Source organism: Croceicoccus naphthovorans (assembly GCF_001028705.1).
Classification (GTDB): Bacteria; Pseudomonadota; Alphaproteobacteria; order Sphingomonadales; family Sphingomonadaceae; genus Croceicoccus; species Croceicoccus naphthovorans.
In genome coordinates this window covers 466720-524390 of the sequence record NZ_CP011770.1, presented here as the reverse complement: position 1 = coordinate 524390, position 57671 = coordinate 466720, and the positions used below count along the sequence as shown (strand labels likewise).

General features: G+C 58.3%; 52 protein-coding genes, 1 tRNA gene and 1 riboswitch (2 of these 54 only partly in view). Of the genes, 34 read left to right on the top strand and 19 right to left on the bottom strand.

Translation table 11 applies throughout. From position 1 onward, the window contains the following. The 3 genes from AB433_RS02610 to AB433_RS02600 form a co-directional block, all read left to right on the top strand. A protein-coding gene (locus AB433_RS02610; protein WP_047819801.1) for a hypothetical protein crosses the window boundary here: on the top strand, positions 1–4095 show its 3' portion. 819 nt of this gene lie to the left of the window's left edge; only the last 4095 of its 4914 coding nucleotides appear in the window; its start codon lies off the left edge, out of view; it ends in the stop codon at positions 4093–4095. Between the two features lie 168 nt (positions 4096–4263). Then, entirely contained in the window at positions 4264–6414 is a 2151-nt protein-coding gene (locus AB433_RS02605; protein ID WP_047819800.1) for a sensor histidine kinase, read from the top strand. Next, positions 6411–7043 (top strand): LuxR C-terminal-related transcriptional regulator, encoded by a 633-nt coding sequence (locus tag AB433_RS02600; RefSeq protein WP_047819799.1) that lies wholly within the window; start codon positions 6411–6413, stop codon positions 7041–7043. Before AB433_RS02605 ends, AB433_RS02600 begins: the two co-directional genes overlap by 4 nt. 94 nt (positions 7044–7137) lie before the next feature. Here the strand turns inward: AB433_RS02600 and AB433_RS02595 are convergent, their stop codons facing one another. Then, positions 7138–7785 (bottom strand): outer membrane protein, encoded by a 648-nt coding sequence (locus tag AB433_RS02595; protein WP_047819798.1) that lies wholly within the window; start codon positions 7783–7785, stop codon positions 7138–7140. 221 nt (positions 7786–8006) lie between these two features. Beyond that, the gene (locus tag AB433_RS02590; protein ID WP_082134765.1) at positions 8007–10091 is read right to left on the bottom strand and encodes a TonB-dependent receptor domain-containing protein; all 2085 of its coding nucleotides are present in this window, start codon (positions 10089–10091) and stop codon (positions 8007–8009) included. A 135-nt stretch (positions 10092–10226) separates the two neighbouring features. Between AB433_RS02590 and AB433_RS19305 the strand changes: the two genes are divergently transcribed. Together AB433_RS19305 and AB433_RS02580 are read left to right on the top strand one after the other, a co-directional pair. Beyond that, positions 10227–10604 carry a hypothetical protein gene (locus AB433_RS19305; RefSeq protein ID WP_053058947.1) on the top strand — a complete coding sequence of 126 codons (378 nt, stop codon included), beginning with the start codon at positions 10227–10229 and terminating at the stop codon, positions 10602–10604. A gap of 180 nt (positions 10605–10784) precedes the next feature. Beyond that, complete coding sequence (locus tag AB433_RS02580) at positions 10785–11027, top strand: hypothetical protein (RefSeq protein ID WP_047819796.1); 243 nt, start codon at positions 10785–10787, stop codon at positions 11025–11027. On the opposite strand, the gene dmeF is transcribed toward AB433_RS02580, so the two are convergent. Genes dmeF through AB433_RS02565 form a run of 3 tightly spaced genes read right to left on the bottom strand, consistent with a single transcriptional unit; the run spans position 11024 to position 12838 of the window. Beyond that, entirely contained in the window at positions 11024–11950 is a 927-nt protein-coding gene (gene dmeF / locus AB433_RS02575) for a CDF family Co(II)/Ni(II) efflux transporter DmeF (protein ID WP_047819795.1), read from the bottom strand. The two genes, AB433_RS02580 and dmeF, sit on opposite strands and share 4 nt — an antisense overlap. A 10-nt stretch (positions 11951–11960) precedes the next feature. Beyond that, entirely contained in the window at positions 11961–12236 is a 276-nt protein-coding gene (locus tag AB433_RS02570) for a metal/formaldehyde-sensitive transcriptional repressor (protein WP_047819794.1), read from the bottom strand. Between the two features lie 35 nt (positions 12237–12271). Next, on the bottom strand, positions 12272–12838 hold the full coding sequence (locus AB433_RS02565; protein WP_047819793.1) for a TMEM165/GDT1 family protein: 567 nt from the start codon (positions 12836–12838) through the stop codon (positions 12272–12274). A 17-nt stretch (positions 12839–12855) separates the two neighbouring features. After that, positions 12856–13028: riboswitch (yybP-ykoY riboswitch) on the bottom strand. A gap of 134 nt (positions 13029–13162) precedes the next feature. Here AB433_RS02565 and AB433_RS02560 point away from each other — a divergent pair. After that, the gene (locus AB433_RS02560; RefSeq protein ID WP_047819792.1) at positions 13163–14971 is read left to right on the top strand and encodes an SLC13 family permease; all 1809 of its coding nucleotides are present in this window, start codon (positions 13163–13165) and stop codon (positions 14969–14971) included. Positions 14972–15102: 131 nt separating this feature from the next. Then, the gene (locus AB433_RS20320; protein ID WP_156170652.1) at positions 15103–16047 is read left to right on the top strand and encodes a hypothetical protein; all 945 of its coding nucleotides are present in this window, start codon (positions 15103–15105) and stop codon (positions 16045–16047) included. A gap of 97 nt (positions 16048–16144) precedes the next feature. Here AB433_RS20320 and AB433_RS19815 read toward each other — a convergent pair whose 3' ends face one another. Both AB433_RS19815 and AB433_RS02550 read right to left on the bottom strand, forming a co-directional pair. Continuing rightward, the gene (locus tag AB433_RS19815) at positions 16145–16423 is read right to left on the bottom strand and encodes a sigma factor-like helix-turn-helix DNA-binding protein (RefSeq protein WP_082134764.1); all 279 of its coding nucleotides are present in this window, start codon (positions 16421–16423) and stop codon (positions 16145–16147) included. Between the two features lie 299 nt (positions 16424–16722). Beyond that, a complete protein-coding gene (locus AB433_RS02550) occupies positions 16723–17142 on the bottom strand; it encodes a MerC domain-containing protein (RefSeq protein WP_047819790.1) in 420 nt (139 codons plus the stop codon). Positions 17143–17192: 50 nt separating this feature from the next. Here AB433_RS02550 and AB433_RS02545 point away from each other — a divergent pair, with 50 nt between their 5' ends. The 9 genes from AB433_RS02545 to AB433_RS02505 all read left to right on the top strand — a co-directional run bounded on the left by AB433_RS02545 (position 17193) and on the right by AB433_RS02505 (position 25642). Next, on the top strand, positions 17193–18437 hold the full coding sequence (locus AB433_RS02545) for a GTP-binding protein (protein ID WP_047819789.1): 1245 nt from the start codon (positions 17193–17195) through the stop codon (positions 18435–18437). Then, the gene (locus AB433_RS02540) at positions 18434–19066 is read left to right on the top strand and encodes a DUF1826 domain-containing protein (protein WP_053058946.1); all 633 of its coding nucleotides are present in this window, start codon (positions 18434–18436) and stop codon (positions 19064–19066) included. The genes AB433_RS02545 and AB433_RS02540 overlap by 4 nt, the downstream gene beginning before the upstream one ends. Continuing rightward, positions 19063–20229, top strand: coding sequence for a CobW family GTP-binding protein (locus AB433_RS02535; protein ID WP_047819788.1), 1167 nt, complete (start codon positions 19063–19065; stop codon positions 20227–20229). The genes AB433_RS02540 and AB433_RS02535 overlap by 4 nt, the downstream gene beginning before the upstream one ends. Beyond that, positions 20226–20699 carry a phosphoribosyl-AMP cyclohydrolase gene (gene hisI, locus AB433_RS02530; RefSeq protein WP_053058945.1) on the top strand — a complete coding sequence of 158 codons (474 nt, stop codon included), beginning with the start codon at positions 20226–20228 and terminating at the stop codon, positions 20697–20699. Before AB433_RS02535 ends, hisI begins: the two co-directional genes overlap by 4 nt. Before the next feature lie 162 nt (positions 20700–20861). Continuing rightward, on the top strand, positions 20862–21104 hold the full coding sequence (locus AB433_RS02525) for an EexN family lipoprotein (RefSeq protein WP_245626565.1): 243 nt from the start codon (positions 20862–20864) through the stop codon (positions 21102–21104). A 406-nt stretch (positions 21105–21510) separates the two neighbouring features. Continuing rightward, positions 21511–23055, top strand: coding sequence for a phospholipase D family protein (locus AB433_RS02520; RefSeq protein WP_047819786.1), 1545 nt, complete (start codon positions 21511–21513; stop codon positions 23053–23055). Positions 23056–23109: 54 nt separating this feature from the next. Beyond that, entirely contained in the window at positions 23110–23829 is a 720-nt protein-coding gene (locus tag AB433_RS02515; RefSeq protein ID WP_047819785.1) for a GNAT family N-acetyltransferase, read from the top strand. A gap of 153 nt (positions 23830–23982) precedes the next feature. Further along, positions 23983–24945: a magnesium/cobalt transporter CorA gene (gene corA, locus AB433_RS02510; RefSeq protein ID WP_047819784.1), complete on the top strand. Its 963-nt coding sequence runs from the start codon at positions 23983–23985 to the stop codon at positions 24943–24945. A 394-nt stretch (positions 24946–25339) separates the two neighbouring features. Continuing rightward, on the top strand, positions 25340–25642 hold the full coding sequence (locus AB433_RS02505) for a hypothetical protein (protein ID WP_047819783.1): 303 nt from the start codon (positions 25340–25342) through the stop codon (positions 25640–25642). Positions 25643–26097: 455 nt separating this feature from the next. Here the strand turns inward: AB433_RS02505 and AB433_RS20975 are convergent, their stop codons facing one another. After that, complete coding sequence (locus AB433_RS20975) at positions 26098–26394, bottom strand: hypothetical protein (RefSeq protein ID WP_047819782.1); 297 nt, start codon at positions 26392–26394, stop codon at positions 26098–26100. A gap of 411 nt (positions 26395–26805) precedes the next feature. Between AB433_RS20975 and AB433_RS20970 the strand changes: the two genes are divergently transcribed. Together AB433_RS20970 and AB433_RS02490 are read left to right on the top strand one after the other, a co-directional pair. Further along, on the top strand, positions 26806–27024 hold the full coding sequence (locus AB433_RS20970; RefSeq protein WP_047819781.1) for a hypothetical protein: 219 nt from the start codon (positions 26806–26808) through the stop codon (positions 27022–27024). 313 nt (positions 27025–27337) lie between these two features. Then, complete coding sequence (locus AB433_RS02490) at positions 27338–28435, top strand: mechanosensitive ion channel family protein (protein WP_047819780.1); 1098 nt, start codon at positions 27338–27340, stop codon at positions 28433–28435. Between the two features lie 55 nt (positions 28436–28490). On the opposite strand, the gene AB433_RS02485 is transcribed toward AB433_RS02490, so the two are convergent. Beyond that, positions 28491–29168, bottom strand: coding sequence for a potassium channel family protein (locus AB433_RS02485; RefSeq protein ID WP_047819779.1), 678 nt, complete (start codon positions 29166–29168; stop codon positions 28491–28493). Continuing rightward, the gene (locus AB433_RS02480; RefSeq protein WP_245626564.1) at positions 29161–30513 is read right to left on the bottom strand and encodes a TrkH family potassium uptake protein; all 1353 of its coding nucleotides are present in this window, start codon (positions 30511–30513) and stop codon (positions 29161–29163) included. Before AB433_RS02480 ends, AB433_RS02485 begins: the two co-directional genes overlap by 8 nt. A 406-nt stretch (positions 30514–30919) precedes the next feature. On the opposite strand from AB433_RS02480, the gene AB433_RS02475 reads away from it, so the two are divergent. After that, positions 30920–31726 (top strand): class II glutamine amidotransferase, encoded by an 807-nt coding sequence (locus AB433_RS02475; protein ID WP_047819778.1) that lies wholly within the window; start codon positions 30920–30922, stop codon positions 31724–31726. A 26-nt stretch (positions 31727–31752) separates the two neighbouring features. Here the strand turns inward: AB433_RS02475 and AB433_RS02470 are convergent, their stop codons facing one another. Further along, entirely contained in the window at positions 31753–33255 is a 1503-nt protein-coding gene (locus AB433_RS02470) for an FMN-binding glutamate synthase family protein (RefSeq protein WP_082134760.1), read from the bottom strand. 91 nt (positions 33256–33346) lie between these two features. On the opposite strand from AB433_RS02470, the gene tnpA reads away from it, so the two are divergent. The 4 genes from tnpA to AB433_RS02450 all read left to right on the top strand — a co-directional run bounded on the left by tnpA (position 33347) and on the right by AB433_RS02450 (position 36408). Next, complete coding sequence (gene tnpA / locus AB433_RS02465) at positions 33347–33712, top strand: IS66-like element accessory protein TnpA (protein WP_047819777.1); 366 nt, start codon at positions 33347–33349, stop codon at positions 33710–33712. Beyond that, on the top strand, positions 33709–34050 hold the full coding sequence (gene tnpB / locus AB433_RS02460) for an IS66 family insertion sequence element accessory protein TnpB (RefSeq protein WP_047819776.1): 342 nt from the start codon (positions 33709–33711) through the stop codon (positions 34048–34050). The genes tnpA and tnpB overlap by 4 nt, the downstream gene beginning before the upstream one ends. Before the next feature lie 73 nt (positions 34051–34123). Further along, positions 34124–35773 (top strand): IS66 family transposase, encoded by a 1650-nt coding sequence (gene tnpC, locus AB433_RS02455; protein WP_047823140.1) that lies wholly within the window; start codon positions 34124–34126, stop codon positions 35771–35773. Beyond that, complete coding sequence (locus AB433_RS02450; RefSeq protein WP_245626563.1) at positions 35770–36408, top strand: plasmid pRiA4b ORF-3 family protein; 639 nt, start codon at positions 35770–35772, stop codon at positions 36406–36408. The genes tnpC and AB433_RS02450 overlap by 4 nt, the downstream gene beginning before the upstream one ends. A gap of 249 nt (positions 36409–36657) precedes the next feature. Here the strand turns inward: AB433_RS02450 and AB433_RS02445 are convergent, their stop codons facing one another. After that, positions 36658–37185, bottom strand: coding sequence for a TetR/AcrR family transcriptional regulator (locus tag AB433_RS02445; RefSeq protein WP_245626562.1), 528 nt, complete (start codon positions 37183–37185; stop codon positions 36658–36660). Positions 37186–37364: 179 nt separating this feature from the next. Here AB433_RS02445 and AB433_RS02440 point away from each other — a divergent pair, with 179 nt between their 5' ends. The 3 genes from AB433_RS02440 to AB433_RS02430 are packed head-to-tail and all read left to right on the top strand — an operon-like array spanning position 37365 to position 43132. Further along, positions 37365–38513, top strand: coding sequence for an efflux RND transporter periplasmic adaptor subunit (locus AB433_RS02440; RefSeq protein ID WP_047819774.1), 1149 nt, complete (start codon positions 37365–37367; stop codon positions 38511–38513). 3 nt (positions 38514–38516) lie between these two features. Then, positions 38517–41705 (top strand): efflux RND transporter permease subunit, encoded by a 3189-nt coding sequence (locus AB433_RS02435; protein WP_047819773.1) that lies wholly within the window; start codon positions 38517–38519, stop codon positions 41703–41705. 2 nt (positions 41706–41707) lie between these two features. Beyond that, a complete protein-coding gene (locus AB433_RS02430; RefSeq protein WP_047819772.1) occupies positions 41708–43132 on the top strand; it encodes an efflux transporter outer membrane subunit in 1425 nt (474 codons plus the stop codon). Between the two features lie 53 nt (positions 43133–43185). Here AB433_RS02430 and AB433_RS02425 read toward each other — a convergent pair whose 3' ends face one another. Next, complete coding sequence (locus AB433_RS02425; RefSeq protein ID WP_047819771.1) at positions 43186–44028, bottom strand: LysR family transcriptional regulator; 843 nt, start codon at positions 44026–44028, stop codon at positions 43186–43188. Between the two features lie 256 nt (positions 44029–44284). Here AB433_RS02425 and AB433_RS02420 point away from each other — a divergent pair, with 256 nt between their 5' ends. The 4 genes from AB433_RS02420 to AB433_RS02405 all read left to right on the top strand — a co-directional run bounded on the left by AB433_RS02420 (position 44285) and on the right by AB433_RS02405 (position 49644). After that, positions 44285–45151 (top strand): mechanosensitive ion channel family protein, encoded by an 867-nt coding sequence (locus tag AB433_RS02420; RefSeq protein WP_218916912.1) that lies wholly within the window; start codon positions 44285–44287, stop codon positions 45149–45151. After that, positions 45148–48414 (top strand): ATP-binding protein, encoded by a 3267-nt coding sequence (locus tag AB433_RS02415; RefSeq protein ID WP_053058944.1) that lies wholly within the window; start codon positions 45148–45150, stop codon positions 48412–48414. Before AB433_RS02420 ends, AB433_RS02415 begins: the two co-directional genes overlap by 4 nt. Before the next feature lie 2 nt (positions 48415–48416). Beyond that, positions 48417–49337 carry a mechanosensitive ion channel family protein gene (locus AB433_RS02410; RefSeq protein WP_047819769.1) on the top strand — a complete coding sequence of 307 codons (921 nt, stop codon included), beginning with the start codon at positions 48417–48419 and terminating at the stop codon, positions 49335–49337. Positions 49338–49488: 151 nt separating this feature from the next. Next, a complete protein-coding gene (locus AB433_RS02405) occupies positions 49489–49644 on the top strand; it encodes a hypothetical protein (RefSeq protein ID WP_047823134.1) in 156 nt (51 codons plus the stop codon). A 121-nt stretch (positions 49645–49765) separates the two neighbouring features. Here AB433_RS02405 and AB433_RS02400 read toward each other — a convergent pair whose 3' ends face one another. Then, positions 49766–51016 (bottom strand): site-specific integrase, encoded by a 1251-nt coding sequence (locus AB433_RS02400; protein ID WP_245626561.1) that lies wholly within the window; start codon positions 51014–51016, stop codon positions 49766–49768. A gap of 367 nt (positions 51017–51383) precedes the next feature. Here AB433_RS02400 and yghU point away from each other — a divergent pair, with 367 nt between their 5' ends. Continuing rightward, positions 51384–52226 (top strand): glutathione-dependent disulfide-bond oxidoreductase, encoded by an 843-nt coding sequence (yghU, locus tag AB433_RS02395; RefSeq protein ID WP_047819767.1) that lies wholly within the window; start codon positions 51384–51386, stop codon positions 52224–52226. A gap of 22 nt (positions 52227–52248) precedes the next feature. On the opposite strand, the gene dcd is transcribed toward yghU, so the two are convergent. The 4 genes from dcd to mobA form a co-directional block, all read right to left on the bottom strand. Then, on the bottom strand, positions 52249–52803 hold the full coding sequence (gene dcd / locus AB433_RS02390) for a dCTP deaminase (protein WP_047823132.1): 555 nt from the start codon (positions 52801–52803) through the stop codon (positions 52249–52251). Positions 52804–52915: 112 nt separating this feature from the next. Beyond that, a complete protein-coding gene (locus AB433_RS02385) occupies positions 52916–53605 on the bottom strand; it encodes a glycoside hydrolase family 25 protein (protein ID WP_047819766.1) in 690 nt (229 codons plus the stop codon). A 25-nt stretch (positions 53606–53630) separates the two neighbouring features. Further along, complete coding sequence (locus AB433_RS02380) at positions 53631–54113, bottom strand: UPF0262 family protein (RefSeq protein ID WP_047819765.1); 483 nt, start codon at positions 54111–54113, stop codon at positions 53631–53633. A gap of 49 nt (positions 54114–54162) precedes the next feature. Beyond that, positions 54163–54708, bottom strand: a complete 546-nt coding sequence (gene mobA / locus AB433_RS02375; protein WP_047819764.1) for a molybdenum cofactor guanylyltransferase — start codon at positions 54706–54708, stop codon at positions 54163–54165. A gap of 165 nt (positions 54709–54873) precedes the next feature. Between mobA and AB433_RS02370 the strand changes: the two genes are divergently transcribed. Then, positions 54874–55545 carry a glutathione S-transferase family protein gene (locus AB433_RS02370; RefSeq protein WP_047819763.1) on the top strand — a complete coding sequence of 224 codons (672 nt, stop codon included), beginning with the start codon at positions 54874–54876 and terminating at the stop codon, positions 55543–55545. A gap of 2 nt (positions 55546–55547) precedes the next feature. Here AB433_RS02370 and AB433_RS02365 read toward each other — a convergent pair whose 3' ends face one another. Beyond that, positions 55548–56495, bottom strand: a complete 948-nt coding sequence (locus AB433_RS02365; RefSeq protein WP_047819762.1) for a complex I NDUFA9 subunit family protein — start codon at positions 56493–56495, stop codon at positions 55548–55550. A gap of 211 nt (positions 56496–56706) precedes the next feature. Here AB433_RS02365 and AB433_RS02360 point away from each other — a divergent pair. Next, a tRNA-Leu gene (locus AB433_RS02360) sits at positions 56707–56793 on the top strand. A gap of 177 nt (positions 56794–56970) precedes the next feature. Then, positions 56971–57671: the 5' portion of a tyrosine-type recombinase/integrase gene (locus AB433_RS02355; RefSeq protein ID WP_047819761.1), read on the top strand. 517 nt of this gene lie beyond the right edge of the window; 701 of the gene's 1218 nt are visible here — the first part of the coding sequence; the start codon lies at positions 56971–56973; its stop codon lies beyond the right edge, outside the window.

The window sequence follows — 57671 nt, the reverse complement described above, 5'->3', positions numbered from 1 at the left end:
TATAATGCTATTCTCGCCCAGTATCTGACCCTGCTTCAACAGGGTGGATCGGCCGCTGATTTCGAAGGTGCCGACCTGGACAGCGTCAATGCCTACCTCGCCTATCTGCAGGCCAACGGTCAGCTCGAGCAGCTGTTCGCCTCGCAGCAGGACTTGATCGCGGCGTATCTGGCATTTCTCGCGGAAGGGGGCGATCCAGCAAGCTTCGTCTATGGCGATGGGACGATCGACCCGGAACTGCTGACCGCCTATGGCAATGCGCTCGCTGCCTATCTAGCCTATCTGGCTGATGGCGGCGCGGCAGGCAGCTATGATGTCTTGTCCGCCGCTCAGATTCAGGCCTATCTCGCCGCGCTCGAAAACGCAGGCCTGCTGGACAGCCTGTTCGCAGTGCAGGCCGATGCCTTGCGTGCCTATCTCGCCTATCTGGAAAATGGCGGTCTTCCCGGTGACTACGACGGCATCGACGCGCTCATCCCCGGTCTGAGCGATGCGCTTGCCCAACAATATGCTGCGGCGCTGGCGGTTTATTATGCATATCTGGCAGATGGCGGCGTGCCGTCCGAATATGACTCGCTGACGCAGCAGGCGTTGCTCGCCTATCTTCAGGCCTTGAACGACGCGGGTTTGCTGGCCGGTTTGCCTGACGGACAGGGGGAATTCCTGACGGCCTATCTCGCCTGGCTCAACGATGGAGGCTCGGCAGACCAGTTCCCCGGCTTGCCCACCACGGGTCTCAGCGATGCGCAGAAGCTGGCGATCGTCGATGGGTTTCTCGCCCATATCAAGGCCAATGGCCTTCCCAGCACCTTTACCGATGCCGATTTCGATACCGTGCTCGCGTACTTTCAGGATTACGTTAGCCTGAAACTGCAACAGGACGGACGGGCGGAAGACAATGCGCTGCTCAACACCTATTTCAACTATGTGCGGTTTGGCGGCAATCCAAATGCGGATGAGTTTCCCGGCCTGCCCGCGCTGGGCGGATCGACGGCAACCTATGCCGTTGCCCATGCGCTGAACCGGCCCAATGCCGCCGTTCAGGCCGCGACCAGCACCGGTGGCTACACGATGCCGTTGACGCTGGATGCCGATGGCGCTCCGGTCTACATCCTGAGCGATATTCTGGTTCAGGGGCCAACGGTAGCAGAACGCGATATTGGCTCTGTAACCACGTCCACGCGCGTCTACGGTGATCGCTATACCTATGGTGGCCAGTACTGGGCGCTGGGCGTCGATCAGGGGCTGCATTTCGCCACCGCCGCACCGTTGGTAAACGCGCCTGCCAATGCGACGATCAACTATGTTCTGGATAGCGCGACCAGCCCCACGTTCAACGACGGTTCTTCGGCTCCCGGCACGTTCGATGCAGCCATCGCTGTGAATTATAATGGTCTTCAGCTGCGTATGGCGGCGGAAGGCAGCGTGATTATGCCCGGTGATACGACCTACACCTTCACCACGCCTGGCGGTGTGGCGGGCGTGCTCGATCTGCCGGTGACGACCTTTGCTACTTCAGCGGACCGGATGGCAATCCAGCAAAGCGCGCCACTAGTCGGAACAGGCAAGGCCTGCGTAGCTGGCGCTACGAACTGCAACATCTACCTCGGCGCCACGCCGGGCGGTGATGAAGCAGAGGCGCTGGTCCTCTCCTACGCTTCACGCGAAGGCGGGGACGGCAGCATCGGCTTTGCCGGATCGGCCGGCTTCGTGGCGGATACCGGCAGTGGCGGGGGTGGTGGAACCGGCGAATATGTCGCGCCGGATTTCGATGCATCGAATATCGTATTCTACAGCGCCACCTACGCGCAGCAGGGAACCGGAAGTCCCACCTTAAACAACCCTGCAGTTTCAGGCTCAGCCACACGGGACGACGACGGCGCCATAAATGATGTGGAATATCTGGGTGCGGTTCGCTTCCGGCGGGGCGACATGCCTGTGCTGGAACAGAGCGGTACCGATTACGTCTTGCTGACCCGCTTTGGCGAAGGGTCATTTGATTATTATGATACGCCCTATCAAGTGTCGGAAGGCCGCACATTTGACATGGTGGCCATTTCCAATCCCAACACCATTCTACCGACAGGCGGAACGGTAACCTACGCCCTGACCGGCGGCTATGCCCCGCAAACCACCAATGGCCTAACAAATGCCAGTTTCGACATGACCATGGCCGTGGCGTTTGGCTATACGCCCCGGGTTGCGGTGGAGGGGACGCTGAGCCTGGACACCACCTATGAATTTTCGACCCCCGGCGGCCTTGCGGCTGTGGTCACGCAAGGCGCAACCATGGGGAGCTACGCCTTTGCTCCGTTTGCCAGCGTTACATCGGGCACGGGCGATTTCTGCACCGCTGGTAACAGCTGTCTGGTCCGCGTAGTCGGCCAGTTTACCGATGATTTTGCGCAGGCTGGCGGTTATTTCACCACCACAGGCGGTGCCGAACGAGCAAGCGGTGTCTTTTCGCTTGCGGCAAGCGAACTCAATAATCTGTCATTCACCGCCGGTGCCGGCGCCGCATCAGGCAGCCTGACGAACCCCTATTCCGGCACTGGTCTGTTGCCAGTTATCGTCCATGGCGGCGGCAACAATATCCGCGGCAACTATGTCTCGACCAATGCCCTGTTCATACCGGTGTTCGACGATCGCGGGCTGGTGTCGCTTACCTATGATGCGACCAATCCGACGCGCGAAGGCGACATCATGCTGGACCGGAACACGATGCAGGTCGCCGACCTGGCCGGGGACAGTGAATGGCAGATTGGCCGTTTCCATGGCGGAATGCTGGAAGGTACGGGGACCAATACACTCTATTCGACCATCTTCGGCGCCGACAATGGGGTGCATTATGCGCTGATTCCCGCACTCGCCAATCTGCCCGCGACCGGAACGATCAACTACGCGTTGAAGGCGGCAACCCGACCCACCTATTCGAACGAAGCCACTGCTCCGGGCACCTTTACCGGTGATATGGCGGTCAAGTTCGGGACCAGCAATCTGGTCGGCGTGGCTGGAACGGTGGCTATGCCGGATGCAACCTACAGCTTTGAAACGGCTGGCGGCATCGCGAATCCTTCAGTTTCGACGTTTCTCTCGCCAGATGGCAATGCAATGCTGACTTTCAACAGCACAGTGTCCAATACCGCTGTCAGCACCGCAGGCGCAGCTTGTGATGGGACCACGCTGTGCAACACCCGCTTGCAAGGACAGATTGGCGGCGAAGGGGCCGGCTGGGCCACATTGGGTTATATCATCTACAACGAGCAAGCGAGCGAATGGGCAACTATCGCCGGTGCGTCGGTGTTCGAAGGCGGCACGCTGATTCCCGATGCGCCGCCGCTGGACGGCACCGAGCGAGCCGACCAGATCACCACCTATTCTTCCAGCGTAATCGGGATCGATCAGCGGCAACCCACCACCGTCACTTACGACAACACCACCGGCGCGCCGATCGCCTACAGCTTCGCGCCGCCCAATGAAGAACCCACCATCGGCTCTGCTTCGCTGCACGAGGCGGGCAGCGTGACCGATGTGATCGGATGGGCGCGATGGGCCGGCGGGACGACCGGGGGCAAATATTACAACCTGCCAACGGCAGATCTACCCACCAATGGCGGTTGGCACATCGTGTCCGGCACGCCGGCCACCAATCTGCCTGCCAGCGGCACGGCCACCTATTCCATGGTCGGCTCCACCGCGCCTACCATGCGCGATGGCAGTATTGCGCCAGGCAGCGTCACCGGATCGGCGGCGGTTGCCTTTGGCTCCATCCCTCATGTCGGCGTGGATCTGAACGTAACGATTGGCGGATCCACCTATGGCATTGCCACCAATGGCGGCGCGGCCAATCCGGCCAGCGGCATGGCCGTGGGTGTCGCCGGCGATCAGAACCACATGGTGTTCCGTGATTATAATCTGGTGGCAACCGTGGAATCGGGCAGCGGTTCGGTTTGCGGCGGTCAGGGCGATTGCGGGGCCGATATCACCGGGTTCCTTGCCGGAGATGGCGCTAGCCATATCGGCCTGAACTATACGTTCGGTAACATGGGTTTCGACAAGCAGGTCGATGGCGGGATCGTATTTGGCAAGAACTGATCCGCAGCTTCACCTCAGAAGCCGCGCAGGCGCCACCATAACGGTGTGCGCCTGCGTTCCTCGTATTAGGACACGGAGTATCCTGGACGCGAGCAGGAGATTGCATTTCCTGCTGTTCGGCTTGACCGCAACGATTTGTATCTCCACCCAATTCGTCTGGGGGGACTAATGGACAGCAGGCGCTTCAACCAATTCCTGACGCCCGGCACCTTGTTGATCGTGTCGGTTCTGATCGGGATTCTCGCAAGCACAGCCATCCTGCTACTGGCAAGTACGCAACCGCGCTTTACTGAAAGCCTCCGCGTAACCGACAATGGTGTGGTGCTGCGGGACAGCAACGGCCAGACTCTCGGGGTTAACCCCCAATTGCCCAATGGGGTCACAATCCTGTCCCAGGATCTGATCCCCGAACCCGATGTGCTCCGGTCCTATGCCGAGCAGGATCGTTTCTTTGCGCGGCAGGACGAACTCGCACAAGTCATCGGCGATACCGACACACCTCTAACGATTTCATTCAGGGGCAGTCGTCCGGGCGCACAAGGGACCGAGGTCCACCAGCTTACCCCGGGTGGGAACCTGCCTTTCGAATTCTGGCTGCAGATGCTGGTCGGGTTTGCCGGCTTTCTGGTCTCCGCGTGGATATGGAGCCTGCACCCTCGTAGCCTCCCCAATCAGATGTTCGGACTGACCGGCGTATTCCTCTGGCTCGCCGCCAGTACGGCAGCAATCTATAGTACGCGCTGGCTCGCTCTGCCGGCTTATATTTTCGAAACGGCCAGTGCCTTGAACGGCCTCGGAGCGGTCGGCTTCGGATGGGCGATGATCTGCCTGTTCCTGGTTTATCCGGTGCGCATCGCCGGAAACGCTACCTTGATGATCGTCACAGCCATTCTCGGTGGTTGGCTTTTGCTGTCGCTCAATAATCTGATGCTGTCGCCCACCAACGAGGCTCCCTTGCAGTCCTCGCTGGAAATGGCAGCAATACTTGTTCTCGTCATTGTCCAGTTTGTGATTTCCCGCCGCAAACCTCTGGAGCATGCGGCCATTCGGTGGGTTGGCGTTTCGACCGTGATCGGCTCCGGCTTGTTCATATGTACTGTGATCGTCCCTTCCCTGCTTGGTGCCGCTCCCCTGATCGATCAGAGCTTTGCCTTCGCCTTCTTTCTGATCGTCCATCTTGGCACGGCTCTGGGCCTGAGGCGCCAACTCCTCTTTGCCAGCGAAGTCTGGGCAATTTCCATGTTCAAGGCGACATTGATCGGTCTTCTTCTGATCACCGTCGACGTTGTCCTGATTGCCATGCTGGGGTCGCTTAGCGGCGCAACGGTTCTGACGATGCTTCTGATTCTGCCTTTCTTTTATCTCCCGTGGCGCCGCCTGATGCAGAGCTGGCTGTTTGGTTCAACACAGGATTCGAACGCGCTCGAACAAGTGGCGCACGGTTCCCTCTTGCCTTCCCCCACCGACCGGCGCTCAGCATGGAAATCCGCTATGGAGCAGGCGTTCTCTCCGCTGGAGGTTGTTGAACTTGAGCCAGATCATGGGCGCAACCATACCGTCGCGATCGTCGACCATGGAACCGCACTGCGCGTTCCTGAGGTGATGGACAGTCCGCCCCTGCTGTTGCAGTTCAAACAGAAGGGTTTGCGTCTGTTCCAGGAACGGGACCGAAAAAGCGCATCGCGCATGTTTGAACTGGCGGTGAGCCTGAAACGGAAACGTGATGCCTTTGAAGAAGGTGTGGCGAGCGAACGCAGCCGGATCTCACGGGATTTGCATGATGACCTGTCCGCACGCCTTGTGTCGGGGCTCGCGCTGGACGATCCAGCTGGTTTGAAGGATGTCTTGCGCTCCTCCTTGGCCGAAGTGCGTACGATCGTGAACGCTGAAGTAGCGTCCTCGCGTGAGTTGGCGGATGTGATCGCAGATTGCCGTGCCGAGGCAGCCGACAGGCTGGAGGCCGCCGGAATTGGCCTTGAATGGCCGTTGATTGAGACCTCCGCATTGCTGGATCCTGCCGGACTGAAGGAAGTATCGTCCATCATTCGAGAGATCGTGACCAACGCGATCAAACATTCCTCGGCGAAACACATGACAGTACAGTTCTATTGCAGGGAGAACCGGGCATTCTGCCGGATGAGCGATGATGGGATTGGCGACAGGAGCAGTAAAGCGAACACAAAACGTGGTCGTGGACTGGAAAACATCACAACACGCATGAGATCATTGGGCGGGCACGTCGAGATCGATGGGTCAGGGAGCGGCTTTACCGTGAGCTTTTCGCTGCCGGTGAGGCATGATACGCCAACTTCGCAATGAAGGTTCTGGTTGTTGATGATCTCGAAGCCCCGCTGCGGCACCTGGTCGATGCCATCAATGGTGCTGCGACGGAAAAGGGGCATGCGCCGCCGACAATATGCGAGGCGCGATCTTATACCGAAGCCATGAGCTTCATGTCCCGGCAATTCGATTTTGCGTTTGTCGACCTTCATCTGCCGGATGGACGCGGATGGGATATTATCCGCGAACTCAAGCAGAACCCGGCTATTCTTGTGGCTGCGGTAACCGTAATGGATGATCGGGAAAGCGTCGAGGCAACGCTCGCCGCTGGCGCAGACGGCTATCTGATCAAAGATGTTGAGCCGGAGTTGTTACAATACCGGATCTCGCGGTTGATGGATGGTGAACCCGCATTGTCTCCGGCAATCGCTCGCATGATGCTGGCGCGCTTTCGTACTCATGACCCTGGCGAAGACGATCCCCTGAGCGAAAGAGAGCGGGAGGTTCTCGCTTTGGTCGGACGCGGCCTGAGAGCACGTGAAGTCGGTGACCATCTTGATATCAGCTACCACACGGTGCGGGATCACTTGAAATCTATTTACCGCAAACTGGATGTTTCATCCCGCGCTGAGGTCGCACTGGAGGCGCAAAGACGACAACTCACCTGAAGTTGCTGGATGGCTGTTCTGCGTAACCACGCCATCATAAAAAGGGCGCCCGCCATGCGGACGCCCTTACCGGATGAGGGATATTTCCGGCCAATCAGAAGCCGTAGCTGAGACCCAGGGCAACCTTGCCATTGTCAACACGGATACCGTTGATGCCAAAGCCGGAGTTGATGCCCGCGCTGCCATAGTCTTCATTGAGATATTCGACGCGGATTGTGGCGTTGGCGCCCAGGGCCGTCTCGATGCCGCCACCGTAAACGAAGGCATCCTGCCAATCGGAATCGGAGAAGAGCGTGGTGCCATTCTGACTTGCGCTGGCTTTGAACTTGGTGGTCTGCCAACCGGCGCGTGCATAGATCCCGGTCCGGTCAGCAACCTTGTAGCCAAGGCGACCACTCAGGCCAAAACCTTCCTTCGCCTTGATCTTGGCGCCGAATTCATCGAAACCATCGTCATAGGCAACCAACATGCTGGCACCCGAGAGGTTCGCATTCGCTTCAACACCGAAGAACACATTGCTGCCGATCAGGTAATCGTACCCGGCATAGATGCCGCCAGCAAAGCCATTACCGCTGATACCGTCGGCCGAAATGACAGCACCGCCGAGGTCGAGATCTTCGGCCTTTACTTCGTAGGCATCCCGACTGACCGAAACTCCGACAAACGGGCCGGAAAACGTTTCTGCGTGTGCAACAGACGTGACGGAACAGGCGGCCAATAGGCCGATCGCAAATTTACGCATCTATGCATTCCTCATTAAGTGTTTTTAATCAATGCCTTGATGACATTCTGGAGGTGAGCGCTCACCTACGTCCGCATCTCTCGAAGATCAATCCAGATGCCGTGACAATGGGTGTTAGGTATAAAATTGATTGCAAATAACGAAATTATGGTCCGGCGTTTGGCCGCAAACCGCGCATCTTTAAATGCTGGCGACAGGCTTCTTTCTGTTCGCACAACAATTCAGAACCCTGCCCTGAGACCAATCAACAAGCTGCGACCACGTAGAGGGGCAGCATCTTTGATGAACGAAGCGTGGTTGTAGGCCAGCTCGTTCGCCAGATTCGTGCCTCGCAGGAACAGTTCGGCATTCGCTCTTTCGCCAATGTCGAAGCTGTAGGCCAAGGTAGCGTTGATCATGGTGTAGCCGGACGTGCGCGTTTCGAATGACGCGATCCTGCCCTGTTCGAACACCTGATAAAGTTCCACATCGCCGTAGAGCGGACCAAACACTCCATCAACCCGGCCACCAAGGCGGCCAGCGGGGATGCGAGGCAGATTGCCACCGCCATCCTTCAATTTGGCGCGGACATAGTCTCCAAAAACTGCGAGACCGACATTGGGCGTCACCTGATGACGAATATCCCCGTCAATGCCTGTAAACCGGGCATCGCCGGCCATGTACCGGATGAGGCGAAAATCCTCGAACTGATCGAGTGTCTGGGCGAAAATGTAATTGTCATAATCCTGATGGTAGAGGCCGAGTGTGAAAGTGGTGTCACCCGCGGTCTTGCGCACTGTGAGGTCCACCGACTTCCCGGTTTCCTTGCCAAGTGTGGGAGTGCCAATCTCCCAGGTGTTGGTTGCAAGATGGATACCGCGCCATGGCGCACCGGTATTGGCAAAAAGTTCCTGTACGTTCGGTGCACGCTGCGAACGCGCGATCGACAGAGCGACCGAATAATCTCCATCAATGTCCCAGATCGCCGCACCAGAGACCGAGAAAGGGCGGTGCGTGGTCTTGCGACCGTCATTGATCTTGATCGTCTGCCATTCATGTCGCGCAGCGAGCTCGAACCGAAGCGGTCCAGCGTTGAAGGATTCCATCAGGAACAGGGCGGTATTGTCGGTCTTGCTGGGCGGGAGAAACTGCTCCTCGCCAATCGCCTTGAAGTTGGTGTGACTGTGTTGCACGCCGAACGTTCCACGCAATCCGCCCAATCGTGCATGAGTCAGTTCAAACCGCATGTCGTGCGCCTTGTTGGTGAAGGTCGTGGCGACATCGCCTTCTTCGATCTCGCTGTGACTGTAATCTGTAAAGGCTGCACGAAACCGCACCCTTTCGATCACGCGAGAAATGTCGCGGTACTCACCGCGAAAATCCACCCGTTCGCTACGCAATTTCGTGAAGACCGCATCTTCATGACCCTCTTCTTCATGGTCATGCTCGTGGTCGTCTTCCTCGTCATGGGTACCGCAGTGGATTTCCCCTCCGTGAGGATGACAGTCTTCATACGCATGGTTGTGACCAGGCAAACCATAGTCATTGTGCTGGCGGGTATAGGCAAGGCCGACATAGCCGTTATCACTGATCCACGAGCCACCGACAGTGATGGTGGACGTGTCCGCCCATGATCCATCCACTTGCGCCTCGCCGAACTTGCCCGGAACCTCGTAATCATCCGTCTGGCGCCTTACGCCTTCAAGGCGAAGTGCGAATTGGCCAATGCTTGCCGTGATGCCGCCAACGCCTGTCTGTTCGTTGTCGGATGTGCCGTAGCGCCCTTCGACCGCGCCCGTTATGCCGCCCTCCGGCAGATTCGTCGGAACCTTTTCATCCAGTAGGTTCACGGCACCGCCGATGGCGCTGCCGCCATAGATCAGCGCCGACGGACCACGCAAAACCTCTATTCCTGAAAGCAGCAAGGGCTCGGTCGTGACAGCGTGATCAGGCGAGATGGCGGATGCGTCCTGGATATTGGACCCGTCGCTCAATGATTGAACGCGCGGGGATGTCTGCCCCCGGATCACCGGACGCCCCGCTCCACCACCAAAATTGTCGACATTGATCCCAGGCATTCCGGCGAGCGTGTCTCCGAGCGTCGACTGGGCCCGGTGGACAAGATCATCACCTTCAAGACTGATGACGGGCGTCGCAGTTTCATCCGATGTCAGCGAAAGCGGGTGGGCCGTCACAATGATCTCGCGGTCCGGGCGGCTGTGCTGGCCTTGTCGATCACTTTCGTTCGCCTCTTCGGCCAACGCGGGCATCGCGATTGTCATTGCGGCAATTACTGAAGAGCCAGCAAGCAGGCCAAAAGGTTTCATAGTCATTCCTTCCAAAATTCAGGAACGGCGCGCGTCCACACGCACCGTCATTGGGCGGCTTGATAACGCCTTGCCTTAAATGAGACAATATATCATAACATTATTTTTTGAAGGCAAGCGGGATGTTGACTTGAGATGGCCAAACGAACGTCCGAGCACCTGGAAGAAGTTGTCCTTGCCGTCCTGAAGGAAACTGGCGGGCGCTCTTTGAGCGCGTACGAGATTGCCGATGCAGCACCCACCAGGATTACGCCCGCGCAGGTTTACAGAACCATCGAGAGGCTGGCGCAACGTCGATGCGTAAAGCGTATCGAGACCCTGAATGCTTACGTTGCCCTGTCGGCTCAGTGTGCAGCGGTATCGGTATGCACCGAGTGTGAAATCGTGCAGCCAGTCAGCTCACAACTCATAGGCCCCGCCGTCAAGGATGCGTTGGCGCAAACAGATTTCTCCCCCGGGCGCACCGTCATCGAAATCCTTGGGCTATGCAGGCATTGCCGAGAAGTAACCTGAATCCATGGCGACAGCGCCACTACCTATTGGCATTTCTCATCTGCCGACTTGTCCTGATCTCGAAAAAAGGAATATCCGCCCAAATCTGCAAAGGGGGGCAACTACAGCTATATCGATCGAAGATTCAGCATCGGACAGATTCCACCTGGCGGTTTCATCAGGGAATTTCGACTGACCGACGTGCCTGATTACAAAGGTTTTGTCTGGCTATCGTGGAAGCCGGTGCCAGCCCTCACAATCCTGCTCAGCCTGGAATTCGCTTCTGATCGGCCAACGGTCGACGCGGCAACTGCTAGTGGTGACACCCCCATCTATTACGATCTTGACGGACACATTTCAGCTGCGCTTCGCGTGGACTATGCCATCAACGAAAGGGTCAGTCTTGGCATCGGTGCGCGCCAAGTACTGATCGGTTCGCGTTAGCGCCTCTCGACCGTGAGATGGGACAGCTCGTGAATGCGGATTAACCGCGCGCGCACGGTCTCGGTGTCTGCGACTCCCGTCACGCTGACAATCGCCGCATGAGCATCGGGACCCAGACGCCAGACATGAAGGTCCGTAATCAGGGTGTCACCCGGGCCTTCGACTTCAAGCCTGACCTCCTGCTCGATATCGGGGTTGCCGGTGTCGAGCAGGACCGCGGCAGTATCGCGCAGTAGGTTCCATGACCAGACGGCAATGACGATACTGCCGACGATGCCCATGACCGGGTCCAGCCAGACCCAACCCAGATATCGACCACCCAGCAAGGCTGCAATGGCAAGAACCGATGTCAGCGCATCGGCGAGAACATGGACGTAGGCCGATCTCAGATTGTTGTCATGATGGTGGTGGTTTCCATGATCATGGGCATGACCGTGATGATGTCCGTGTCCGTGCTCATGGCCAGCACCGAGCAACAGAGCGCTGGCGATATTCACCGCCAGCCCGATGACGGCCACGACAGTGGCTTGCAGAAAGGCAACGGGTCTGGGCTCGAGCAGTCGCGAAAACGATTCAACGCCAATGCCCAGCGCGATCAGCGCAAGCACCAATGCCGATGCAAAGCCCGCCAGATCACCGACCTTGCCCGTGCCGAACGTAAAACGGGGATTCCTCGCATGCCGCTTCGCGAAGACATAGGCCAGCGCAGCGATACCCAGGGCGCCTGCATGGGTCGCCATATGGAAACCATCGGCGAGCAGCGCCATAGAGTTGAAGATCGTTCCGGCGAGGATCTCCACCACCATCATGGCACCAGTCAGGACCACCACCCAAAGGGTGCGCCGGGTGTTCGCATCGTGATTTGCACCCAGGAACACATGCTCATGCGCAAGCTGCGAGATCTCAAGATCAGGACTGGCCATCTCGCGACTTCTATTTCGCATAGCGGCGGATAACCGCCACCAATTCATCCATCCCTGCCTGGCGCGCTTCAGCATCCAGATCGGGACGGGCGACATGTTCGCGCAAATGCTCTTCAATGAGTTCGTTCATCAGGCCGTTGATCGCACCGCGCGCACCGGCAACCTGATGCAGAACATCGGCACATGCCGCATCATCGTCGATTGCTCGTTCGATCGCAGCCATCTGACCCGTAATCCGGTGGACACGGGCCAGCAGCCTTGTCCTGTCTGTTTGCATATGTGCCATATAGGATAGCTCCCTATCCTATATGGCAGTCATACTCAACTCATCGCGGTTTCGTAAATCACCCACGCCCCAATGCCGAGCAGCAAGATAGCCGCCACCGTGCGAACGAATTTCAGGGGTACGCGCTCGACAAGCCTGTCGCCGAGATAGACCGCAGGCACGTTCGCGATCATCATCCCCAGCGTTGTTCCTGCCGTGACCAGAAGAACACTGTTGAACTGCGCTCCCAGCGCAATCGTCGCGATTTGTGTCTTGTCACCCATCTCCACGATAAAGAAGGCAACCAGAGTGGTCAGAAATGCGCCATAACGTGAGGGCTTGGCTTCATCATCGTCAAGCTTGTCTGGTACCAGCGTCCAGGCTGCCATGATGATGAAACTGGCGCCCACCGCATAGCGGAACCACTGCCCGTCCAGAACGCCTGCGACCGAATTGCCAACGAAGGCCGCAAAGGCGTGGTTAGCAAACGTCGCGAACAGGATACCGAAAATGATCGATAACGGCTTGTGAAACCGTGTTGCGAGCACAATGGCGAGCAACATCGTCTTGTCGCCGATTTCGGCCAGGGCGACCACAGCGGTGGAGGTCAGAAAAGCTTCCATGACATATTCTCCGGGCCGGGCGTTCAAGACTGCAATGACACCACCCCTTCCGCCCGGCCGGACGAAAGCGCGGTGTCATTGGTCTCGCCCGAACGAAGCTTCGTTCCCTGCACACCATGACCTCTCGGCCAAGTATGTTGACGTGCAGGCCCGCCCTGCGGCGGCTGGCTACTCCCCAGATGACGAGCGCGTCGTTAGCCATGAAGCCGTGCGAACGCAATGTATGATGCAAACGTGACTTTTCGCGGCGACAGATCAATCATCGAGCAGATGTAGACCAAAACTTCTGGCCCGCTTGCCTGTGGATCGGCATAAGTTCGTGCCATGCCTGCACAATTCTTTCAGACGGTTGCCCGTTTCGGGGCCGAGATAGGCCTTCTCTTTCTGATCGGCCTTTTCATCGCCTTTGCACTGGAGCGCCGCCCTCCGGTCGTCATCGCAATTGTCGGCGCGGTCCTGATGATGCTTTTCGGCTTCCTCCCGGTCGGAGAGTTGCTCGGCGTGTTCGGCAACTCTGCGCCGATTACCATCGGCGCCATGTTCGTTCTGACCGGTGCTCTGCTGCGAACGGGAGCGCTCGAGGAAATATCAGGCTGGGTCATTCGCAGGACCTTGCGCAAACCGAAACTGGCCGTTGCCGAAATTGGCGGCGGCACGCTGCTGGCGTCGGCATTCATGAACAACACGCCGGTCGTCATCGTCATGATCCCGATCGTTCAGCGTCTGGCGCGGGTCCTGGGAATTGCCTCGACACGGCTGCTTATACCGCTGTCCTACATTTCCATTCTTGGCGGTACGCTGACCCTGATCGGCACATCCACCAACTTGCTCGTGAACGGCGTTGCTCAGGAACAGGGCCTGACGCCGTTCGGCATTTTCGAAATCACGGGAGTTGGCGCAGTCTCGGTCATCGCAGGGCTTTTCCTCCTGTTCCTGACCGGGCGACATCTGCTTCCTGACCGGGCAGAGCAAGGGCTGGGTGAACACGGTGAGAGCGATACTTACCTCTCCCATCTTGTCCTTAACGCCGATAGTCCGCTTGTTGGACGCAAACTTGGCGAAGCGGCCTTTTCCCGTAGGCCGGGCGTGCGGGTTCTCGGTATTCAGAGCGGTAAGGACATCCAACGCAAAGGTATAGACGAGCACATTCTTGAAGCGGGCGACCAGATCATCGTGGCCGCCAGCCCGGACGAACTCGCATCTCTGGCCGAAGCCTATGACTTCAAAACGGGTTTGCTCGGCGTGGGAGGCGGATTGCACACGTCAGGCCCCGAACGGCCAGCCGATCTGCGCCTCGTTCACGCCGTCATCACACCGACGCATGCAGTGATCGGCCGAAGGTTGGCCGACATTCCTCTCCTTTCACGGCTCAAGGTCCGTGTTCTCGGTCTTTCGCGCCCGCGCCATGTCGCAGGCCCGGATCTTGCCAATGTCCGAGTGCGGGCCGGCGACCGGTTGTTGATCGCGGCAGGAGGAGATGCCGCGGAAGCCTTGCAGGCCAATGTCTCTCTGGCCGATGTCGGAGAAGCGCCCGTGCGGTCCTTTCGCCGGTTGAAGGCACCCATCGCTATCGGCACGTTGGCCGGGGTCGTCATCCTGGCCGCCATTATGGGGTTCCCTATCGAAGGCCTCGCACTGGCCGGAGTAGGCATTGTCCTCCTGACGCGATGCATCGAGCCGGAAGAGGCATGGGCATCGATCGAAGGAAACACGCTCATCCTGATCTTTGCCATGTTGGCCTTCGGCAAGGGGTTGGAAAACGCTGGCACAGTCGATCTTATCGTCGAAACCATCCAGCCGCACCTGGCTACGATGTCCCCCCTTGTTCTGCTCATTGCAATCTACGCGATGACCAGCATTTTGACCGAAACCGTGACCAATAACGCCGTTGCCGTGATCATGACGCCCATTGCGATCGGTCTTGGCCATGCAATGGAACTGGACCCGCGCCAACTCGTCGTTGCGGTCATGTTTGGCGCCAGCGCCAGTTTTGCGACACCGATCGGATATCAGACGAATACGCTGGTCTACGGCGCAGCCAATTACCGCTTTATGGATTTCGTGCGCATTGGGTTGCCGATGAACATCTTCGTAGGAATCGTCAGTTGCGTAGCGATAAGCATGCTGTTCTAGATATCCCGGATACCGGTTTGACCGCCGAAAGACGGTATGTATGCTGGCGCTCACGGCAACTATTGTGCCGTCAATCGCGAGCGCCGTATTGCCTGCACCTCTTTAGCTCGCATCCATCAACGGAGTCCGCCTTGGAAACGAAGACGCTCACCGATCAGCCCGATAATTCAGGATCGGCCTGGATACGCCTTGTGCTCGGCATCTTGGGTGGCTTCCCGCTGATGGGCGGACTTTGGGTGGCTCAACCTGCCTTTGCAGAAACGCCCGCAGCCATCGAGACATTCTCACAAGAAAGCATGGCCGCCTGTCGATCGGCGGGCGGCAGCCCAAAGCTGCTGGACAGTTTTCTGACGCCGACGGGTGATCTTAACGGCGATGAAGTAACGGATTACGTGACCGACCTTGCCGGGCTGGAATGCGTCAATGCCTGGAGTTACTTCTGCGGCTCCGCCGGTTGCCCGGTCACAGTTTGGCTGTCAGGACCGGAAGGCTTTACTGTCGGTTGGGGCGGCAGCGCGCAGCAATGGAAACAGAGAGGCCGGGAAATTGTCGTCTCAATGCACGGCCAGCTTTGTAAGCCTCCGCGCATTGGTGCTCAAAGCTGTGAAGTGGCAATGCGCTTCGATCGGCCCCAGTCACCGCCAGCTAAAGCTGTTATTTCCAAGGGCACATCGCATCCGAGCCCCACAGGCATCTGGCAACTGCGCCAGTCTGGACGCGGTCCGGGGATTGCCTCGGTAGATGGCGTCGGCAGGCTAGACACGCTCACAGCGCTATGTCTTCGGGATCGCCCGGTCATGATGGCCAGACTCACGGACGAGGCTGGCGAGCCTTCCCTGACTTTCACCTTTGAGTTCCCGGACCGTACAATCGAGGTTTCGGGTGTAGCGGGTGCAACCACCAGGAAAACCTACATCCTTGATCCTCGCACATCGGGATTGCCCGAAGCGATGTCGGGGAAGGTCAATGCCGTCAATCTGCGCATAGGTGGACAAGAGCAGGGCATGCTTTCTCTGAGCGGTTCGACGAGGGCGCTTCTGGGCGCACTTTCGTCCTGTTTGAAATTCGGGGATTAATGCCCCGCCGCCTTCGCAACACATGTGTCGATATCGACCGCATGTAACCCTTGGCGATCTACCTATCACGACAAAAATCCTGATGGGCGCGTGACTTCTATTGTCTGGCCCGTCCAGAACGGGAATTGATCTGCCACTGCATCTTGCGGAGTGCTTTATCGCGAACCCGCGCCACAGTCGATTTGCAAACGCCTACATCATCGCCGATCGCTTGCAGCGTTCGCAGCTTCCGGCGGCCTATACCAAAGCACAAACGAATAACCCTTTCTTCACGAGGTTCGAGGAGTTCGAGCAATCCAGCGACAATTGCCGCTTCCTTGGACTTAGGGTCGGCTGCTGCTTTATTCACTAATTCCTCGAGGCGTTCAAAGCGCATCAAGTCTTTGCTCCATGGTCCCAGGATTCCGTCAGTCCCCGCCCCTCCCGATTACGGCATCGCGGTCTTCAAGCGCTTTGGCCCAACCGTGCCATAATCGTGAAACGCCTATGGGGTAATCTCGAGCCCGTTTCGGTCGCGCAGGTCAAGATTCAGCAAAGCAACCTGGGACGGGCCATCCGTCTTGGCAATGGCAAGTGCTTCACTGGCATTAGCGGCGTCGACAACCCCACTCCTGGAGAACCCGGAAGGCTTCATCTTCCCAATTCGACGAGCTACGGTGAGACTTTCCCTGATCTTCAGGTGCGGGGACGATGCCGATGCAGCCAATTGGCAATGTGAGCCATTGCCAACAGAAGGCTGCCTGAGACCGTAATTGCAGTTTCGGAATCTTCATCGGCATGAAGCGCAATCGCGGCTGTCATGAGGATCAAGCCCAGGACGCCAACCACCAATGGCACTATCGAGCGATGCCTTCGCCATCCCCCGTACAAGGCCATTGCGCTGGTCGGGACGGCAAACACAAGGACGACGACGTGGAAATTCTCACCCGGATCGATCCGACTTGCAATTGCCGGAAGAGCGGCCAGCAGTACGGGCAGAGCAAGGCAGTGCATCATGCACACGGCAGAAGCACAGACTGCGAAGCTATCAAGCCAGTTTGCCGTTCGGTTTGTAATACTTGAGCGAGCGTAGGAACGCTGTCGATTCTTGATCATGGCAATGTTATGTTACAACATCTCATGATTCGCAAGATAGATGGATGAGTATGACCGCTCCAGACTTTAGCGCGCCCACCGACGCCCCTTTGCCCGTTACCGTTCTCTCTGGCTTCCTGGGGGCTGGGAAAACAACAGTCCTCAATCACATCCTTGGCAATCGCGAAGAACTGCGTGTGGCGGTGATCGTCAACGACATGTCCGAAGTGAACATCGATGCCGATCTCGTGCGCGGCGGCGATGCAGCGCTATCGCGCAGTGAGGAGACGCTGGTCGAGATGACAAATGGCTGCATATGCTGCACCTTGCGCGATGACCTGTTGCAAGAAGTGCGAAGTCTGGCCGAGGCTGGGCGCTTCGACTATCTGGTCATCGAGAGCACCGGAATTTCGGAACCCTTGCCGGTCGCCTCAACTTTCTCCTTTCGTGATGAGGCGGGCCAATGCCTTGGCGATGTGGCACGGCTCGATACGATGGTGACGGTGGTCGATGCCATCAATTTGCTGACCGACTATACCAGCCAGGATTTCCTTGCCGATCGCGGTGAATCGCTGGGCGAGGATGACAATCGCAGCCTGGTTGGCCTGCTGGTGGAACAGATCGAATTCGCCGATGTCATAGTGGTGAACAAGGCTTCTTCGGTTTCCACCGAACAATTGGCCATCGTCAAGAAGCTGGTCGCCAGTCTCAACGCCGATGCCCGCATCATCACCTGCGACCATGGTAAAGTGGATCTGGCAGCGCTTCTGGCCACCGGCCGTTTTGACGAGGAGAAGGCGGCACAGCATCCGCTCTGGGTCAAGGAGCTATATGGGTATGAACACCGTGCCCCCGAAATGGCGAAATATGGAATTGAGAGCTTTGTCTATCGCACCCGCCAGCCCTTTGATCCGGGGAAGCTTCATGCTTTTCTGACCGGCAGCGGACTGGACCGCGTCGTGCGTGCCAAAGGGCATTTCTGGCTGGCAACGCGGCCTGACTGGGTAGGTGAACTCGCCATCGCCGGCGCCCAGACAATAACCGCGCGCATGGGCCGCTGGTGGGCAAGCATTCCGAAAAACAAGTGGCCAGACGGAGATAGTTTCGAGCGCCTCGTCGCAGCAGGACGCTGGGACCTGAAATGGGGCGATCGGCGTCAGGAACTCGCGTTCATCGGAATCGGTATGGATGAAGAACTTCTCCGTGCAGACCTGGATGCCTGTCTTGTTGACGCAATGGATTTCACTCCCAACGCATGGTCCGATCTTCCTGATCCTTTCCCGGCGTGGGAACGTGAGATGGAATTGGCCGAATGACCGACATTCTTCTCGACCGCCCGACCGGATCGCTTGCTGCGGCGGCCATCGGCAATGAAAACGACATTTTGACACGCATCCATGATCCTTTGGTGCAGCTTGCTCATTGGCAACGCCCGCGTCCATCGACGCTGTCTTGGCTCGATACGCTGGACTGGCGTGGCATCGACGATATCGACACCACTGTCTCCGGGCCGAGGTTTGGCCCGCAGGTAACCCGGTTGCTCCACGATGCGGGCTATCCGCAAGCATCGCAAACGGGCATGCTGGCAGAAGAAATCGTAGTGCGTGCAAGCCAGTTCGCCAGACTCATGACATGCACGGCCCTGCGTCTGCGACTGGAAGTGATCGAGACAGATGCCTGCCGCAAATTTCACATGGATTATGTCACAGCCCGCTTGCTGATGCCGCTGCTCGGCCCTGGCACACAGTGGAAGGATGCCAACCCTGGTGCGGCGGTAAATCAGATCGAAATCGGCAATGTCTGTATCCTCAAAGGCAGGCGCTGGGTGGATGAGCCGGTCATTCTGCACCGTTCTCCGCCGATCGCCGGCACTGGCCAAACCCGCCTGCTTCTGGCGCTTGATCCGGCCAATACTGATGCGCCTGCTGAAAGTTTGCGCATATGAGTGCTTTGTTGACAGGCTCACAATCACTGATCCCCGTTTCCATCTTCACCGGTTTTCTCGGCAGCGGCAAGACGACGTTGCTCAACCATCTGGTGCGTTCCCCGGCCATGAACCGGGCGCTGGTCATCATAAATGAATTCGGCTCTGTCAGCCTCGATCATGATCTCATCGCCCGGTCCAGCGACGATCTCGTGGTGGAGATGATTGGCGGATGCCTGTGCTGCACCATTCGCGGCGATCTGATGAAGACCTTGCGCGATGCTCCCTGGCGATTTGCCCGCGATGACACCTGCTGGTTTGACCGGGTGGTGATCGAGACCACGGGCCTTGCCGACCCCGCGCCCATTCTACACACGCTGATGACCGACGATCATCTGTTGCCGCTGTACCGGCTGGATGGAGTGATCGCCACAGTCGACGCGGCCGCTGGCATGGCCACGCTCGACACACAGGAAGAGGCCGTGAAACAGGTCGCCCTGGCGGACCGCATTTTGATAACCAAAACCGATCTGGTGACAGAACAAGGCCGCAGTGCTGTCGAAACCCGGCTGAAAGCCCTGAACCCGGCGGCCCCGATCATCCAGGTGGTTAACGGTATAATTGATGCGGCGAACCTGTTTGATGTGGGGCTGTATAACCCAGGCACAAAAAGCATGGATGTTCAGCGGTGGTTGGCGGCGGAAGCCTATGAAGGCTCTCATGATCATGGCAATCACCATGGGAATGATCACGGGCACAGCCATGAGGATCATCACCATCACGATGTGAACCGCCATGATGACCGTATTCAGGCCACCTGCCTGACCTTTGACGAACCGCTGGACCCGCAGGCCTTTGAAAACTGGATTGATATTCTCACCATGTTCAAGGGGCAGGATGTCCTTCGGATCAAGGGTATCCTTAACCTGAAAGGCGAGGAAAAACCGGTGGTGATCCATGGTGTCCAACACCTGTTTCATCCACCTGTCCGGCTTGATGCATGGCCATCGGATGACCGGCGCACCCGGTTGGTATTCATCACGCGCGATATCTCCGCTGACGAGCTACGAGATACCCTGGCACTGATGACGACGGGACTTGATCGATACGGCTTGCAGGGGCTGATCAGCGAAGTCCCGGCCAATGGCTTGCTTGTCGAAACCGCAAACAGGAACTGGCAATGAATATATTCGCGCTCCGCACCAGTGTCGAACAGGTGGAATTGGGCGGTGAGTTGGCCCCCCGTTTTGACGCGGACGGCCTCATGCCCGCCATTGTCGTTGATGTGGAAACGAAGAAAATCCTCATGCTCGGCTACATGAATGCCGATGCGCTTGAGCAGACCATTCTGAAGCGGGAAGCCCATTTCTGGTCGCGGAGCCGGAAAGCCCTGTGGCGTAAAGGCGAACACAGCGGCTTTACCCAACATGTGGAATCCATCCTTATCGACGATGACCAGGATGCATTGATCCTTCATGTCGTGGTCAACGGTCCTGGCAGTTGCCATGTCGGCTTCCGATCCTGCTTCTATCGTGAGCTCGAACTGCCCGATGGGGTGACTGAAGGTCCCGTCGGTTTGCGCTGTGTCGAAGATGTCCCGGCATTCGATGCGGGAAAGATCTATGAAGGGTTAGCAAACCCGACACAGGTTTAAGTGTTATATGTACTCGTTTCCGGTCGCCGACCACACCCCCTGTAGTTCGATCTCGTTTAAGGTGCTTCGGAAACCTCAACCATCGGGAATGTTGCAATGGTGCAAGGCAGATCCTCTATTCTTCTTATAGTCGTATTCATTGCAGGGCTAGGCGCCGGATTCGTGCTGCGACCGGTCATTGCACCGCCATCCACGACCGCGCCCGCATCAGACTCACCTTCCGTCATGTCCGGATCCAATGAGGCAAGAGGCGTTCAGTACTTCGTCGCGAGCCCCGACAAGGCATATCAAGTCATCGAAAATTGCCGCAATGGTTCGGTACGCGGCGATGAATGCGCCAATGCCGAAGAAGCTATCATCAAGGTCGAGGCGGCCGAACGTCGTAAGCGCTTCCTTGGAAACTGAGCGCACCGTGGCACCCCAGCAGTTCACGTTTCCTCTTTGTTGGCAAATTCTAGACCGCTCAATGAGGACCGGGGCGATTCAAATCGGCGCGACCAGTTTCTTTCCGAAGGACAACGGCATCAATCTCACCCTCAAGTTTTTTGCATCCTACCACGCACATGCTTCGATTTTAACGTTATCAATCAACTAGTCGGATGAACCCTCTTGCGTAGAGAATCTGGCATCCAACGCTCCCCATGGGTAAAAGCATGGTTGACCTGACATTTCTCTTGTCAAGAAGCGTGCTTCACGAAAACGTGGCGTATGCCTTGCCACCTGCAATGGAATAACGCCCATCGCGGCATGGAACCATGTCTGGGAATCAATGCGATCAATAGTCAACTCATCACGATCGGGTGCAAGACGGATGATTAGCTTCATTCTGATGCTGATCATCCTGAGCACAATGTTGATCGTTGCCCTCAAGATCGCCAATCCGCTGCCTTCCCGTTCTGTGCTCCCAGACGATCCGCCCCGCGCCCCAGGTAGTGGCAGCCTGCACAAACAGGTCGCAGAATTTGCAGAAGGCCGCGATGGCGAAACCGCGCTGTTCATGCTGACCGATGGAATTGATGCGTTCGCCATGCGCCTTGCGATGGCGCAACGAGCAGAGCGCACGATCGATGCCCAATATTACATCTGGGAAGATGACTTGTCCGGGCGAATACTCTTGGCGGCGATCGTGGCTGCAGCAGATCGCGGCGTTCGCGTCCGTCTGCTGATCGATGACAATCCGACGGCGGGCCTCGATCCGATGTGGGCAGGGATAGTTGCACACCCCAACATCGCGGTCCGCCTTTTCAATCCGCTGGTCATTCGCAATGCCAGACCGCTCAACTACCTGTTCGACTTTTCTCGCCTGAACCGGCGCATGCACAACAAATCCTTCACCATTGATGCGGCAGCAACCGTTGTCGGCGGTCGCAATGTCGGTGATGCATATTTTGGTGCGAAGGACGATGGCCTGTTCATCGATGTCGATGCCCTGGCCATTGGCGACGTTGTCGACGAGGTATCAAGCGAGTTCGAAGAATACTGGGCAAGCGAATCTGCCTATCCTGCCGAAAGCATTCTGGCGACAGAAGGCGCGCGGTCGCTCGCGAAACTGCGACAGCCAGTCTATCCCGACCAGGAAAAGGCAACCGCATATCGAGAAGCTGCCTCCGCAGCGCTTACAACGCTCCAGCTCGACGATCCGGTCGATGCCTTTGTATGGGCACCAGTCCGCCTGGTTTACGACAGCCCGACGAAGGGTCTGGGTAAGGCAAAGCGAGAATCGCTTTTGGCAGTGCAAATTGCACCGCTGTTCAAAAGTGCCCAGAGAAAGCTCGATCTTGTCTCAGGCTATTTCGTTCCGGGAGACCAAGGCACGAAATTACTGACTGATCTCGCTCGGCGCGGCGTGAAGATGCGTATCGCGACCAACAGTATCCAGGTGACAGACGTACCCGTCGTCCATGCCGGATACGTTCCCTACCGTCCTGTCCTGCTGGCGGCAGGAGCCAATCTGTACGAGGCCCGGCCCCTGACCGACAGTGATGGCAGAGCGCGAAGCCTCGGTCAGACCAGGTTCAGCGGAGGCGGCGAGAGCGTTCATGCGAAGACATTCCAAATCGACGAACGCATCTTTTTCGTTGGTTCGTTCAATTTCGACCCGCGCAGTGCCCTGCTGAATTGCGAAATGGGACTCGTGATCGATTCCTCGCAACTCGCCAAAGGTCTGGCCGATGTCCTGGACCGCCGGCTTTCCGAGTCTGCTTACGAAGTCACGCTCGACGGCGACACGCGGCTTGCATGGCACGGTGAAATCAACGGACAGAACCATATCTGGCACAAGGAACCCGGCACCACCGCGGTTGGCAGAGCGACCGTGTCGTTCCTGTCAAAGTTGCCCATTCACTGGATGCTGTAACGGCGGAGTGCCAAACCTTCCCATCCACTGCAATTCCCCGCTATTCGATCACGCATGATGACTGCGAACACCTGCATTTGGGACTATCAAGTTCTTACCTCCGACCAGCCGGGCTTCGGTGACGCCTGCGAGATCATTGCTCGATTGTTCGCCGAAAGAGAACGCGAGTTCGGTTTCAGTAGCGAGATTGCCAGACCTTTCATTGCGACGGAAACCGTCCTCTCCGACCCTGCCAGCGCGCTTGCGCCGGTCATCGAGGGGGGCAGGCCAATGACCATCCTGACGACATGGTCGGACCTGCTCACACCGGTTCTTGAAAAGGCGGGTTTCCATTTTCGTCCCATCGACTGGCCGGCAGGCCCCTTCAACTGTGGTGTCTTTTCGCGAGATGGTTCCGGGCAACAGACCTATGTTGAGCTCGTGAACGAAGAGGCTCCGGAAATTGCTCCCTCCCACGTCCTGATCGCGAAAGATGCGAACGGATTTGTCGGCGGCACAATTGCCACGGTCCGTGAAGATGCGGCGTGGCTTTCCGTAATGTGCGTGTGCCCAGGTTCGCCTGCAGGAACTGGCACGAGCATCTGGAATGCCCTGGCCGACGATCTTGAAAGTCGAGGGATACGGCGTCTCGACCTGGGCACCCAGACGGCGGAACGTTTCTACTCACGATGCGGCATGAGGGTTACTGACAGGCTGATTTCACGCCTGCGCTGGCGATCCGCCCCTGAAGGCATTGTGTGGAACGATCTGGTCATGATGACGATCGATCTTTAAGCGACCGGACACGCGTCAGGCCGAGCCCCCTGCGCCAAGATGACTGTTCAGGTGCATCGAGCCATTCCTTTGGCTCATGCTGATCCTCAACACTCATCCCCTACAAATCAAACTACTGGCCGAAGCGGATCAGTGTGTATAACCGGATCCACCATGACGATCATCGCGGCGTACTCCTATCTTGACGGTCGACGACACCGCGAAATCAATCTTGCTTCCCCCGTTTCAGATGGGCCGGACGAGTTTGAATGGATCGGTCTCTTCGAGCCAACCGCAGAAGAATTGCAGACGGTCGCAGAACGGTATGGTCTGCACGCCTTGGCTGTAGAGGACGCTCGGTCTTTGGCGGGGCTGCCAAAACTCGAAGTCTATGGTCGGCACCTGTTTCTGAAGGCACGAACCGTCACGCTGGCCGAAAATCAGATCAATTTTGGCCTGACTTCGTTTTTCGTTGCGGAGAACTTCATCGTCACAGTGCGCCTTGGTTCGAGCGAGGGCCATGCTCTCCTGCGCGAGCGGATCGAAGAAGACGCAGCCTTGCTGGCACAAGGGCCAGACTACGTCCTTCACGCAGTGCTCGATCTTATCATTGACGGTTATTTCCCGCCGCTGGACCGGATCGGCGAGAAGCTCGATCATTTCGAGGAAGAGGCAGTCGATGGCGGTCTGGACCGCGACCACACGAAAGAGGTGTTCTCGCTACGCCGGCAGTTGCTCCGCTTGCAACGGCAGCTGGTCCCGATGGAAGAGGTCTGCGCCAAGCTGGCCCATCTCGACCTCCCGGCAATCGGCCAGGACATGCGGCCCTATTTTCGCGACGTGACCGATCATGTTCGTCGCGCGGAAACGATGACGCGGTTGCAGCGCGAAGTGCTCGCGTCGGTGATGGAAACCAGCGCGCTCATCGAGCAGCAGAACCAGAACGCAATTACACGGCAACTGGCGGCATGGGCGGCCATTCTGGCAGTACCGACCGCCATTGCAGGCATCTACGGAATGAACTTCGAATCCATGCCGGAACTGAAAAGCCCCTGGGGATATCCGGCAATCCTGCTCCTGATCTTTATGGTCAGCACAGGACTATGGCTTCGCTTTCGGCGACTGGGCTGGTTGTAATGCTTGCGACGGCACCTTGCCGTTTATCAAAAGCGCTGTGGGCGTTTGTAGCGTTCACGCTTTTGCTGCTCAGCGTGCAGTCGGTCCGGCTCGAATTGCCGGAGACGGCGGGGAACGCGTGGCCAACCGTATCCCAGCCTGATTGCCTGCTTTCACCGGTACGGACTGAGCTCTCGTGTCAGCTGATCCCGCTCCCCAAGGGACTGGACCCGAAACCGATCCAGCTTGCAGCCTATGCACCGCCTGACGACGCTGGACCTCCGGATAGAACGGGGATCAAGACAGGCTGGTCGGAACCTGAACGTTTGCGGCCACCGCTACGAGGTCCGCCAAGGGCTTGAGAATTTGATGGGCCGTCTGGCCCGAATATCCATTCTCACTCAGGATTACATAAATGACAGAAGATAAAACGCCCCCGGAAGGGGGCAACACTGCCCGTGCGCGCGCGGAACATCTCCTCGCACTTTATCCGGATCTGACTGAAGAAGAACTCAGCGAACTTATCGGACTGTTTCGGCGGAAATTGGCCGCAATCGACCAGGCGCTGATTGCCAGTGACGATATTCTGGCACCCAACTACCAGCGACTCAAGACAGAGCACCTCAGCAAGCTGACGCCAAGGGACATACTCCATGCCTGCATTGTAGCAGCCGGCATCGTCGGACCCGTCGTGGCGTTCGTCTACTTCTACAGCTGATGATCCAAACGGGTGGGAGTGAACTGACAAATCGCTTCCACCCGGCAGACCGCACCTAGACAAGCTCTCCAACGAACACGACCAAACCGCAGACAAGCACGATGGCCCCGGCGAAATTCCGAACGCGATCGACGACCCGAACCTTCCGCGGTCTTTTCTGTGCGATCAGCAGAGCTCCGATCAGAAGCAGTGCGAGCGAAAGGACCAGCATCTATATCTGGCTCGATGCCGGATCGTTCAAATGGTTCACTCATCACCTCCGGATAGCTGCCTGGGGCCTAACGTCTCACCCTGATCCATGCTCACTGATGCCTTTGTCAAAGTCGCCCATGGCTGCGGAAATCCATCCGCGTCCGAAAAGTGAGAGGCTCATTGCAATGACTCAAATAGTTATGGCTGTATCCGAACAAGGCATACGCGCCACGTGAATTTACGAAGTTCCGATTTCACCTATGTCATGCGGCAATAGCGACGGCGAATATGACGTCGAAACCTACAAGAACCGCTACGACCAAGCATGCTGCCTTTCCAGCAGAGAAAGGCCCAGTGATGTTGTCCCAAAGGCGAAACAAAGCCAGCCAACAGCCACATGCAATCCCGATTGCAAGGAACATCGAAGCATGGGCATCCTCGGTTGCGAGGGCGACAGCGACGCTGAGAATGATGTTCACGCAGTAGATCGCCAGCGCAGTCCCAACCTGCCAAAGAACAAGTCGCAAACGATCAGGGCACATGGCCAGGCCATCGTCCATTGACCGAAGGTAGAGCAAGGATCACTCCGGCAACCGCTCGCTGTTCCCCGACTGATTTTTCTTACGCTCGCGACGTATGTGGCTGGGGCGGCGGAGGCTCATGTCCGACAACCTGCCGATATAGGGCCATCGCCGCTTGACCCGCACATATGTCCGCTTTGCCACCCGAATGTGTCGAAGTGTAAAACCAAGTCCTACGGCAAAGACGACTACCCCACCAGGTCCCGGCAGCAAACCAATGACCGGCGAAAGAATGATCAGCGCAGGACCAAGAACGACCAGGTGGAGGCGACTACCCTTGCTGCGTTGATCCGGGGTACGCCCCGGTGTGTCGGACATCGCGGGAACCCGGAGCGTTTGTGCGGTGTGATATCACTGCCGATTTCGACGGCCAATCTCCCTCTCAGGACGATGGCCGTCGATGGCAATTGCGAACTTAGTTTTACTCGGTCGCTGCAGGTGCTGCCGCTGCAGGGTCTGCAGCCGGAGTCTCGGCTCCTTCAGGTGCTGTCGCATCAGTCGCTGCGTCGACCGGAGCTACCACCGCCGGTTCAGCAGGTGCTTCAACGACAGGTGCTGCTTCGGTCGGTTCCGAAACGGGTGCTTCGGCTTCTTGCTGGCAACCGCTAATTGCGAGAGCAGCGGAAGTGAGGATCAAAGTCAGTGCAACTTTCTTCATTTGCGTAGTCCTCTTGGCCCAACGCTCACAGCGAGCGAGGCAGGGCTAAATACGTGGTATCGCCATACGCTGTCCATATTCTTGCCACGTCGTTGACCGCAAATCTTTGATCGCAGCAGTCTGAATGCGGCAACTCTACATCGGGGAATCGCTGGACATACGGCGCGGAAACTCGCTCTGCTTTCAAGATTCATTGACGGAAAGGAGGGGAGCTCGGCAAAAGGGTTTGAGATCAAACCCTTCCCCTAACAATCAGGACAATCAATGCCGCACTGGTCCGAAATCGATTTTGTTGCTCTGCTAACGGCTGTGGGCATCGCCGCACTCATCTTCAGTGTTCTCCTGGGCCTGCGTGCAGGTATTCGCAGATTCGCCAGCCACATCGAAAAGAAGATGGCGTGGCCGGTGATGATCGATCATGTGGCTCGCAAGACCGGTCTCTGGTTTCTTGCTGCGGTCGCAGTCCAGGCAACCGTCGGCTATACGAATGTCTCCACCGACCTGAAGCAGGCAGTCCATGCCCTGTTTGTCATAGCATTCGTTCTGCAGGCCGCAATTTGGTCGCGGGCTCTGATTATCAGTCTTGTCGAACATCGCGCAGCAGGCACTGGGAGCGATGAGAGCAACCTGACCAGCGCCATAGGCCTGATAAGGCTCCTCGTTTCAGTTGGCGTCTTTACAATCGCCGGCATTCTCATACTCGACAATTTGGGCGTGAACGTCACGGGGCTGGTTGCAGGCCTGGGCATCGGCGGTATCGCCATCGGCCTTGCGGCACAGGGCATATTTTCCGACCTCTTTGCCGCGCTATCGATCATCTTCGACAAGCCATTTCGCGTCGGAGACGTCATCACCTACACCGGAACAGAAGGGCCGGTGACAGGGACGGTCGAAGAGATCGGCCTCAAATCGACCCGGGTTCGCTCCCTTACCGGAGAATTGCGAGTGATCGGCAATGCCCAACTTCTTGCTCAGGAAGTTTCCAACTATGCCGGTCGCAATCTCTTTCGGCTGCATCTCGTTGCCGGTGTGACCTACCAGACGCCGCCCGATGTCGCGGATTCCATTCCAGGCTTGATGCAGGATCTCGCGGAAAAGGCAGGTCACCGCTTCATTCGATCGAATTTTACCGGTTTTGGCGCGAGTTCGATCGATTTCGAACTCTATTTCGAAGCTGACGTCGACAATGTTGCCGAAGCACAAGCTGCCTATCAAAGAGTTGCAATGAACCTGCTTCGCGCATTCCATGAGCGCAAAATCGAATTCGCCTATCCAACGCAGACCAATTTTACCGCTGCACCGGATGGAAGCATCATCATGCCGTATCCGACCGAAACGGTGAGCGAGAGAAGCCATTCATGAGCAAAGCGCGTCGTGTGACCATGACCCGCTGAAACAAGGTCGCATCCAGCGCAAATCATTCCAGCGCAGCGAATGCCTCGCATTTGTCGTTGCTACCAGCGACGATCAACAGGTCATGTGCCTGCACAACGATATCTTCCGTAATGTGGCGGAACGGCCCATCCTGCGGCTTGACCCCGATGACTGCAACGCCAAATTTGGACATCGTATCTACAATGCCCAACAGGCTACCCACAAGCGCCTCCGGTGCCTTGGTCTTGATGATCGAGAAATCTTCGTCGAACTCGATATGATCGATCATTTTGCCAGTGACGAGCCGCGCAACACGATTGCCCATGCGCTCTTCGGGATAGACCACATTATGTGCGCCCACCCGTTCGAGGATGCGACCATGCGTCTTGTCTATTGCCTTCGCCCAGATCTGCGGAATTTCGAGATCGGTGAGACCCATCACCGTTAAAATACTGGCTTCCACATCACTGCCGATACCAACGACAACGCGCTGAAAATCCGCGAGACCTATCTGGCGCAGTGTGTCGATATCGGTCGTGTCCGCCTGAAGCACATGCGGCAGTTCGGCTGCGCAAGCCTGAATGCGCTTTTCCTCGCAATCAATCGCCAGCACATCATGCCCCATTCGCAGCAGGGAATGCGCGACCGCGGATCCAAAGCGCCCAAGGCCGATCACAGCAACAGTCGCGGGCGAGAACTTGTTTTTGGGTTTTCTAGCCAACAATGGGTTGTTCCTCCGGATAGCGGAATTTCGTAGCGCGTGTGTTCAATGCCAAGGCTGTTGCGAAAGTGATCGTCCCGACGCGACCAACGAACATGAGCACGATGAGCAACAATTGCGAAGGGATGGAGAGATCGGCTGTGATGCCGGTCGACAAGCCGACCGTGGCAAATGCCGATATAGTCTCAAACAGGATGAAGCGAAATTCGATATCCGGTTCGATCCAGGAGACAAGCAGGGTCACGAGACCGACCAGTGCGATGGCAATCAGCACAACAGAAAGGGCCTGACGAACGACCTGTGATCCCACGCGCCGACTGAAGATTGTGGTCTCTGCGTGGCCACGAATTTCCGACCAGACCACGAAACCAAGCAAAGCAAAGGTCGTGACCTTCAAGCCTCCCGCAGTTCCCGCGCTTCCCCCGCCGATCATCATGAAGAGATAATTGATCGCCAGGGTCTGGTCGGCAAAAGCGCCGACATCGACCGCGTTGAATCCGGCCGTGCGCATGGTTACCGAATGGAAAAGCGCGTTCAAAAGCCCATCTGCGAAGGACATTCCGCCGAGTGTCTCCGGATTGTTCCATTCCGCGGCAAGAAGCAGCACCGTTCCGCTAACGGTCAGTGCCAGCGTAACCGACAGTGTTATCCGGCTGTGCAGCGACCACTGACGGCGGCGCATTTCGGTTTTCCTGCGAGTCCAAAGCTCATGCAGGACGGGAAAGCCTATACCGCCAATAACAATAGCTGCCATCACCGGGCCAAGTATGAGTCCGTCGCCCTGCCAACTCATCAAACTGTCTGAAAATGTCGAGAAGCCCGCATTGTTGAAGGCGGATATGGAATGGAAAATTCCATGCCAGGCAGCCTCGCCGGCTCCCATTCCATACCCGATCCACCAACGTAGCCACAGAAGCAGAGCCACCACCGCCTCGATCGCGATGCTGACAATGAAGACCAGTTTCATCAGGCTGCCTGCCTCGGACCGGTTAAGATGGCCATGTTCGGTCAGCGCAATGGCTCGGCCCGACAGACTCAACTGGCGACCAGCAACAAGGCCGAGCAGTGTCGCCGCCGTCATGATGCCCAGCCCGCCGAACTGGAACAGCAACATGATGATCACCTGTCCGAAGGCAGACCAATAAACCGGCGTATCCACGGTGATGAGCCCGGTCACGCATACGGCCGATGTCGCCGTGAACAAGGCAGTGATGAAATCGGCACCTTCCCCACCGGAGGTTGAGAAAGGGAGCATGAGCAACATGGTGCCAAGAAAAATTGCCGCAAGAAACGCCGCAGGGACCACACGTGTGGGGTGCATTAGATCTTTCACTTCGAGCGGCACCCTTGCGGCAGCGGTCAGTTACTGGCCAGTCCACACAACCCGGGAAGCAGCCTCCCATGTCTTTGAAGCATCCAGCCAAAATCGGCAAGGATAGCGACAACGCCCGGCAAGCTCGACAATTTGCGCTTGCCAAGATTTGTTCAATGGATCGAAGAACGTCAAATATCGAGTACAAGGCAATACAAGCATGCCTGCTTTTACTCCGCCACACTGGCTTGGAATCCAACTCTCGTGGACGGTCGTTATCGCGCCGACGATCCTTGGCAACGAGCTTTTTGGTGATGGCGGTGACCGGCAAAGACGCCAGCGACAGCGACGTGATTGCCCGATTGCTCCAGTCCGGTCATGTCGTGAGATATAGAACAGGCCCCACGATAGCGAGCGCGTTGAGCGAAGGCAGAACACGATGTGCGAACTCTTTGCCATGAACAGTGCCGGCGTTGCGAAAGTCACCGCCGATCTCGACGCCTTTGCCCGCGAAGGTGGTGAACGCAATCTCAACCGGGATGGCTGGGGCATCGTGTTTGCGGAGCAACGCGATGCGCACGTCTTTCGGGAAGCGGCTCCTGCCGCCAATAGCGCGCTGGCGAAAATGGTGTTCGAACGCGAATTCGCCTCAAGCGATCTGATTGCTCATGTTCGGCGGGCCTCGCAGGGGAACCCTCTGCTAGCGAACACCCATCCTTTCACGCGCGTGCGCGGCGGGATGGCGCTTCATTTTGCCCATAATGGCGATCTGGACGGCATCGCGCACCTTGCCGAAGCTGAATCCTTGCTGGAAGAGCGGATCGGAGACACCGATTCCGAACTGGCTTTTCTGATCCTGCTTCGGCGGCTTGATGGTTCAGGTCAGGACGACACAATGCGCTTCGACCTGTTCGCGGGGTTCTGTGCTGATATGCGTGAACTGGGCACTGCCAATTTCCTGTTTTACGACGGTCGCAGTCTGTTCATCCATGCGGACCGACGTCGGAGTGAAACGCCAGAAGGCACAATTTCCGAACCACGTGAACCGGGTTTGGTGATGCGGCATTTCGGCGATTGCGACGATATAGGTCATTGGCACGGCAAGGGGCCACGGATCAGGAACATGCCGCCACGCACCCGTCTGTTCGCCAGCGTGCCGTTGGATGATGACGAATGGGAACCCTTGCCGCGAGGGACAGCGATGATGCTGCGTGATGGCGCAGTGCTGGGCCGAACGATCGCGTAGCGCTTCCGGGATCGAGTCGACCGATCCTATCTGACGCGCGCCCGCACGCTTGCCAGATCGGTTGCGGGACGGAAATTGTCGGCGCGGGCCGCCGCCCACCAGTCAGCGTAAATTGTGTCATTGGGGGCATCCAGCAGGATGCCCTTGGGCAGGAAGGTGTGGATCCTGTCCATGGGTTCGGCCTTTTCAGGGCCTGTGCGATGCATGATGTGGTGCGGTTCAAGCTCCTGCGGGTGAGCAAAGCCCGCTCCGGCCACAATATCAGCCAAGGCCGCCAGCGTCTTTCGATGGAATCGCGCCGCGCGTTCGCCCTGCACTTCGGGTACGAGGCCGCGCTGACGGCCAGGCTCCTGAGACGTGACGCCGGTGGGGCATGTGCCCAGGTGGCAGCGCTGGGCCTGAATGCAGCCGATCGAAAGCATGAAGGCACGCGCCGCGTTGCACCAGTCCGCTCCTTGAGCGATGTTGAGGGCAAGGCCCATCCCTGAATAGACTTTGCCGCTGGCGGCCAGACGTACTTCCTCCTTCAAGCCGGCCCCAACCAATGCATTACGCATCAATACGAGACCTTCGGACAGCGGCATCCCCACCCAGTCCGACAATTCCAGCGGTGCAGCGCCAGTACCTCCTTCGCCGCCATCCACCACGATAAAATCGGGTCTGATGCCGGTTTCCAGCATCGCCTTGACCATGGCGAATGGTTCGTGTGGCTGACCGATACACAGTTTCAGGCCGACAGGCTTGCCGCCAGAAAGGTCACGCATCTTTGCGGCAAATTCCATCATTTCGATCGGCGTTGAAAACGCCTTGTGGCCGCGCGGCGAAAGGCAATCCTGGTGCGCCGGAACCCCGCGGATCGCGGCAATCTCACTGGTGACCTTGGCGGCGGGGAGCAAACCGCCATGTCCCGGCTTTGCACCTTGGCTCAGCTTTATCTCGGTCATTTTGACCTGGTCATGGGCGGCCTTGTCGCGGAACTGTTCCGGATCGAAAGTGCCGTCTTTCGCGCGCGCGCCGAAATAGCCCGAACCCAGTTCCCAGACGATATCGCCGCCATTTTCCAGATGATACTGGCTCAACCCGCCTTCGCCGGTGTCATGATAGAAGCGGCCCAGCTTCGCGCCCAGGTTCAGCGCGCGCACCGCATTGGCTGACAGAGCGCCGAAGCTCATCGCCGAAATGTTCAGGATCGAAGCCGAATAGGGCTGCTTCGTCTGGCTATTGCCAACCACAATGCGCGGATCGGTATCGGGCGTATCACATGGTGAGATCGAATGACTGACCCAGTGATAGTCGGCCGTCTCGACATCGCGCTCGGTGCCGAATGGATGCGTGTCGGTAATTCCCCTCGCGCGGGCGTGAACAAGGTTTCTTGCTTCGAACGAATATGGCGTGCCGGTCAGATCGTCCTCGACGATGTAGGCGCGCAGATAGGGGCGAAGTTCATAGGCGAGCGCACGAATATGGCCGGCTATCGGAAAGTTGCGGGTGACGGTCCAGCCCCTCTGGAACCAGTCATGCAGGCCCAACAGAGCGTACCCATCCGGTGAGGCCCGCCTTGTCTGGCGAGTGAACGACCGGTCTTAAGAGCGCTCGTATGAGCGAGCTTAGGAGCGGAGCATGGGTCAGATCACGTTGATGACGGGGCCGGAGCGTCGGCGGCGTTGGAGCGAGGAGGAGCGGCTTGAGATTCTCGCCGAGGCCTTTGCGCCGGGCGCCTGCGTTGCCGATGTATCCCGGCGGCGGGACGTTTCGACCAGCCTGATCTACACATGGCGTCGCAAATTGCGCGAACAGTCGGCAGCTGCGTCCTTGCCGGTACCGGAGATGACTTTCGCCCAGGCCGTGCTCGCCGATGACGAGCAGCCTGCCGATCATGATCCGTGCGCCGCGATCACGGTCGATCTTTGCAATGGTCGGCAAGTGCGCATCTCCTCGTCTGCACCTGCTACGCTGGTTTCGGCGGCATTGAAGGCGCTGCGATGATCCCATCGGGCGCGAGGGTCTGGATCGCGATGGGCCACACGGACATGCGCAAGGGCATGCAGGGGTTGGCCTTGCAGGTTCAGCAGGGCCTGAAGCGCGATCCGCATGGCGGCGACCTGTTCGTGTTCCGAGGGCGGACGGGATCGCTGATCAAGATCATCTGGCACGACGGCATCGGCATGTCGCTCTATGCCAAACGGCTCGAGAAGGGTCGCTTCGTCTGGCCCACGGCTCGGGAAGGCATCGTCTCGCTGACCAATGCCCAATTGTCCTGCCTGCTGGAGGGGATCGACTGGCGTAACCCGCAATACTCCTGGCGTCCGCAAAGCGCCGGATAGGGGCTGCATTTTCTTCGTTGGCTGGCGCATTTTGAGCTTTGACCGAAGGCCGATCTGTGATTCCATGCCGCTTATGGACACGGTCGCATCGCCCCTGCCGGACGACGTTGAAGCGCTTAAGGCGCTGCTGGCCGCCGCGCTCTCGCGCGCCGATGATGCCGAGGCCCGCCTTGCCAAGGCCAGAGCCCGCGAGAGTGCGATCGAGGCAATGATCGCTCACCTCAAATTGCAGATCGCCAGGCTGCGGCGCGAGCAATATGGTGCCAGCGCCGAACGCAGCTGCCGCCTGATCGACCAGCTGGAATTGCAGCTTGAAGATCTCGAGGCCGATGCCTGCGAGAATGATTGCGCTGCCGAAGCCGCTGCGGCGAAGACGAGCGAGGTCGCCGCGTTCGAACGCAAGCGCCCGAGCCGCAAGCCGTTCCCCGAACATCTGCCCCGCGAACGCATCGTCATTCCCGCGCCCTGTTCGTGCCCGTCCTGCGGCGGCGCGCGCCTGTCGAAGCTGGGAGAGGATATCACCGAGACGCTGGAAGTAATCCCGCGCCAGTGGAAGGTGATCCGGACGGTGCGAGAGAAGTTCTCCTGCCGGGATTGCGAGACGATTACGCAGCCCCCGGCGCCGTTCCATGTCGTGCCGCGCGGATGGGCCGGACCCAGCTTCCTCGCCATGCTATTGTTCGAGAAGTACGGTCAGCACCAGCCCCTCAACCGGCAGGCCGAGCGCTTCGCCCGCGAAGGCGTAGCGCTCAGCACCTCGACCCTGGCCGACCAGGTCGGTGCCGCCGCCTTCGCACTCATGCCGCTCTACCGGCGGATCGAAGCCCATGTGCTGGATGCAGCCCGGATCCATGGCGACGATACGACCGTGCCGGTCATGGCGAAGGGCAAGACCGATACGGCGCGCCTGTGGGTCTATGTGCGCGATGACCGGCCCTTCGCCGGTTCCGATCCGCCCGCAGCCTTGTTCCACTATTCCCGCGATCGGCGCGGTGAGCATCCACGGGCGCATCTGGCGTCCTGGGCAGGGATCCTGCAGGCCGATGCCTATGGCGGCTACAACGAGCTTTACGCGCCCGGTCGTCAGCCGGCGCCCGTGATCGAGGCGGGCTGCTTCGCGCATGCACGCCGCAAATTCTTCGAACTGGCCGATGTTGAGGGGGCCGCACGCAGGAGGAGCCGCGGCGAACGCACCGGCATGATCTACCCGATTGCGCTGGAAGCCGTGCAGCGCCTCGATGCCCTGTTCGAGATCGAGCGCGGCATTAATGGCAAGACGTCAGCCGAGCGCGTTGCACTCCGGCAGGAACGCAGCGCGCCGCTGATGGCGGATTTGCACGCCTGGCTCGCCGCGCAGCTCGCGAAGCTGTCGCGCAGCCACGATCTGGCCAAGGCCATCAACTATATGCTCCGGCGCTGGGATGCCTTCACCCGCTTCCTCGATGATGGCCGGATCTGCATCACGAACAACGCCGCCGAGCGGTCGCTGCGCTGTGTACCGCTTGGCCGCAAGGCATGGCTGTTCTGCGGTTCTGACCGCGGCGGACAGCGTGCCGCCGTGCTCTACACGCTGATCCAGACGGCCCGGCTCAACGAAGTCGATCCGCAGGCGTGGCTGGCCGACGTCCTCGAGCGCATCGCCGGACATCCTGCCCACCGGATCGACGAACTGCTGCCCTGGAACTGGCGTGCGAACGCAGGAGTGCTATCGCAGGCGGCATGACCGCTCGATCCATGCACAGGCCCACGGCCATCGACAGCTTCACGCAAATCGCCACGCTGCGCATCGACCTCAAGGACAGCGATCCGCCGATCTGGCGGCAGGTCGAGGTGCCGACCTCGATCACCCTCAAGGTGTTGCATGACATCGTCCAGGCCGCGATGGGATGGTTCGACTATCATCTCTGGGAGATGATGATCGACGGCCAGGCATACGGTATCCCGATGGATGACGACTGGGGCACTCCGCCGCCCAAAAATGCCTCGCGGGTTCGTCTGCGTGATGTCCTTTCCCCGGGCACCACCACGATCGCCTATTCCTACGACTTTGGTGACGACTGGCAGCACACGCTGACCCTGAGTGATGTTCGCCAGGGCGACCCGGCCATAGCCTACCCGCGCTTCATCATCGGCGAGCGCAATTGCCCGCCCGAAGATTGCGGCGGGATTAGCGGCTTCTACGAAGTGCTCGATGCCAGGTCCGATCCCACGCACGAGGAACATGCTGACATCTGCCGATGGCTCGACGATTACGACCCGGAGGAACTGGATATCTTCCCCATCCAGGTCGCCCTCGGCCGTATCGCCGCCAAACGCAACGCCGCCGCAAAGCGCATCATCTCGAAAAAGGGCTCCTAGCCATCACGCTGCGGTCCTCACCGGATGGGTACAACAGAGCAAGGCCTCCGCAGGGAACAGCCAGCCACCACCAGTGCATCCAGATCGCGACGCCGGCAAGCAGCGCAAATGCAAAGACGAGTATCAGACGTTTGAAGGTGTCGAACATCACGGTTTGGGTACGACAGCGATGATCCAATATCCATCAAGAAATCGGCGCTGTTAGCACTCGACTTGTTGTTCGCTCGCTAAGCCGGGCAGAACGATTCGTTAGATACCCTCCAGAGCCATCGTAATCATAAGAGCACTCTGACGGGCTGTTTGAGCGGCACCGAGCTTAGGTCTGGATATGTTGCGATGCGCGAGGCCCAACAGGCAACACAACGCCAATTCTGCTGCACCTTCGACTTCTTCGTCAGACAGCCTGTTGTTTGCGGTTCGTATGAATGCGCGAAAGTAATCGCGGAACCGTTGGCACGATTCGTCGATGATCTTACCCACTCGCGCATTGCGGAACCCTTCGGCGAGGATATCGAATGCCAACGCTTCTCGATTCTCTTCAATTGTTCTTTGAAAGAGCTCCTCGAAAGTCTGCCTGACCGTAAGTGCTTCATCGCGCAACCGCTCCCGGAGGTTTTCGAACTCCGTCAGCTTGCGATCAAAATCGGCGGAAACGATCGCCTCGATTATCTCGTCCTTACTCTTGAACGCCCGGTAGATCAGCCCGACCGACATGTCAGCTTCTGCAGCGAGTTCCGACATTGATGTTTGGTGAAATCCATTTTCACCAAAGAGCATTCCTTGCGGAATGCAGAATGCGATCCCTGCTGGACGCCTTTTGCTGCACGGCACACATTTGCCCTTCTCCTCCCATTTGGATTTGGACTTGCACTCGCAATCGTCAAAATCTAACGCCCCCCTTATGTGAATGAATATTCACTCTCATATTTATATGCGATGAAATTGGAAAGGGCACCATGCAAAATGTCATAGCAGACAGGATTATTGCTTGCGTCCTGGCCATCACGCTTGCCGGCTGCGGTCAGCAGGGGAGAGAGGATCCGCCGCCCCCAACTGTAGGTGTGGTTACCCTCAGCGCGGGATCAGCTGAATTGGTCAGCGAATTGCCCGGGCGTGTTTCTGCACGGGAAACCGCCGATGTCCGTCCGCAGATTTCCGGTGTCATCCGTCGCCGACTGTTCGAAGAAGGCAGTTATGTCCGAGCAGGTCAGGTGCTTTATGAGATCGAGGACGCACCATATCGCGCCGCCGTCGCACAAGCGGAAGGCGCACTCGCTATCGCCCAAGCCGCGATAAATGCGACTTCTTCGCAAGCGGACCGCTATAAGGAGCTTGTCGCCATCAATGCCGTCAGCAAGCAACAATATGACGATGCATCAGCGGCGGCAGCGCAGGCACGCGCCAATGTCGCGGCACAGCGAGGTGCGTTGCGCGCGGCGCAGGTAAACCAGAATTTTACACGTATTCGCGCTCCGATATCCGGTCATATCGGCCGCTCACTGATCACGCCCGGTGCTCTTGTTTCGGCGGCCCAAGCAAACCCGTTGGCGACGATCCAGCGAACAGATTCAGTCTATGTCGACGTCACCCAGTCCGCAGCGCAGCTCATTGACCTTAAACAGTCACTATCTGCTGGCGATCTCAACGAAGGCAAAGGCCCACAGATCGAGCTTACTCTTCCCAACGGCACGATCTATCCCATCGAGGGGCGACTTCAATTTTCGGATGTCACTGTCGATCCCGATTCCGGCTCGGTGATCCTGCGCGCCGCCTTTCCCAATCCGGAAGGCCTGCTGCTTCCCGGAATGTATGTTCGCGCAAGGCTGGTCGAAGGCCTGCGAGACAACGTCATCCTTGCACCTCAGCAAGGTATTTCCCGCGATCCACGCGGACGCGGAACCGCGATGGTGGTTGGCAAGGACAACAAGGTCGAAGTCCGCCTGGTCGAAACAGATCGCGTCGTAGGCGACAAATGGATTGTGACAGGTGGGCTCAAACCTGGTGACAAGCTCATCATCGAAGGGCTGATGAATCTGCGTCCCGGCACGGTCGTAAACCCGGAAAAGCCCCAGCAAGTGACGGCCCACGCGAGCGGGGCGAAGTAGGATATGTCACGCTTTTTTATCGACAGACCCATCTTCGCATGGGTTCTCGCCATTATATTGATGCTTGCAGGCGCGCTCGCACTTCGCTCGCTCGCAGTCGCCCAGTTTCCATCTATCGCTCCTCCAACCGTGCAGATTGTCGGCAGCTATCCGGGTGCCAACGCGGAAACGCTCGAAAACACGACTACGAAGGTCATCGAGCAACAGCTCAAGGGCATCGACAACTTGCGATATTTCGCGTCTTCAAGCGACGGCGCGGGTAACCTTACTGTCACGTTGACTTTCGAGCAGGGCACCGACCCTGACATCGCGCAAGTGCAGGTTCAGAACAAGCTGGCACAGGCCACTCCAATGCTGCCTCAAGAGGTTCAGCAATTGGGCCTTCGCGTGACAAAGTCGACCTCGACGTTTCTCATGATCGTAGGCATTTATGCTGACGACGGCATCCATGATCAGATGGATGCGGGCGATTTCATTGCGTCCTCCCTGCAGGATCCGATCAGCCGCATATCCGGCGTAGGCGATACCCAGTTGCTGGGCGCGCAATATGCGATGCGTATCTGGCTTGATCCCTACAAGATGGCGAACCTCGGCATAACCACAACCGATGTTGTGAATGCGATCAGGGCACAGAACGCCCAGGTATCCGCAGGCCAGATCGGCGGCGCACCATCTCCTGAAGGGCAAGCGCTGAATGCCGCGATTACCGCCCAGTCTCGCTTGCGGACAGTCGATGAATTTCGCGAGATCATGTTGCGGAACAACAGCGACGGCTCGGTTGTATATCTCTCCGATGTCGCGCGTATCAGTTTGGGCGTTGAGAATTATGGATTCAGCGCAAAGTTCAATGGCCACCCGGCTGCCGGCCTCGGCATAAAACTGGCGCCCGGTGCCAATGCCCTCGACACGGTGGCTGCTGTCAAGGAAGAGATAGGGGTTCTGTCAAAAGACTTCCCTGTCTGGGTGAAATACCAGTTCCCAGTCGACAATTCGACCTTTGTCGCGCTTTCGGTCGAGCAAGTGGTCAGCACTCTGATCGAAGCCGTCGTCCTCGTCTTCCTCGTCATGTTCCTCTTTCTACAGAACTGGCGAGCAACCCTCATACCGACAATTGCTATTCCAGTCGTTCTCCTGGGATCGATCGCGATCCTTGCGATAGCAGGCTTCACGATCAACACCCTCACCTTGTTCGGTATGGTCCTGGCCATTGGCCTGTTGGTCGATGATGCCATCGTCGTTGTCGAAAATGTCGAAAGACTCATTCACACTGAAAATCTGAGCCCGAAAGAGGCGGCAAGGCAATCGATGGACGAGATCAGCGGCGCGCTGGTCGGTATTGGCCTGGTTTTGTCGGCGGTGTTTCTGCCCATGGCGTTCTTCGATGGCTCCACTGGCGTCATATTCCGGCAGTTTTCGATCACGATTGCGTCTTCCATGGCGCTTTCCGTTCTGGTTGCCCTGATCCTGACACCAGCCCTCTGCGCCACCATTCTGAAGCCTGCACCTGATGACCACGCTCGCGAAGCAGAAGAGACGACCGCGGTTACCCGTCTTCTCAATCGCTTCTTCGGTAAGTTCAACGCCGCCTTCGATCGTGGTGTTGACCGATACGGGACCATGCTGGGCAAGATCGAGCGTCGCTGGGGCCGCACAATGTCTGTCTATGCCGTGATCGTGGTCGGCATGGGCCTCATCTTCATGCAGCTGCCAGGCGGCTTCCTGCCCGACGAGGATCAGGGAACAATTATCAATCAGGTCTCATTGCCCGCCGGTTCGACCATTGCGGAAACAAATCGCGCACTTGACCGGTTACGCGATCACTATCGCAAAGACGAAAAGGACAATGTCGCAAATGTCTTCACGCTCGCGGGCTTCGGGTTCGCCGGTCAAGGCCAGAACGTCGGCATCGCGTTTGTCGACATGAAGCCCTGGTCAGAACGGCCTGGCGCAGAGAATACGGTCGCCGCAGTAGCGCAACGCGCCAATCAGGCCTTCCAGAAGATCTCGGCCGGGATGGTCATCGCGTTCGTGCCGCCCGCAGTCCAGGAACTGGGTAATGCATCCGGCTTCGATGTGCAGCTTGTGGATCGTGGCGATCTCGGTCACGAGAAACTCACCCAGATACGAAATCAGTTTCTTGGCATGGCTGCCACAGATCCACGCCTGGTGCAGGTGCGGCCCAACGGCCTTGAGGACACCGCACAGCTAAAGCTTGACGTCGACCGGGCGGCAGCAGGTGCATTCGGGGTTTCACAATCAGACATCAACGCGACAATCAGCACGGCGATGGGCGGCAGCTACGTCAATGATTTCATCGATCGAGACCGCGTGAAAAAAGTATACGTGCAGGCGGACGAGCAATTTCGGTCCGCCCCCGATTCCATTGGCGCCTTTCATGTGCGTGGAGGCAATGGCGCAATGGCACCCATTTCATCCTTCGCGACAACCGAGTGGACCCAGGGCCCGGCAAAGCTGGAACGGTTCAATGGCCAGTCGTCGATGCAAATCATGGGTGCCCCCGCACCTGGAGTATCGACAGGCGAAGCGATGAAGGCGGTCGAAGAGATTGCGGCTAGATTGCCTGCGGGCGTGGACATCGAATGGAGCGGAATTTCTTACGAGGAAATGACCTCCGGCGGTCAGGCTCCGGCAGTATACGCCTTGTCGATGCTGATCGTGTTTTTGTGCCTTGCCGCACTCTATGAAAGCTGGTCCGTGCCTGTAGCGGTAATGCTTGTTGTCCCTCTGGGGGTGTTCGGCGCGGTGATTGCAGCAACACTGGCTGGACTGAACAACGATATCTACCTTCAGGTGGGTATCATCACAACAATCGGGGTGTCCGCCAAGAATGCGATCCTGATCGTCGAGTTTGCCGAAGAAAAGATGCGCGAAGGATTGTCACCGATCCAGGCGGCCCTTGAAGCAGGCAAGCTGCGCCTGCGTCCAATCCTCATGACAAGTCTGGCCTTCACGTTCGGCGTGCTGCCGCTCGCACTATCTACTGGTGCGGGCGCGGGCGGACAGAACGCGATTGGCTGGGCTGTGGTGGGCGGCATGGTCTCCGCAACAGTGCTGGCTGTCTTCTTCGTTCCCTTGTTCTTCACCGTGGTAAAACGGCTGTTCCGTCGGAAATACGAAGAACACATTGCAGATCTTGACGGTGCTGGCCCGGCCACGCCGCAGGAGGCCTGACCTTGCGCAATTTAAAGCTGCTCGCCGCCACTGCGCTGCCCCTGGTATTGGCAGCCTGCAACATGGCGCCCAAATATGTGAGGCCCGACCTGCCAGTGCCTGCAATGAATACCGCAGTCGGTCTGTCCGGGCCGCCAGACGGCACAACTGCCGGACCCGCAACTGTATCGGCCGAAACCGCATGGCGGGACTTCCTCATCGATCCGCATCTGGCAAGCGTCGTCCAGACAGCTTTGGACAACAATCGCGATCTTCGCATCGCTCTCGCCAATATCGAGCAGGCACGCGCGCAATATCAGGTGCAGCGCGCAAGTCGCCTGCCTTCGGTTGGTGTCACCGGGAGCGTAGCCTATCAGGATCAGCCATTCGCGGATAGCACTGCTGGCGGAGTGTCGGGTCGGACCGACACCTATTCGGCTTCGGTGGGTGTGTCTGCCTGGGAGGTAGATTTGTTCGGCAGAGTCCGAAACATGTCATCGGCAGCCCAACAGGAATTTTTCGCCAGTGTCGAGAACCGGAGCGCGGCGCAGACCGCACTGATCGCCGAAGTGGCGACGGCATGGCTGACAATGGCGGCGGATCAGGAACGGCTCCGAATTGCGCGCGATATGAAAGAGGCATTTGGACAAACGCTGGAGTTGACAAGGGCTCGATTCACAAAGGGTATCGCATCGGCACTCGAAGTGCGTCAGGCACAAACCAGCTACGACCAGGCACGATCGGATATCGCCGCAGCGACAACACGCGTTGCACAGGACAGAAATGCACTCAATCTACTAGCGGGAGTTGTCCTTCAACCCCACGACCTGCCGTCCGGGTTCCCGGAAACGGATGTTACACTTACAAACTTGCCGGCCGAACTCCCATCGACGATGTTGTTGAACCGTCCGGACATTGCCGCCGCCGAACACCGCCTTCGCGCCGCGAACGCCAATATCGGTGCAGCCCGTGCGGCATTCTTTCCGCGTATTTCGCTAACCGCCGCGCTGGGCACGATGAGCATTGGTCTTTCAAACCTGTTCGCTTCCGGCAGCGATTACTGGGCGGTCACACCTTCCGCCAATCTGCCCATATTCGATTTTGGCCGAAACTCGGGCAATCTTCGCTATGCGCAGGCTACCTACGACGCGATGGTGGCCACCTATGAAAAAAGTGTCCAAACAGGGTTCAGGGAGGTCGCAGACGCGCTTGCAAGACGAGCAACGATGGCGGAGGAACTCGAAGCACAGGGCTCGCTGCGAGACGCGGCTAGATCCGCCTACAGGCTCTCCGATGCGCGATTTCGCACTGGTGTCGATGATTTTCTGGTCACGCTAGATTCCCAGCGCTTGGTTTATAGCGCCGAACAGTCATTCGTTACCGCCAAGTTCAACCGCGCCACCAACATGGTCGAATTATACCGCGCCATTGGCGGCGGGCTGAGGTAATTGAGATTGGCTCACCCCCCGCTTGGCAATTTAGCACAAGTGAGAAAGCCGCATCATTCTGCGCAGATCCGGGAGTTTTTGAGACTTTCGAGCAGCGCCGTGAGCAAGCTTTCATCCATATCCCTTCGCCAGCAAGCATAGGCCGGGAAATGAAATCTAGGAGCATGATTAACCCGGCTTAGTTCTCCTGCCTCGATCCGGCTCGCGACCGAACGGGCGGGCATGTACCCTGCCATCGCATGCTTCACCAGCCAATCTGCCGAACGCTCCCCCAGGTCGAGAAGCAGGCCGGATTCCGGTGCCAGATCAAGACGCGATGCAATCTCCACGCCGAGATCCCGTCCCCATTCGATCCGGACATAATCCTTCCTCCATGTGTCAGACGATCCTGCAGTCACAAGAATCAGTTCGTCTTCAAACAAAGGCATCGAACCAATGTCGGGGCGGAATACCGGATCATAGAGCAACACGAAGTCGAGGAAGCCCTCGGCCAAATCGCGGTTCAATCGTGCAGAGGCACCACTGGTCACTCGCCAGGCCACATCCGGCAGCGATCCGCGTGTTTGGGCAAGCCAATCCAGCAAACCGTCGTTCCACAAGACATACTGTGCACCAAACGATAGGGAGCACCTGAAGCGTTCAGGCAGCCCCACTTCGTGCCTCGCAATGTCAATGGCGCGAACGGCCTGAGACGCAGGCCCGAGCAGTTTTCGTCCGGCCAGCGTCAACCGACAACCGCGCTTGTCACGCTCGAAAAGAACCACGCCAAGCCGGTGCTCAAGCTGTTTGATCCGCTCAGTGACGGTTGACGGGCTGACATGGACGCGTTGTGCCGCGGCGGTGAAACTTCCCGTGTCGGCGGCCGCCAGGAACGTGCTGAGGGAGGAGATATCCATTTAATTTGAATTTCACGAATTTATCATTCAATCAATTCGAATTTACGGGATGAAAATCAGATTGTAAAATTCGCCAGTAACCTGCCTGACCGATAACCTCCGACGGCACCTGTCCTTTTTGCCATCCAGCACGCGGATTGTGCCCTGACGCGGTCCTGGGGTTGGACTTGCGAGCCGAGCCGACAATTCCGTCGCTTGCCCATCCAGACGAAATGTCACGCTTGAAAGGTCGCGTATGTTGCCAGCCCCGGATAAATTGCTCCCGCTGACCTCCATCGCTTCCTACACCCCTTCGATCCTGCTGTTGCTGGCTCTGCTGGCCGGCATCCTTATACTGCGGGGTCTGGCGGTTCGCTCGATTGAAGATGTGTCGGCACGCTATCGCGTCCGCAAGGCAATTGGCTATCTGGGGTATATCCTGTTCTTCGTTGTCCTGTTGAGCATGTTCAGCTCACGGGTCGCTCAGTTCTCAGTCGTGATCGGCGCGGTAGGCGCAGGTGTGGCCTTCGCCTTGCAGGAAGTCATCGCCAGCGTTGCCGGTTGGGTCGCGCTCTCTTTCGGCAGCTTCTACAAACCCGGTGATCGCGTGCAGCTTGGCGGCATCAAGGGAGATGTGATCGATATCGGTATCCTGCGTACCACGCTGATGGAACTTGGAGGCTGGGTAAACGGGGACCAGTACAACGGTCGCATCGTACGGATCGCCAACAGTTACGTGTTCAAGCAACCCGTCTTTAACTACTCCGGCGAATTTCCGTTTTTGTGGGACGAATTCACGATACCGGTGCGATACGGATCGAACTGGAAAGTGGCACAGAGAATGATCGAAGATGCCGTGTCCGACCAGGTCGAGGATTTCACTCACCGCTCCCGAGACATTTGGCACAACGTTGCACGCCATTTCATGATCGAACAGGCCCGCGTTGAACCCATGGTCACACTGTCTGCGACTGACAACTGGATCGAGTTTACGGTGCGCTACATCGTCGATTACAAGGCTCGCCGCTCAACCAAGGATGCCATCATGCGAAAAATCCTGGAAGCGGTCGATAGAAGCGGAGGGAAGGTACAGTTGGCCAGCACCACAATAGAACTCGTCAACCAAATCCAGAAAGAAGCATGAATCGCAAAACCATTGTCAGTTGCCTGTTCTTCGCGCTTTCACTTTGTGGCGTCCAGGACGCGATCGCTCAAGCCCCATCGCCCGACACGCCTCCAGCAACCGTCAGTCGGACCAGCGCGGAAGCTTCCGAAAGCCCGGTCGCGCGTCAGGCCAAGGCCATCGAACAACTCGTGGAAGGCGATCTCCCCGCCGATGTGGATGCAAACAGCCTTTTCCAATCAAGCCTGGACAATGTCACATTCAAATCGGTGATCGCCATGATCGGCGACAAGACTTTGTTCGACAAGGCGAAAGCCGATCCCGCAGTCCTCGCGCCGCTCAATATCGATCATGCCCGCCTTGCCATTGCTCAGGCGAGCTTCCTGCGGTTACCCCAATCCCGGCAAACAGAATTGCTGCGCAGGCACGCGGCAAAGGTTCAGACTCAGCAAGAGAAACTTAGAGAAGATTCCGAAACGGAGCGCTTGCGCGAGCGGATCTCGTCATTGGAGGCGTTCCTCAGCGGCAAACCCGCCCCCGGCGATACGCTTACGATCGACCTCGCAAATAGCCTTGCCGAGCTGGAAAGCACCTCATCCGAGGCTCAGGTCAAGAATCCAGATTCTCCGGCAGGATTGCAGGCCCGGCTAGCGCAATTGCAGCGCCAGGTAATCGCCTTGCCTCCGGATCAACTTTCGAACCTCCTGGTTTCAAGTGGCATTGGTGTGACGCCATCAAATGCCGTTCTGGCAGCAGAAGGAGAAATGCGCGCCGCCGCCGAGTTGGCACAGCAGGCAGAAAACGAAAGCGAACGGATCATAGCGACCGAGCGCACGAAACTCTATGCCGTCAGGGCTGCTCAAGCTCGCTTCTCTGGTGTGCTGAGCCAGGTCGAGGCAAGACCCGAGCAAATACAGAATGACGCCCTGGCCTGGCGCCGTAAGGTGAAGGATATAGCTTCCACTGCCAGAAACAGCACAGCGCAAGCCGATTCATTGTACGAGCAATTGGTCAGCTATTTGCAAGACGTTCGGGGTCAGTTGCGGGGCGCGCTCAGCTCCCGAAATGTAAAACGTGACACATCAATAGACCCGCCTCCGCTTGATGATGCACTGACCCAAGGCCTTGTCGCCGCGCCCGAACTGATCCGGTTAAGGCACGAGCTTGTAGAAAACGCCGCGACCCTCGCGGACAGGCAAGCAACCGCAACGTCGAGGGAAAAGACCGCGCTTCGTGATGCGATGGTACTCGTCAACGCATCGCGTCTCGAACTCATCGACCATCTAAGCAGCAGCAAACGCTCCGCAGTCCTCGGTTTCGGTAGCGAAGGCATTGCACAGGTAAGCCGCGAACTGGCCCAAATCACGCTCGATTTGCGCTATCAGGCGTCAGACTGGCGAAACAATCTCGACGAAGCGCTGGCCCCCTTCAGGCAGCCCACTCCCTCGATGGTATTCTCGCTTTTTGCTATCCTGCTCCTCACCATCATCTTCCGCTGGTGGCGACAGCACGGCATCTCCATCCTGCTCACAACCGAAACGGCCCTACGACGGCGCAACGCACCTACTCTTGCCAGCGCCTTCCAGGTTACGATCGTAAACTATGTACGACGGGTTGGCGCCCCGCTCGACTGGATGGTCTACATCCTGATGCTGCGCTGGCTTCTGCCGGCGACCATTCACCCCGCTGGGCTATCCTATGTCTGGATAATCGTAATCTTTTCGATCGGTGCCTGGCTCATAGCGCGTCTTGCAAATGAGCTTGTACGCGGCGGCCGCAGCGAAGATCCACGCGCCAACTTGCGCCTTAAATCTCTCGGTTTGGTCGTTGGCGTAGCGCTTGCCGTACTTCTGGCACTTGCGCTGGCGCGCGAAAGTGTTGGTGAAGGGGCTATATATCACTGGATCCTCAGCTTCTGCTGGCTACTGGCGATCCCGGTAACGTTGATACTGTCCCACTGGTGGCGGGATAGAATTGTAGCACTCTGCGGTGTCACTGCCGGGCGCAGTGCGCTCCTGGGCTGGATTGCACGGGACCCGGCGGGTATTCTGGGCCTCATCGGCAGAGTTTTTGCCGGCACGGTTCTGCTCATCAATGGTGCGCGTCTGGCCATAGCCAGGCGGATCAGCGATTTCGCCCTGGTTCACGAGCTGTTCGAACAACGCAACCGGATGGTGGCTGCCCAGCGTGTTGCCCAAGACAAGGCAAGCGGAAAATATCGTCGCTTACCCGCCGAAAAGATGGACGTGCTCGCCCCGCACCGAGCGCCCTTGCAGGCATCGCGTGTTAACGGACCGAGCATTCCTTATGCATCTGAAGAACTTCGCGGCGGGACCATCGCGGCAATCGTCGGAGAGCGCGGACTGGGCAAGAGTGCCGCGCTACAAGCCTTGAAGGAATCTCACGCGACAAAGACCGAACGGGTGTTCTCAATCAGGGTCGATGCCCGCGGGTTTGAGGGCGTGCTGGCCGATCTGTCCGCATCCCTCACGCCCGACACAAGGCCTCAGAGCGAGGACGCCATTGTGCAGGCCATTTGCAAGCGTGATGATCCGCGCCATCTCTTTATCGAGATTGACGATGTCCAACGCCTGGTCATCCCCGCGATTGGTGGCCTTCGAGACCTGGACAGGTTGGTCGCCTTCGCACGATGTTGTGGGGAAGGCTGTGTGTGGGTGATGTCGATTGGAGCGCCCGCGTGGAACTACATTTCGCGCGCGCGCTTCGATCGCGTGCTGTTCGATCAGATCCGGCACCTTGACCGATGGTCGTCCAAAGACCTTCGAACCCTTCTTGAACGTCGCTCCAAACAGGCGGAAATAGAGGCGGACTTCAGTGACCTCGCCGAAATGGGCGGATATCAATTCGATAGCGATCTTACACCCGAACAGCGCAAAGAGGCGGCCTTTTTCGACCGGCTGAACGAATACGCCAATGGCAATCCTGCGATTGCATTGGAGTTCTGGCGGCGTTCGCTATTCATTGACTCTGCTGCTGGCAAGGTTGTGGTGCGTACGTTCGCGACACCCGATATCCAGGCGTTACAGCGTCTGCCAGATGCCGCCATGTTCGTATTGCGGGCTATACTGCAAATGGACCATGCGCAGCAGTCCGCAATCGAGCGAAGCACTGATCTTCCGTCAATCATTGTAGTCGATGCCCTGCGTGGACTGGAACGTATTGGGGTTATTGCCCGCGATGGTGACGGCTACCGAATTACAATGTTCTGGTGGGCCGAAGCAGTGCGTGTCCTGATGCGCCAAAACCTGATCGTGAGGTTCTGACCATGGGGAAAGCTATCCGTTTAAACGCGATATTCGCCAGCGTGATTGTCGCCCTTGCCGCTGCGTCACCCGCTTTTGCCCAAAGTGAGGTGGGTGCAGATACGATCAGCAAGCTCGGCGGCGTGATCCGATGGAGCGGTGTAATTACATCCTTCCTGGTCATCGCAGGTGCATGGGCGTTGCTGCGCATACTGGACCGCTTCGTTCATGGGTTCAGCAGCGAGTTTTCGTCCCGTCGGCTGACGCTTCAGAAGCTCTCTACGCTCGCGCAATTCGTCATTTACATCGTGACGACCGCTATTGTCCTGCTCCTCTCATTCCGGCTCGACGATACGGCGCTGGCATTGATCGGGGGCACACTTGCCGTTGCCGTGGGCTTTGCGATGAAGGATCTCGTTGCGTCCTTCATCGCTGGCCTGATCGTTATGCTCGACCGACCCTTCCAGGTCGGAGATCGCGTAACCTTCGGCGGCGAGTATGGAGACATCACGGCAATCGGCCTCAGATCCGTACGCATGCAAACACTTGACGACAACACGATCACCATCCCAAACAGCAAGTTCCTGAGTGATATCACCTCATCGGGCAACTATGGCGCGCTCGATATGCAGGTTGTGATGGATTTCTACATCGCGCCGGGTCTGGATATCGATCTCGCAAGGAGCATTGTGAACGAAGCCGCACTATCCAGCCGCTACGTTTTTCTGGCTAAGCCCATCGTAGTACTCGTCACACAGTGGATGTCCGACACGATGAGCGGCGTGAGATTGAGGCTCAAAGCCTATGTCCTGGATACCAGACATGAAAAGGCCTTCGAGACCGATGTAAATCTGCGCGTCCTGAAGGCCTTCAGGGCCGCCGAAATACATGCCCCAGGTCTTGTGCTATCAGGTCTCTCGGAAAAGACCTCAAGCTCTCGATAGATAATCCGGCAATTGACCGCTGCCGCTTGACGTGTTCGGCTGTTGAGTTCGTTTGCAATCACGTCAGCATGCAGTAGCATCGTGCTGGTGTTGGGCGATGACCAGATCGAAACGGAAGTTGAAGCAGACCGATTGGTCGAGGTGAAAGACGATGCGCAAGGCTAGGGCAAAGACCTACAAGAGTGAGGCGATGGCCGCTGTCCACGAGATGATGGAAGGCTTGTCCGACGAGGGCACCATGCGCGATTTCGACGAGGCCTGCCTTGCGCCAGCGCCCGTTCTGTCGCCCGACACGGAAACAGCCTGAAGGACGAGAGCACTCGCCGCTGAAGGCAGCAGCCTAAATGCGCTAGGTGGAGATGGTGTCGGCAGCCCACCTCAGCATCAAGACGGATTTTAACGGCAAATTTTCAGACGGGCGGTCCAAGTCAATCACCCTCGTTGAGCAGTTCGGCAATATGTCCGGAAACAGCAGTTGCTGCGGCTCGCAACGGCTCGTCGATATGAATGTATCTCTGCGTAATGCCGCGAGACGCATGCCCTAACAAAGCCGCGATCGTCAGTTCGGAATACCCCAGGCCCCCGGCAACGCTTGCAAACGTATGCCTGAGTACATGCGGCGTGACATTTTCAAGCTCCGCCCGAGCGCAAATCCGATCCAGAACCCGAACCACTCCGATAAAGTGCCCATCACCCCAGTCGGCAGGGAAGAAATATTTCGAGCCGTCATTCGGCTGATCGAGAAGCAATTTCTGAGCGGACTCGCCAATCACCCTGCGCTGCGCACCAGTTTTTGTCGTGGCAAAATGAATGGCATGCTCTTCCTCAAGCAACCAGCTCCGTTCGAGGCTGAGCGCTTCAAGCCGGCGGAAGCCAGTCAGCAGCGACAGCCGGATTACGGCAATTCCTTTGGGATGTTCGAATTCAGCTTCTGCTTCACGCAGTGCTGTTCCGAGCGAACGGATTTCGGCTTGGGACAACCAGCGCATTTTTGGACTGCTCGCCAGACGTCTGATGCCGCGGGCAGGGTTTTTCTCGATTTCCCCCAGCCGCACAGCATGTTCAAGGATCGCATGAAGCGTGGACATGGAGCGCGAGGCAACACCTTCGCCACCTGTGGTGACGCCACCTCGACTACCTTTGCGAGGTTTGGCTGTAGCGCCTGCTGCAATTTCCGCTTGGGCTGCCTCAATGTCGCCAAGTCTAAGCCGCTCAATCACGCGGTCCCCTAGAAGCGGGCGGATATGAGCTTCGATGCGGCTGCGATCCATCGCAAGCGTCGACGACTTGATTGGTCGCCGACTACGTCCAATAATCTTTCCGGCTGCGGCTCGCTCCAGATACCAGTCACATATCTCATTGATGGTGTAGTTACTCTGGCTTTCTGCCTCAGCAAGAGGGTCCGTACCTTTCGCGACATCGCCAAGAAATGCCTTTGCATATCGCCTTGCTTCCTCAGCGGTCATAAGGCCGAAGCGACCAATCACTTTCCGCCGGGTGCGCCCCTCAGGTGTGCGGTACTGCACAACAAAGCTCTTCGTACCCTGCGAACCGAGACTAACGCCGAATCCGCGCAGTTCGCTATCCCATACAATCTGATTAGAACCTTTGACCCGATCTTTCGAGCGTTTCAGACCTTCGACGAGCGTTTTCGAGATTTTTGGCATGATATCAACCACCTTGTCATCCGTCCCGATCTACTGCTTACTTTTCGGGAAAAATTACCCTCAATGCTTACTTTGTAAGGCTTTCAGGGTCAATTCTGGCGAAATTTAGAGTGGCATGGCGAAGATATATACACAATATTATTATGTCATTACAGGTATTTATCGTGTGTTTTCGCGCAATCGGAAAGAGTAGCGAAAAGCCGTCGGGCGAATTGCCAAGGTTGGGGTCGAGGGTTCGAATCCCTTCGCCCGCTCCAGTTTCTCGCAAAATTCAGGCTGTCCTGCGGGCACCGACGCGTTGCGCCGACACGCGGTGGCAATCTCGCGAGCACGTCCTATCTGTTGCACCAAGCCAATTCCGGCAGCGACAGGACTTGCCATGACCGAACAGTATACACCGCCCGAAGTCTGGACCTATGACGATCAGAGCTCTGGCGAGTGGACCAGCATAAACCGGCCCACCGCCGGTGCCCGGTCCGAAAAGGACCTGCCGGTCGGCCAACATCCGTTTCAGCTCTATTCGCTGGGCACGCCGAACGGCCAGAAAGTCGGCATCTTGTTCGAAGAACTGCTGGCCGCAGGCCATGCCGGGGCCGAATACGATGCATGGCTGATCAACATCGGAGAGAAGGACCAGTTCACCTCCGGCTTTGTCGGGATCAATCCAAATTCGAAAATCCCGGCGCTGGTCGACCGCAGCGGGGCCGAAGCGGTGCGCGTATTCGAATCGGGCGCGATCCTGATCCACCTTGCCGAGAAGTTCGGCGCTTTCCTGCCATCGGGCGGGGCGGAGCGGGCAGAGGTGCTGTCATGGCTGATGTGGCAGATGGGCAGCGCGCCGTTCCTGGGCGGCGGGTTCGGGCATTTCTACGCCTATGCGCCCTATCCGATCGAATATGCGATTGATCGCTATGCGATGGAAACGAAGCGTCAGCTGGATGTGCTGGACCAGAATCTGGCGAACCGTGAATTCGTTGCGGGCGATGACTATTCAATCGCGGACATGGCGATCTGGCCTTGGTACGGACAACTCGCGCTAGACAAGTCGTACAAGAACGCGGGCACATTCTTGTCGGTCCACGAATACACGAACCTGCAACGCTGGGCCAAGGCGGTCGGCGATCGCATGCCGGTTCAGCGCGGCACCAAAGTCAATGCCCGCGAAGGCGGCATCACAGAACGCCACTCTGCCGCAGACCTCGACGCGTTGTTCGTCGACTGATCCGGTATGGTGACGCTGCCCGCTATAGCTTCGGCAGCGTCACGCCGCGCTGGCCCATGTACTTGCCTGCGCGGTCGGCATAGCTGACCTCGCACGGCTCGTTCCCTTTCAGGAACAGGAATTGGCACGCGCCTTCGTTGGCATAGATCTTGGCGGGCAGCGGCGTGGTGTTGGAAAATTCCAGCGTGACGTGCCCTTCCCAGCCGGGTTCCAGCGGGGTGACGTTCACGATGATGCCGCACCGGGCATAGGTGCTCTTGCCAAGGCAGATCACCAGCACGTCGCGCGGCACGCGGAAATATTCGACCGTGCGGGCCAGTGCGAAACTGTTGGGCGGGATGATGCAGCAATCGGTCTTCTTGTCGACGAAGCTGTTGCTGGCGAAATCCTTGGGATCGACAATAGCGCTGTCGATGTTGGTGAAAATCTTGAACTCGTCCGCCACGCGCGCGTCATAGCCGTAGGACGACAGGCCATAGGATATGCAACCGTCGCGCTTCTGAGCCTCGACGAAGGGCTCGATCATACCCTGATTCTGCGCCTGTTCGCGGATCCACTTGTCGGAAAGAATCGCCATTGCCTTGCCCGGTCCTCCTTGGTGCGGGTTTCCTTGCCCAATCGGCGGAACGTCCCGCAAGGGCGCGGGGGCAATCTGGTGGGGATTAACTTGGCGGGTGCGGATTAACCGCTTAGGGCCGCGCCACGACCCATGCGACCGAGCCGCCAACGACGCCGGTGCGCAGATCGGTATTCGCGGTCCACAACGCCCAAGGACGCCCGGCATAGCCCGGCGCGATCCAGTTGCGGGTCAGCCAAAGCTCACGCTCGGCCCGGCTGCCGAAGTGGTACTCCTCCTCAAACCGCTCGCTCGGCGCAAGGATGGCGCGCATCCCGGCGTGGCTCTCGATCTGGTTGAGGAACACGACGAGTTCCGATTCGACCTCTGCGGGGCGCACGCGGCGAGGGCAGTCCTCCCCCGATTTGTCGAGATAGACGGCGGGCGGCAGCAGGTCCGCATCGCGGGCGACCAGCGTGACGAAGTTGGCCGATTGCTCGTCCGCGCGGCGGCAAGGATCGTAGATATGAACTGCGCCCGCCTGCAATCCGGCCTGCCGCGCGGCTTCCACCGTCGCCGAAAAATCGGCGTTCTGTCCCTTCGCACCCAGACTTGCGGTCACATAGACGAACCGCGCGCCGAGTTCGGGCAGCGCCGGAACCACCTTGACATCGCCGTCCGACAGCCATGCCCCCTGCAAAGGATAGTCGGCCACATCGGGTGTCCAGTGCGCCTGTTTCCACCAGATCGTCCCGACGATGGCGAGCACCACGGCGGCGAAAACCAGCCAGAGGCGTGGGCGCGCCAGCCGGATTCGCGGCATGCGCAATCGGGGCAGTGCCATCGGATCAGCCCCGGATGTGCAGCACGCAGATCAGCGTGAACAGCCGCCGCGCGGTCGGGAAATCGGTCTCTACCTTGCCATCCAGCCGTTCCAGCAACAGTTCCGCCGCGTTGTTGTGAACCCCGCGCCGGGCCATGTCGATCGTCTCGATCTCTTGCGGGCTGGCCTTGCGAATTGCCTGGTAATAGCTGTCGCATATCGCGAAATACTCGCGGATCGGGCGGCGAAAGCGGGCAAGGCCCAGCAACAGTTCTTCCAGCCGATTGCCCGATTCGTCATCGATGGCGATCGACAGCCGTCCATCGACCACCGACAGGGTCAGCTTGTACGGCCCTTCATGCCCAGCCCCGAAGGCGCGCATCGGCTTGAAGGTGTTCTCCTCGATCAGGTCGAAGATCGCGATGCGCCGTTCCTGCTCGATATCGGGGTTCCGCCACAGGATCGTCGCTTCGTCCAGCGCGATATCGATGATGCGGGGGTCGGCCATAGTCGGCACTGCCATTGCAAATGCGAAGGACCGGCACAAGCCGCCAAAATCAGCTACGCCTTTGGTCCTCGGCCAGCCGTGCCAGATCCTCGGGCGTGTTCACATTGGCTGGCGGGGCGTCCAGTTCGACCAGCCGCGCCCCGGTCCGCTCTGCAAAGTGGAGCATCGAACGGCGCTCACCCCCGGTCAGGATCTCGGCCAGAACGTCCAGCGTGGCAACCGGCCACAGCCCGACAACCGGCTGCGCGGCGAGGCAGGCCGGACCGGGCGAGAGGCGGGCCAGCAAGTCCTCCGGCAGGCCAAGGCTATCGACCCCGCAGGCCAGAACGGCGCCGAACCCCGCTTCGCGCGCATGGCGCAAGGCCCCGGCCAATCCCCCCAAAGGCCCCAGCCCAGCCTCCGGCCAGTCGGCCACCGCTCCTTCAAGGTCCGCCCTGCCCGCGATCACGACATCGCCGCATAGCGCGATCAGGGTCGCCCGCGCACGATCCAGCAACGTCGCTCCATCCAGCACCGCCAAAGCCTTGTCGCTGCCGAACCGCGTCGACGCGCCGCCCCCCAGTACGCAGCCCAAAATCGCCTCATCTCGGTTCATCGCTCCATTCATCGTCGAAATCCCTCGATTATCGGCGCATGGCCCGGATCGTCTGTTGACGTAGGGGGCGCGGTTGCGTCAATCGGTTTGATCGAAGGCGCATGGGGGTGCGCCACACGTGGGGCATCTTTGCGCCCTCTGGGGAAAGGCAGGCAATTCAAGGCCATGTGGCGGCTCTATCAGTTTCCGCTCTGTCCGTTCAGCCGCAAGCTGCGCCTGCTGCTTGCGGAAAAAGGCGTGTCTTTCGAACTCGTGCGCGAAAACCCATGGGAAATGCGCGACGAATTCTTCCTGATGAACCCCACCGGACGCACCCCGGCGATCCGCGACGATGCGAAGAACATCACCCTGTCGGACAGCAGGGCCATCGGCGAGTATTTCGAGGAGACGATCCCGAAGAATCCGATGATCAACGGCACCGCATCGAACCGGGCGGAGATTCGCCGGCTGGTCGCCTTGTTTGACGAGAATTTCTATGGCGACGTCACCGGTCCGCTGCTGATGGAACGCTATACGAAGCGGGTCGTGCACCGGCAGGCACCGAATTCGACCGCGCTGCGCAATGCCATGCGGCTGGCGGACGAGCATCTTGATTATGTCGACTACCTGATCGACCATCGCCCTTGGCTGGCGGGCGCGACTATGAGCTTGGCCGACCTTGCCGCCGCCGCGCAGATTTCGGTCGCCGATTACCTTGGCGGCATCGACTGGTCGGGCCACGAACAGGCGCGCGGCTGGTATTCGGTTTTTAAAAGCAGGCCGAGCTTTCAGCCGCTTCTGGCCGACCGGATGGAGGGCGTTGCGCCCCCCAAGCACTATTCGGACATCAACGCGTAAGGTTACGCGTTCGATTCGTGGAAGCGTCCGTGCTTTTGGTACCGGACCATCCAGCGATCGAGGAACAGGTCCAGTGGCTTTGGCGTGATGCCCAGCTTGGCCAGACCCGGCTTGTCGCCACGGGCCACATTGCCCTGCTCCAGCATCGCGTACTGGTCCGCCGTGATCGGCGCGCCGGGTAGCCAGCCGGTGAGCGACGCGATCGTCCGCCCGACGAAATCGGGCAGCGGCAGGAACATGCGCGACCGGTCCTGCGCCTTGGCGATCCGCTCATTCAGGTCCAGCATCGTCACCACGTCCGGCCCGGCCAGTTCATAGGTCTTGCCCGCCAGCGACGCATCTTCCAGCACCGCGATCACCGCATCAGCCACATCGTCGACATGCACCGGTTGCAACTTCGCCTCTGGCGCGAACACGGGCATCGCGGGGATCGAGGAAATCAGGTTCGCAAACATGTTCACGAACTGGTCGTCCTCACCGAAGAGGATAGAAGGGCGCAGGATCGTCGCGCCCGGAAATGCCTCTGCCACGGCCACTTCGCCGCGGCCCTTGCTGCTCTGATAGGCAAGTTCCGATTCGGAATCGGCCCCGATGGCAGAGACATGGACAAAGGCGCTCGCCCCCGCCTCTTTTGCCAGTTCCGCGACTTTGCCCGCGCCGCTGCCCTGCACCGCATCCAGATCGCCGTCGAACGCGCCGACTAAATTCACCACCGCGTCCGCCCCGGCGACAACCGCGCGAACCGTTTCGGGCTTGCGCACATCGACACTGGCAAACTGTAACTGGCCCAGATTGGCCAGCGGCTTCAGGTGCCAGCTCTTCTTCGGATCGCGGCTTGCCACCCGCAAACGCGCGCCTTTGGCGAGCAGGTTCTGGGCCACGCGAGATCCAAGGAACCCGCTGCCGCCGATGAGAGTGACGAGCTTTCCGGCCAGAGCGGAGGAAGCCATGTCGTGCCCTTTCGAGGTCGCTAGAATACCGATGCATGGCCACGCCTGCAGCCACCGGCCCCGCGTTTGGCACGCACACCGCGCCCGCGCAACCAAAGATGCGGCAGCCGCGCGAACGAACTTGTCGCATTCCCATTGACAAGGCCCCGCACCCCCGTCTATCGGCGCGCTCCTACCCGCACGGCGACACACGGATCGCCGGTGCATGTGTGCCCAGATGGCGGAATTGGTAGACGCACCGTCTTCAGGTGGCGGCGCTCGCAAGGGCGTGGAGGTTCGAGTCCTCTTCTGGGCACCATTTGTTCTCATCAGAACGTTCCAAAACATTGCGAAAACGGCGGAATTCTGCCATTCTTGACCTCTAGCGCAGAAAGCGAGGTCTTGTTTTGTTCCGCTTTGTTCCAACGCCTCTGGGGGCCTCGGTTGGGGGCTCCAGCTCAAAAGCCCCCAAATCGCACGAAAGTGAGGCCCCCAAATGAGCCTCAATGTGCAGGAAATCAAAGGCTTCCGAGCTGCCGACAAGTCGTACAAGAAATACGACTCGCGTGGGCTGCTGCTTCTGGTGAAGCCGAACGGCTCCAAGCTCTGGTATTTCAAGTACCGCTTTGGCGGGAAGGAAAAGAAGCTGCCCATCGGCGCGTTCCCTGAGATTAGCTTGTCGCAAGCGCGCCAGCTCCGCGACCGAGCACGGCTCAAGGTTTCCGATGGCATCGATCCGATGCTGGAGCGCAAGCGCAAGAAGGCCAGGATCAAGCTAGGTGCGGAGAACACCTTCGAGGTCATCGCCAACAAGTACATCGATGAGAAGATGGTGCCCGAAGGCAGGGCAGAAGCCACGCTGCGCAAGGCCCGCTGGTTCCTCGACCTGCTCAAGCCCGCGATCGGCAATATGCCAATCAACGATGTCGATCCGCAGTTGATGCTGGCGGCGCTCAAGAAGCTCGAAGCCAAAGGTAATCTCGAAACTGCGAAGAAATGCCGATCCTTCGCAAGCCGGGTGTTCCGGTATGGGGCCGCGCTTGGCCAGTGCCAAACCGATCCAACCTCGATCCTGCAAGGCGCACTGGTGACACCAAGAGCACGGCATTACGCGGCGATCCTCGAGCCGGAGAAGTTGGGCGGGCTCCTTCGTGCTATCGATGATTTCGAATGCTACCCGGCTACGAAATTCGCTTT

Coding starts and splice junctions, on each gene's coding strand:
- AB433_RS02605 (WP_047819800.1), top strand. CDS start 4,264: ATGGACAGCAGGCGCTTCAACCAATTCCTGACGCCCGGCACCTTGTTG.
- AB433_RS02600 (WP_047819799.1), top strand. CDS start 6,411: ATGAAGGTTCTGGTTGTTGATGATCTCGAAGCCCCGCTGCGGCACCTG.
- AB433_RS02595 (WP_047819798.1), bottom strand. CDS start 7,785: ATGCGTAAATTTGCGATCGGCCTATTGGCCGCCTGTTCCGTCACGTCT.
- AB433_RS02590 (WP_082134765.1), bottom strand. CDS start 10,091: ATGAAACCTTTTGGCCTGCTTGCTGGCTCTTCAGTAATTGCCGCAATG.
- AB433_RS19305 (WP_053058947.1), top strand. CDS start 10,227: ATGGCCAAACGAACGTCCGAGCACCTGGAAGAAGTTGTCCTTGCCGTC.
- dmeF (WP_047819795.1), bottom strand. CDS start 11,950: ATGGCCAGTCCTGATCTTGAGATCTCGCAGCTTGCGCATGAGCATGTG.
- AB433_RS02570 (WP_047819794.1), bottom strand. CDS start 12,236: ATGGCACATATGCAAACAGACAGGACAAGGCTGCTGGCCCGTGTCCAC.
- AB433_RS02565 (WP_047819793.1), bottom strand. CDS start 12,838: ATGGAAGCTTTTCTGACCTCCACCGCTGTGGTCGCCCTGGCCGAAATC.
- AB433_RS02560 (WP_047819792.1), top strand. CDS start 13,163: ATGCCTGCACAATTCTTTCAGACGGTTGCCCGTTTCGGGGCCGAGATA.
- AB433_RS19815 (WP_082134764.1), bottom strand. CDS start 16,423: ATGCGCTTTGAACGCCTCGAGGAATTAGTGAATAAAGCAGCAGCCGAC.
- AB433_RS02550 (WP_047819790.1), bottom strand. CDS start 17,142: ATGATCAAGAATCGACAGCGTTCCTACGCTCGCTCAAGTATTACAAAC.
- AB433_RS02545 (WP_047819789.1), top strand. CDS start 17,193: ATGACCGCTCCAGACTTTAGCGCGCCCACCGACGCCCCTTTGCCCGTT.
- AB433_RS02540 (WP_053058946.1), top strand. CDS start 18,434: ATGACCGACATTCTTCTCGACCGCCCGACCGGATCGCTTGCTGCGGCG.
- AB433_RS02535 (WP_047819788.1), top strand. CDS start 19,063: ATGAGTGCTTTGTTGACAGGCTCACAATCACTGATCCCCGTTTCCATC.
- hisI (WP_053058945.1), top strand. CDS start 20,226: ATGAATATATTCGCGCTCCGCACCAGTGTCGAACAGGTGGAATTGGGC.
- AB433_RS02520 (WP_047819786.1), top strand. CDS start 21,511: ATGATTAGCTTCATTCTGATGCTGATCATCCTGAGCACAATGTTGATC.
- AB433_RS02515 (WP_047819785.1), top strand. CDS start 23,110: ATGATGACTGCGAACACCTGCATTTGGGACTATCAAGTTCTTACCTCC.
- corA (WP_047819784.1), top strand. CDS start 23,983: ATGACGATCATCGCGGCGTACTCCTATCTTGACGGTCGACGACACCGC.
- AB433_RS02505 (WP_047819783.1), top strand. CDS start 25,340: ATGACAGAAGATAAAACGCCCCCGGAAGGGGGCAACACTGCCCGTGCG.
- AB433_RS20975 (WP_047819782.1), bottom strand. CDS start 26,394: ATGGACGATGGCCTGGCCATGTGCCCTGATCGTTTGCGACTTGTTCTT.
- AB433_RS20970 (WP_047819781.1), top strand. CDS start 26,806: ATGGCCGTCGATGGCAATTGCGAACTTAGTTTTACTCGGTCGCTGCAG.
- AB433_RS02490 (WP_047819780.1), top strand. CDS start 27,338: ATGCCGCACTGGTCCGAAATCGATTTTGTTGCTCTGCTAACGGCTGTG.
- AB433_RS02475 (WP_047819778.1), top strand. CDS start 30,920: ATGTGCGAACTCTTTGCCATGAACAGTGCCGGCGTTGCGAAAGTCACC.
- tnpA (WP_047819777.1), top strand. CDS start 33,347: ATGGGTCAGATCACGTTGATGACGGGGCCGGAGCGTCGGCGGCGTTGG.
- tnpB (WP_047819776.1), top strand. CDS start 33,709: ATGATCCCATCGGGCGCGAGGGTCTGGATCGCGATGGGCCACACGGAC.
- tnpC (WP_047823140.1), top strand. CDS start 34,124: ATGGACACGGTCGCATCGCCCCTGCCGGACGACGTTGAAGCGCTTAAG.
- AB433_RS02450 (WP_245626563.1), top strand. CDS start 35,770: ATGACCGCTCGATCCATGCACAGGCCCACGGCCATCGACAGCTTCACG.
- AB433_RS02445 (WP_245626562.1), bottom strand. CDS start 37,185: ATGCTCTTTGGTGAAAATGGATTTCACCAAACATCAATGTCGGAACTC.
- AB433_RS02440 (WP_047819774.1), top strand. CDS start 37,365: ATGCAAAATGTCATAGCAGACAGGATTATTGCTTGCGTCCTGGCCATC.
- AB433_RS02435 (WP_047819773.1), top strand. CDS start 38,517: ATGTCACGCTTTTTTATCGACAGACCCATCTTCGCATGGGTTCTCGCC.
- AB433_RS02425 (WP_047819771.1), bottom strand. CDS start 44,028: ATGGATATCTCCTCCCTCAGCACGTTCCTGGCGGCCGCCGACACGGGA.
- AB433_RS02415 (WP_053058944.1), top strand. CDS start 45,148: ATGAATCGCAAAACCATTGTCAGTTGCCTGTTCTTCGCGCTTTCACTT.
- AB433_RS02410 (WP_047819769.1), top strand. CDS start 48,417: ATGGGGAAAGCTATCCGTTTAAACGCGATATTCGCCAGCGTGATTGTC.
- AB433_RS02405 (WP_047823134.1), top strand. CDS start 49,489: ATGCGCAAGGCTAGGGCAAAGACCTACAAGAGTGAGGCGATGGCCGCT.
- yghU (WP_047819767.1), top strand. CDS start 51,384: ATGACCGAACAGTATACACCGCCCGAAGTCTGGACCTATGACGATCAG.
- dcd (WP_047823132.1), bottom strand. CDS start 52,803: ATGGCGATTCTTTCCGACAAGTGGATCCGCGAACAGGCGCAGAATCAG.
- AB433_RS02385 (WP_047819766.1), bottom strand. CDS start 53,605: ATGCCGCGAATCCGGCTGGCGCGCCCACGCCTCTGGCTGGTTTTCGCC.
- AB433_RS02380 (WP_047819765.1), bottom strand. CDS start 54,113: ATGGCCGACCCCCGCATCATCGATATCGCGCTGGACGAAGCGACGATC.
- mobA (WP_047819764.1), bottom strand. CDS start 54,708: ATGAACCGAGATGAGGCGATTTTGGGCTGCGTACTGGGGGGCGGCGCG.
- AB433_RS02370 (WP_047819763.1), top strand. CDS start 54,874: ATGTGGCGGCTCTATCAGTTTCCGCTCTGTCCGTTCAGCCGCAAGCTG.
- AB433_RS02365 (WP_047819762.1), bottom strand. CDS start 56,495: ATGGCTTCCTCCGCTCTGGCCGGAAAGCTCGTCACTCTCATCGGCGGC.